The following is a 49,756-nucleotide window of genomic DNA, read 5'->3' on the forward strand; positions in this document are numbered from 1 at the left end:
CTTAAGGAAGAGAAAGACAAAGCAATCAAAGGAAATGATCGAGTGAATATAGTTGCTGGATGCCAGTATTATTTTGATTGATACTGAAACGCCAGACTGAAGAACTTAGCAGCATTAAAAGCGCGTAAACACATCAAATGTAACAAGTTGCATTCATGGTGAGCAGGGGATTGAAACCAAGAGTCCACTGTCATTAAGACTTAAAATAATCCTAAATTAATTTAGGCGGAGTTCCATGTAGATCTCGCAGGCTTGGGGACTTCCGGCAGGAGGCGGAATACCTTCAAAGCCAAGCGAATTACATTATGCATGTGTCGTCAGGCTCTACTGTCAGGGGATGGTATCCCCCGCCAGACGGAATGACTTACATAAGACTTGAGAACACTTGCTTTGAGGCAACGTAAGTTCTAACTTGAAGGGTCGTCATGTCCAAATGGTTTGATGACACACATCATCTTAAAAAAGGAAGACCGATGAAGTATCTTGTTAAGTTCTCTTGGCCTATTGAATCTGGAAATGCCACGTTAAAGGATCCACAATTCGGATCAAAAATGAAACAGCTATTATCGGATCTCAAAGCAGAAGCGGCATATTTCGCAGCCGTGGACGGGGGTCGGGGCGGCTATATAGTCTTAAACATGGAGGACGCCTCACAAATCCCAGCTGTTGCAGAACCTCTGTTTCAATGGCTGCATGCTGCCGTTGAATTCATTCCAGTGATGCTGCCACAGGATCTCGAAAAAGCCGGCCCGGCCATTGCTGCTTCGATCAAAAAGTGGGCGTGAGTATTGCAGCTTACTGACCTTGCCAGGGTTTAGTGGACACGGAAAAAGGATAGGGTTATGTTTCTATCCGGAGGTGTTCAGATGTCAGAACAGAAGCGTCGGAAGTATGACACGTGAGTTCAAAGTTGAGGCGGTGCGTTTGAACCTAGAGCATGAGAGAAGCGTGTCTGGTGTGCCGCGTGATCTTGGGATCAGTGAAACTGTGCTTCCTTCGGGACAGTCTTGTCACCACCCGGCATAGAAACATATACGCCTTGTTTAATTGAAAGCGCATAGATCGGAGTTGAAAAAATCAGAGTTCAAAGGAGAGATTGAACAAATGCGCGCTACCGAGATTATCCGAATATGGAACGAAAGCGTAGTCAATGGTCAGATTTCGTTTTGTGAATGACACGCCCGCCGACAGATTCTTGGAATCATAATTGCCCATATATCCGCCGCGGAGGCTGAACATTTCGTTGAGCTGAGCTTCAACCCCAAGGTGAGGATGTATATCATCGTCAACAGAGACAATATCAAGCGAACCCAAGTAGCGAGTGTAGGTGTAGGAGCCGCCGAGCCGGTAGGTTGTCGGCAAAGATATGGGGCGAGAACTTTCCTGGCCGGCATTGGTCAGAGTGAGCTCAGAGCCAAGATTTGTAGCTGAAGCCCCAACTGCCAGAGAAGGATTGACCCGGGCATGGATACCAAAATCAACATTGAAAGCCGTGCCGCGCCAGATGTCTATCTTTTCAAGAAACCATCCCAGAGCAAACCCAGCTGAAATCTTGTCCGTTACGGCATAGCTCAGTCCTGTTTTTATCGAAGCATCGTAAGAGCTAAATGCGGCATCAGGGGCCACAGTTGGCGATGTCCGCGCTTCGAGGTGGCCGACTGACGCATAGCGGATTCCGCCATGCACGAAAAATTTCCCATTCAATGGGGAGGAAAAATGCCCGCTCGAGAGTCCAATATCTTCCCAGTAGGTGTTGTGCCCGAATGATGCCGTAAATTTTGAGATACCGACTGACAGCGCGGGGTTATACATGGAGCCATCGGGATCGCCTGAGAGGGAAACGAATGCCCCGCCAAGCCCCGCGGGTCTTGCCGCTGTCTCGACTTTCATGAGCGCCAAACCGTCCTGAGCAAAGAGAGTTTGTCCACAGCATGTAATGACTAAAACGGATGAAAGCGCAAGATTACGAAAGAAGCGTGTCATAGGTTCCTTTCACTCTAAAAGAGAAGGTCGAACGAAAAAATATGTTCTGAACCTTCATCAACTCGGTCGGTACTGAAGGCATAATCAATGGCCAGTAGTTTTTTGCCTATATGGAAGACATAGCCGGTGCCGGCGGTCAGACGCTCGTCGCCATAGCCTGCACGCAGGGCAAACTCAGGACTCAACGAGTATTCAGCGCCGAAATGCGGCACGATAGCCTGTTTGGCATTTTTTGATATGTCCGAAGCCAAAAGCAGTTTTCGCTTCAGAAACCGCGATGAAAGACCAATTCCGATTTCGACAGGGATCGCATCTTTTTGCTCAAACCCAAGACCGCCAGTTGTGTATTTGAGATTATATTTTTCGCTGTTCCAGGTGAAGGTTTTGGCGATGTTTTTTATCAGCAAGCCGAGTTGGATATCTTTGATGGCCATATCCTCGCGTTTTTCCCTATCAACAAACCAATCGAAATAGAGAACAGCCCCAAAATCAAAGCCCACACTATTTGCGGAGATCTCTGTCATACCCGAATGCAGGTAGCTAATATTTACGCCTGCGGCGAGATAGTTCTCGAAACGCTTGGCGAAGAGAATTGAAATTTGGCTTGTATTCTGGCTAATCTCGCGGTCCAAAGCCATGCCATCTTCGTCACGCGCCATGACCGACCCTGAACCGGCATAGAGCCACTGGAACCCGATGACGGCGCGTCCCTGAATAGGCAGAGCGACAGTAAGGTAGCCCAGCTTTCTATCAAGCTGCATTGCGCGGTACGATGTCGACAGGAGAGGTTTGTTGAGATTATTCAATCCGGCCGGATTAAAAAGAGGCGCGGCGCCGTCATCGGAGATTGATCGATAGGCTCCGCCCATTGCCGTCGGTCGCGCTCCTGCGGGAATTTGCAGAAACGCTCCGGCATCGCCGCCATCGCCGTCCTGTCCAAGGATGTCGGTCGCGCTTGATACGATAGCGGCAGCAATAAGGAGCGCGGCAAGCTTGCGAGTCGGAATGAATCGAGACGTAGATCGGGTCATGGAATCACCGCCAATTTTCCCCAGCGGCGTTCGCCGGAATCAGTCAGAACTTTAAAGTAATAAACACCTACTGCGACAATCTCGCCCTTTCCATTGAGGCCATCCCAGGTTCGACCTTGAGATGAACCGTTGGGATATATTCCGGCGGAGTAGAACAAATTGTCGATTGGCCGAGCGACCAAATTCATTGCAAAATCATAAACCTCGATCGTGACATTTCCAGCATTTTCTACTGTAAAATGAAAATCAATGGACCCGCCGCGACTTGGGCTGAACGGCACAGGGTAGGCATAGACTTCGTTCGAGGGAGTTGTGGAATCGACAACGCCAAAGAGACGCTGGTCCGTTAACGCCGTATCGGTCAGGAGAATCCTGATTGTGCCATCGCCAGTGCCAACCCAGAGATAGTCTCCGATTACCTCTGCCGCAAAAATGGCTGTTTCCGGATCAAGCAAAGGCTCATTGGTCGTACTATTCACAAGCGGAATGGTGTCCCATTTACTACCCACGCGGTTTTCTACATAGCGAAGCAGGCCGATATTTGTTGCGGCGAAGATCGTATCATTGCGAAATCCAAAATTCCACGCAAAATCTTCTTCATACTGAATATCCCATTCGAGTCGCATTAATGTGTCTACAAAGCCAGATGACGAATCGATTGCTGATTTGAACCGCCCTCGTGAGATGCCATCCCCGCCACTGGAGACTGGCCGGCCCGACACCCAAATATCAGCCGTAGAATCAGGTCCCCTGTACTGCACTCCGATTGCAGGATTGAAATCGCCTGAAATGCCGAATGCGATTGTCGTATCCGGGGCGATTCGAGCGCTGTTGGCAAAGGTATGGTTGAGCGTCTGATCGGCTCGGAGCGAATCGAAATTCGCCCTATGAATTTTATATTTTTTGCCCCGATTCACTGAAATGGCAATGCCGTTTTGCGTGGCAAAATAGATGGTATCTCCGAGGACAATGCCTGTATTTATGGTATCGGTTTGAGTGTAGCGAAGGCTCGCATCAAGACTGTCTATTATGGTATAGGGGTCGTTGATCTCATCGGCCAGTGAGACAAAGTATCGCACTCCGACATTGGTCAGGACAAATATTGTATCACCTACAAAGGATAGATCGTTTGTAGGGGGAACAATACGAGGCATAAAACTGGCGCCTCTGTCCAGAGAGAATGTAACCGTCGGGTTACCCAGCACGGTGGCGGGGCGATGTACAAGCCAGATAGCCGTTGAATCGATCAGAGTTGGTGTCGCGGTATCAGAAAACTGCTGGATTGCGATGCGAATTATTTTTGTCGAGCCATTAGCGTCCTCAACAAATGCAAATCTTGTAAGAGAGTCAATTGACCCGGCTGGATCCAGATAGAGCGCTGCAAACCCGGTGTCCGTCCCAACATACAAAGTGTCCCCAAGAGCCTTGAGCGCATTTACGGTATTCACCGCTGATCCAGCTTGAGCTGAGTCGATTAGTATGCGAGTCCATGTACTGCCGGTGTCACCAGTTACAAGGAGCCCGTTCTGCTGACCGGCAAGGTAGAGGCGACTATCAATGCTGGCAAAATCAGAAATTATTCTCTTCGTTCCAATAGCCGGTTGAATCCAGGGTACACTGTAACTGTTTCCCCCGTCGGCAGAGATCGCAAGACCTGTCGAGTTGACGGCGATATTGTCGCTTGTTCCGACGAAGAGCCGATCGGCAAAGGGGATGATAGCAGTCACGTTTGGTCCGGGGAGTCCGTCAACGACAGTTCTCGTAAAAAAGGGCGATCCGCTTCTTCTGCCCACTGCCACTCCCGAGGTTCCACCAAGGAAGAGGGAGTTTGTAGTTAAACAGCTATCGCAAACGGCTAATCGGTTGACGCCTCTTATATAAAGCTTTTTGTCATTGGGAGAGAAGACATACTGAAATACGCCGCCTGCCGTACCCGTCCAGACGAGGAGTGAATCATGATGGGTGGTGTCTGCGACAGCAGAAAAATACCTGTTTTCAAGCGACGGCTGGCCACCGGCATAGTACTGAGCCGAGTCCGCAGTAGAAGGGAAAATTCGCCTCCAGTTTATTCCGCCGTCGCGGGACGCCAAAAATCCGCCTGCAAACGCCGCGAAAAAGACCCAGTCGTTGTTTGGCCCTTCGAGTCTGTTATTAGCGCCGGTAATGTCAAAAATCGTCCGATTGCCCCCGGTGACAAAATTTATATTTTGTCCCGTTGAGTTAAAGTCAATAGTCGTCCATGTATCGCCGTCGTTGTCGGTGTAGGATACTCCATCTGAAGCTGTTACCAATTGATTTGAGACGGTTTCTTCATGGTTTGTGCCTGTCCACAGGCGATTGCCGGATGAATAAAGGGCGGAGACGTTATCACTTACCAGGCCATTTGAGGTGTTATAGAATTGCCAAGACAGCCCGTTATTATTCGAGAAATTTATTCCTTTGCCGGTAGCCAGCCAAACGGCTCCGTTGTGTTCAATAATATCGATGACACTATTTGAGAGCAGTCCGTTCTTGGGCGGGGCAACAAGTTCATATCGATGGGCAAGCTCTCCGCCGTCACTTTGAGACGGCAGGGAAGCCAGAATTGCGGCGGAGAAGACCAAGGTACAGTCGCGTATAAAATGTCGCAGATTCATGTTCACTTATTTGTTTCCTGATAAATTATGATTGTGGTGTACTGTGGGCGAAGTTGAACGGAATGAATCAAAACGCCTCAAGATTCCTCTATATTCATTGAGAAACAGCAAAAAAGGATAGTCAGTTTTGGCAGTCAAAAGTTCTTTCACGTCTTGCATCCAAAGTAGTCAATTTTTGAGGCAGGGGCAAGCTAATTCGCCTATTAAGCCATTGACTAAAGTATCAATTTTGACTACTTTGGCATTCGGATGCGCAATATAGAACCCTTTTTTTTGAATAAAGCCTTCCCTTGCTTTCTTCTCGGTCTGCCCCTGATTCTCATACTTATAATCGTTTCCGGCTGTGATAAACTTGTAACTGAAACAACTCAGGTGACAGTTATCGACACCACCCTTGGCCAAGCCTGCTTGACTTGTCATACTGATTCCGATGATTCTCAGATTGTCCAGCCGAGAGAGCAGTGGGAAAACTCGCGCCATGCGTCAACAGAACTCCTTGAGGCAACTGTCTTTTTTAACGGCGACTTTGAAAACACCGCCGCCTGCGGTCCGATATGTCACTCCGGTAATGGATTTGTTGATTTTATTCAAACTGGTTCCCAAGCCAATCAGAGTCAGCCCTCTACGATAAATTGCTTTACCTGTCATTCTCCTCATACCGGAAATTTCGGTACTTGGACGCTCGATTCCCTTCGAGGGAATGCCGCTCAGGTTGTCCTCAAGGATGCATCAGTATATGATGGCGCCAAGTCGAACATGTGCGTTCACTGTCATCAGGCGGCAACTGTCCCGATATTGAACGCCAATTCTGCCTTGATAAATAATCGGTTTGGCCCTCACTCAAGCACACAGGCGAACATGCTGATTGGCCGAAGCGCGTTTCTCTTTGATACCATAGTTGTAAAAAACAGCCATGATAGTACTCTGGGCAGAGACGGTTGCCTGACATGTCACTTTGGTCAGGGAGTTGGCGCCTCATTTGGGGAACATACGTTCCGACTTGAAGATGAAAGCGGCTCTCAGCTTGTCGCAAACTGCAATGTCGCCGCCTGTCATGTTGGTACTCTGGGCAAGACACGGGTCGTCCAGGACTTCTATCAATTCGAGCGATTGGATACCATTGCGATTCTGGCGGACAGTCTTGAAATATTACTTAGGGCGGAGGGAATCCTCGATCCGTCTGATCCTATGGGAATTGTCTTCATTCCACAGGACACCGCTATTCCGCGCGGACTGGCTCAAATTCTATATAATTATCTGATGTTCAGAGAAGATGGTTCACGCGGAGTGCATAACGCCGCCTACTCCGAACAGATTCTGAGGGAATCTTTGACACGGTATGATTCACTGCCACGGTTGTCCTCTTTCAGCGCATCCGACACCGCAGTCTGTTTTGATGATACAGTTCTTTTCAGGGCGGATTCCTCGAACAATGTGACCACCTTTAGCTGGGCGTTTGGCGATGGAACAGTTTCCTCGAATCTGACCGCAGATTCAGTCAAGCATGTCTATAATAAAAGAGGGATATTTACCGTCTCGCTAACCGGCACCGGGAAATTCGGGTCGGCTTCGGTTTCAAGAGCCAATTATATTACAGTTGACAGTGTGGCCTCTAATTTTTCAGCGGCTGTCGATAGCGGCAAAGCTCCATTGAATGTGGCATTCTTAGACCTCTCAACTGGTACTATCGATTCATGGGAATGGGATTTTGGAGATACGACCGCTATCGACACGTCGAGTCTGCAGAATCCAATCATTATCTATCAGAATATCGGAACCTACACAGTTCAGTTACGAGTCACCAGTCCATGCAATACCAGCATTCTCACGAGAACTGGCTATATCAAAGTTACGGCTCCGTAACCATCTAAGCCAATTCGGCTTTGAACTTTTTGGTCAAGGCCGGCACAATCTCAAACAGATCACCGACGATACCATAACTCGCCACTTTGAAAATTGGGGCGTCTTTGTCTTTATTGATTGCGACAATCGTTTGCGAGGACTGCATTCCGACGAGATGCTGGATAGCGCCTGAGATACCCACAGCCACATAGAGTTTTGGGTTGACTGTGCGTCCGGTCTGGCCGACTTGGTGGGCGTACGGAACCCAGCCAGCATCGACTACTGCGCGTGTAGAGCCGAAAGCGGCATTGAGCGATTCGGCAAGTCCCTTGATCAAATCGACATTCTCCGGGCCGCGAATTCCGCGTCCGGCGGAAACAATCCTATCGGCTTCGGCAAGGGTCAGTGTGCCGCTTGATTCGACTCGAACTTCTTTGGTGACCGCTCTTGAGGTCAAAGTTGAGCCATCAATTGACTCATTTACAACTTCGCCGCTTCCTGATTTTGATTCAGCAAAAACTTTTGGACGCACCGTAATAAAAAATGGTTTTGTGGAATCAGTGGCCGAAACTTTGGCAATGACACTCCCGCCATAACTGGGCCGGGTGGCGACAACCGCTCCATTCTCAAGCGCCAGCCCGGTAATCTCGGAGGCCATCGCTCCGCCATTGAATCCCGCAACCCGAGCGATAAGGGCGCGGCCATAAAATGTTGCCGGGGCAAGTACGACCGATGGTTTATATTTTGCAATAAGGTGCCCAATAGCCTTTGTATAAATCTCTTCATTGAAATGTTTCAATGCCGGATCAGAGACTGAGAGGACTTTGCCGCCGCCTCGGGAGGCAAGCTCTTTGGCCAGCGGCTCGGCATTGTCAGAAAGTATGGCAGTGCACAGTGCCCCACCCAGCGGGCGGGCGGCCTCGATAAGTTCAAACGATGCTGAGTTTAGTTTTCCGTTTTTTTGAAGCGCTATAAGTAAAACATTCATTGTATATCCTTCACACTAAAATTTCAAGAAGAGGAATATAGGCTGGGCGGTCATATCGGGCAATGAGTTTTCGAAAACTATCAGTTACGTGAAAATCCGAAAACTCTCAGAGGCGACATTTATGTCCGATTGAGCCGCTCGATGATTTTTGTGCGCGCTTGGGTAAGGGCTTTGCCGCGGTGCGAAACACGGTTTTTCTCATCAAGCGTCATTTCTGAGAAGCGTTTGTCAAAAGGGGGATAGAAAAAGACCGGATCATATCCAAATCCTTCTACGCCAAAAACTTTTTCAGCAATTATGCCTTCGACTGTCCCCAAAATCGTTTCGATATCATCCGGTGTCCAAGCCAGAGCGATAACACAGCGGAATCGCGCGGTGCGCTTTCCGGTCGGGATTCCCGCCAAAGAGACAAGTAATTTATTGTAGTTATCTCTATACGTCGCATTTTCGCCGGCATATCGGGATGAAAACAGACCCGGCGCACCATTAAGAGCGTCGACTTCGAGCCCTGAGTCATCGGCAAGCGATGGCAGTCCTGTAAAATCGGCAATGGCGCGAGCCTTAATCAGGGCATTTTCAACAAGCGTCGAGCCGGTTTCTTCAGGGTCGGGGAATTCAAGAAAATTATGGCGAGTGAGAATTGTGACAGGAAGGTCATCCAAGAGATGTCTCATCTCAGTGATTTTATCATCATTGTTGGTCGCAAGAACAAGCTGCACAAAAAGTCCTGAGAACTAATAACGGCTGATATCGACTCTGGTTATTCTATCAACAAGACGGCCAAGAAATCGTGAGGCCACCTGCGAGAATTTTTCAGGGACATCGGAGACAAAATATTGGTGCTCACCGTTCCGTTTGCCTGAGCCTTCATTCTCGTTCCGGAGCAGATTTTTCTCCTGCATCACACTTTGCGCGACACGGGCTGTTTCCTGGCCGCTGTCGATGAGGGTAACTTTGTCGCCCATGACATCGGCTATAACTTTTCTGAGCAAAGGATAGTGGGTGCATCCAAGTATCAAAGTATCGATCCCAACATCATGCATCGTCTGAAGATAATCTTTGGCGATGAGATATGTCGCTTCCTGATCGATATAGCCTTCTTCGGCCAAAGGGACAAAGAGCGGACAGGCCAGAGAAAAAACTTTGAGCGAGGGATTTAGCTCACGAATAGTCTTGGCATAAGCGTCGGAGTTGATTGTGGCATGGGTGCCGATAACGCCGATTCGTCCATTTTTTGTCTGTGCGACTGCGGCTTTTGCCCCGGGGGATATCACCCCGATCATCGGGATATTATATTTTTTTTGCACTTCGTCAAAGGCAACGGCAGAGACGGTATTGCAGGCGCAGATTATATATTTGACTTTGTGTTCCTGGAGAAAGGCCACATCCTGAATTGTAAACTGTGTGATAATCTCGCGAGAGCGGCCTCCATACGGCGAACGTCCGACATCGCCAAAGTAGACGACATGTTCATAGGGCAGTAGGTTGAAGACCTCGCGGGCCACTGTCAAGCCGCCGACACCGCTGTCGAATATTCCAATCGGGTCGCTGGCTGTTTCATTGCCAAGTTTTTGATTCATAGGTAATCTATTGTGAAGGCCTTAATCAAAGAATTTACTTTTGCTCGTATTTTCCTTTAAAGCGAAGAACGGCGTCATAAATACTTTGCGCGATCTGGGTTTGGAATTTTCTGTCTTTAAGCATACGCTCCTCTGAGGTGTTGGAAATGAACGCGCTTTCAACAAGGAGAGAAGGCATAAAGATTTTGTTCAGCACAAAAAACCCGGCTTGGTCTACCCCACGCGCCGGGATATCAAGATTCTTGCGCATCTCCCTGTCGAGCATAAGGGCGAAATCCTGGGATTCTGCCTGAAATTCGGTCATTATCATCTCGTTGAGAATAGAGAGTACCGGATCGTCCGAATCGGTGTCAGGCAGGTCTTCATCGTTGAGTGTTTTCTCACGCAGGAAATAGCTGTTTTCCAACTGCGCTACCGCCCGGGCAGAATCATTTTTGGCCGGGGCGAGAAAAAAAACGTTCCATCCCCGCGCCTGCGCTTTGGGGCTCGCGTTGGCATGGATCGAGATGAAAAGATCCGCTCCGGCTTTGTTCGCAATTGATGCCCGTTCTTCCAATGAGACTGTTTTATCGGACTCGCGAGTCATGATCACTTTTATCGATTTTTCGCGCCTAAATTTTGTCGCAAGCTCTTTGGCTATGGCCAGCGTCACATCTTTCTCACGTGTCCCATTGCGGCCAATCGCGCCGTAGTCAGAGCCTCCATGTCCAGCATCGATAACGACGGCATCAACCAGTTCATCCGGCCCTACCGGGTTATTGTCGACTGTTTCAATTTCAAAACTTTGATCGGGGATCGAAATCTGAATCCGAAGCGGCTCCTCGACTAATTTATGGTGCCACTGATCGATTGGCTTCTTGAATTGCATCGATATCTGACCGGTGGTCCCTTCCTGGTGAGTTGAAATTTTATACATGAGACGCGGGTCTTTTCGAGAGATTATTCGCTCGGAGTTTATTCTGCAGTCGCGCAGTGAGACATTCACCCAGTTGCCTTCGGTGACGAAAATATCATAACCGACCGGTTTGCTGAGAAATATCTCGACGAGAACGCCATTAGCCTTGATCGACACAGACAGATCTGTTGCATCGAAACCGTTCGGGTCGACAAGCACCGCATGGGTGGATTCATCCCAGTCGATCTCTTCGACAGCCGCCTTATCCAGATAGGGAAGAAAGGTCTCGACAGGCACGAAAAGCTGACCGTTTTTCACAATTGCGCCATAGGTCATATTGAAGATGCTGTCGTTTAGCGTGAAGTAAGGTGAGGCTATAACAAAATCGAAGCGGAATTCGTCATGGGTGTAACTTATCTGGTGGCCGATAATTTCCCAATCGAGCGACCCGCCGAGGGTTTGGGCCAGTTGAGAGAGCGAGACATACTGGATGCCGTTTTCGGTTGTGCTCTCGACTTCCTCGTAACTGCCGGCGATGGAAACTTTTACCTTAGCCGATGTCGGTGCGAGACAGCCAAGAATAAGCAGGAACACCAGGGCAGGGGTAACAAAGAGGGCAAATGCCTTATGAAAACTCAATGATCGAGATCCCTTCGTTTCGCCCGGTCAATTCTTCGCTTGGCTTCGGCTTCGGCAATAACCTGCCGCTTGTCGTACTTTTTACGCCCTACAGCCAATCCCAGTTCAATCTTCAACCGCTTTCCTCTAAAGTAAAGAGCGAGCGGAATAAGTGTCAAACCGCGTTGCAGTGTTTTCACCGAAAGTTTCACGATCTCCCGTTTGTGCAATAACAGCCGCCGAGGGCGGTCAGGGTCGAGCGGTTCTCCGGACATCTTATAGGGTGTTATATGCAGGTTCCGTAAAATCACCTGATTTCCTTCGACAATGGCATAGGCATCGGCCAGGTTGAGCTTTCCCTCGCGGATCGATTTGACCTCGCTCCCTTTTAGTTCGATACCGGCCTCGATTGTCTCGGAGACAGCGAAGTCATACCTTGCTTTTCGGTTTCTGGCAACAAAGACCATGTCTTCTTTAGGTTTATCCACCCAGCAAGGATACGCCGATGAGCTTTGCGGGGCAAACAAAATGATTCGAACAATCGCATATTGTCAAAAACTGCTGTCTGTATCAATGCTTTTAAGAAGTTAAGAAAATATTTGGATTGTCGATACTTCTCATTAGTTCATAGTGCTAAAGAGTATAGAACGAGTGCATCGGGCGAAAGGCTTATCATGTCTCATAAGATCAAAGTTGGAACGGCAAAAGTTTTAATAATTGACGATGAACCCGAGATCACCGAAATAGTCGCGACGTTTCTGACCGAATCCGGCTACATGGTAGGCGTAGAAAACAGCTCCGGGAACGCTGTTGAAGCGGCCCGTAAACTTTGCCCTGATGTTATCCTGCTTGATATTATGATGCCCGGCGCCGATGGATACGATACCTGCAAAGAAATCAAAAAAGACCCGCTTCTTGCGCATATTCCGGTAATATTTCTCACCGGAAAAGACCGCAACGACGATATGGGACGATCGTTCAAAGTCGGCGGCGATATGTTTATAAAGAAGCCTTTTTCATGCGAACGGCTGCTTGAAATTGTCAATATTGTTATCATGTCGACCAGCCGCTACTAGTTTTTTTGACGTCCGATTCCTAAAATCCTTCTTTACCTTCCCGCTCCAGCAGATTCAGATCTTTGCTCGTTTATAGCGAACTCTCGTGTTTTTTACCTGTTTCAATATATAATAAGGTGGAATGAATTTTTTTTAGGAAGGATAGGAGAAGATTTTGATGTCCATATTAAAGAAAACAGTATTGGCCTCGATTGGGGCTTTTGAGATAACGAAAGCCAAGGCTGAGAAGATTATCGATGAACTTATCGCCAAGGGTGAACTCGATCAGTCAGATCGCAAAAAGGCCATGATTGAACTACTTGAGAGGGCTGGCCAGTCGACCTCGGATTTTACTGCCAAAGTAAAGGAAGGGGCTGAAAAGACTGCGACAAAACTCGCAGATGAACTTCATTGGGCGAAAAAGAGTGATCTGGATAGGCTTGAAGCGAAAGTGGATGCCTTGATTAAGACAGTATCGGAACTGGCGGAGAAGATTAACAGACGCCCCATTTCGTGATATCTAGCGCGCGACAGCCCGCCGCGGCGGGCCGCGCGAAGATGTATTAAAGCAATTTCTCTTTGAACTTTCGTGTGGGGCGTCTCTGCCCTGCACTGGTATAAAGGCTGGTGCACAGGGACGTACACCAGCCACAAATTCCCCGATACGTCATTGCGGAGAATTGTAGGTCAGCGTCGACCTGCGAATATCGGAAAATGTCAGGAGAAAGCTGGCAATCAGGCCGAGACTACGGACTGCACCGACAAAGTCTGTTCCATACGGTGGCGGGCCAAATCGATGCAGTCTCTGACCTCAAGAGCCGAGTTAACCTGCTCGAAACTCACACGCAATTCTTTTGAGCCGGCAAAACCGGAGGCGTACGAACGAAGGTGTTTCCTCATCATCGCGAAATTTTTATGCCCCTGAAAAATTGATTCAAAAAGATGAGCGTGCTCTATCATGGCGCTGAACTTTTCTTCGACAGTAATATCTTCTGGATTGATAGAGCGATTGAACAACCACGGATTGCCATAAATAGCCCGACCAAGCATCACACCGTCAATACCAGTTGTCTTCACAAGCTCCTCGGCTTCGGCAATGGATTTCACATCGCCGTTCCCAAGCAATATTGTGCCGGTTCCCTGGACTGCCCGCACGGCCTGAGAGATCAATTCCCAATGGGCGTCAACAAGCGACATCTCTTTTGCGGTCCGAAGATGCAGGGTAATTGCCGCCGGTTTTGTTTCGAGCAAATGCCCCACCCAATCTTCGAGCGCAATTTTGCTGAAACCTATACGGGTTTTTATTGATACCGGGAGGTTACCAGCCCCTTCCTGAGTTGCGACAATTATCTCTTTGGCAAGCCCTGGCGTTTTTATAAGCGCCGCGCCAGAACCGGTTTTGGTAACAGTTCTGACCGGACAGCCCATATTGAGGTCAATCCCATCGAACCCAAGTTCCACCGCCAATTGAGCGGTTTCGTAGAAATGTTTAGGTTTTTCTCCGAAAAATTGAGCCACTATCGGCCGTTCGGATTCATGGTACATAAGACTTTTGAGCAAATTAGGGCGTCCAGCAGAGCAGAGGCCATCGACCGCGACAAACTCAGTAAAGAAAACATCTGGCTTGCCTCGACGGGCAATTATCTCTCGAAAAGCCGCATCGGTAACGTCTGCCATAGGAGCCATTGCAAAAATAGGCGCCTTGAGTTGTTTCCAAAAACCATACACTCGGGATTCAGTTTCCATGGCCGCTAATATACTACTGTCGAGAAGTTTTCCAAATATGTATCTGAAGGCGATAGTTGAGGGAATCAAAGAAGGCTATTGAGACTGTCTTCGTCGAGAATAGGGATTCCGAGTTTTTTGGCGTTATCCAATTTTGAGCCGGCATCGCTTCCGGCAAGCAGAAAACTTGTAGCCTTGGAAACTGAGCCGGCAACATGGCCGCCGTTGTTTTCGATAAGTTTCTTGAAATGATTTCGCGGCTGTGAAAGTGTCCCGGTGATGACAAATGTCTTCCCTTCGAGTTTGCCGCCGGAGGACTTTGATTTGTACGGGCTGAAGGTAACCCCTGATTTTTTGAGATTTTCAATCATTCGTTTATTTCCGGCAAGGGAGAAGAACTGCACTATATTGGCGGCAATGGTCGGCCCAATTCCCTGAATCTCTTCAAGGGTATGCAGAGAGGCTGAATATAGAGTATCAAAATCCCCAAAATTATCCGCAAGCAATTTTGCGACTGACTCACCAACTCCAATTATCCCAAAAGAATAGATGAGTTTCGGGAGTTCGACCTTTTTAGCTCGATCGATAGCGTCCAGAAGATTTTGCGCCCGCTTGTCGGCCATTAAGTCCATTGTGAGCAACTGATCTTTGGTCAGGCAGAAAATATCAGATGGGTCTTGGACCAACTCTCTTGCAATAATCTGTTGGGCAATTTTGTCTCCAAAGCCTTCAATGTCAAAGCCGCCTTGGGAGGCAAAATGATAGAGTTTTCCTTCGAGCTGGGCCGGGCACGCCGCATTGAAACAGCGGTAGGCGGCTTCGCCTTCGGTGCGGGAAATGGCTTCGCGGCATGAGGGACAGACTTCTGGATATTTGACCCGCTTGGCGCGGTCCGGCCGCTTATCGACAATGACTTCCATGACTTCAGGAATTACATCTCCGGCACGTCGAATGACGACTGTATCTCCGATTCGGATGTCGAGCCGTGTGAGTTCGTCTTCGTTGTGAAGCGAGGCATTTGAAACAGTTACACCAGAAACTCTGACCGGTTTGAGCAATGCCACAGGTGTTATGGCACCGGTGCGTCCGACGGAGAATTCCAACCCAATAAGAGTCGTTTCTGCAAGCTCCGCGGTGAATTTCCATGCCACCGCCCAGCGTGGCGCGTGAGAAACCTGCCCCAAAATTTCCTGTGAACGAAAGCGGTCAACCTTGACAACCATGCCGTCAATTTCAAAATCAAGCGAAGTACGTAACTTTTCCAACACTTCGAACCTCAGCCGGACTTCGTCAGTTCCGGTCGCGGTTGCCGCGCTTTCATTCACAAGGAATCTTTCCTTGAGGAGAAACTGCATAGTTTCTCTCTGTGACGGCAGATCCTCATATTCAGTTTCGGAAATGCCATAGGCATAAAATGCGAGCGGCCGGGAGGCCGTTATTTTTGGGTCAAGTTGGCGAAGCGAACCTGCGGCGCCGTTTCTTGGATTTGCCAAAGGCGGTAGACCGGCTTCAGTCTGCTTTCGATTTAACTTTTCAAATGCTGATTTTCGCATGATAACTTCGCCGCGCACCTCAAGCAGCGGAAATCGCGTAGACGTCTCTTCAGATAACCGCAGAGGGATATTTTTTATCGTGCGAAGATTTGGCGTGATATCCTCGCCCGAAGTTCCGTCCCCTCGTGTTCCGCCAGCGACAAAAAGCCCATCTTCGTAAATGAGTTCGACAGCCAGCCCGTCGAGTTTCGGCTCGGTGAAGTATTCGATTTCTGTTTTCGACTCAAGTCCCTCGCGAACCCGGCGGTCAAATTCTATAAACTCCTGTATGGTCGTTACCTTCTGAAGCGACAGCATTGCGGCGCGGTGCCGAAAGGGCGCGAACTTTTTTGAGGGGGTTGCGCCGACTCGCTGACTCGGGGAATCGGATGTTATGAGGTCAGGATGATCCTTTTCTATGGCAAGCAGACGGTCAAAGAGTTTGTCAAATTTCGTGTCGCTTATTTCCGGTTTGTCACTCACATAGTAAAGATGGCTGTGACGCTCGATTTCTTTTTTGAGGTGTGCGTATTCATCCTGAGTCGCTTTATCAAGAATGGGCATATCGGAAAGTTATATATTCAATTCGGGCAGGTCAAGGCTGCCTTAGGCTTCGGGATAAACTGTGCGAGTTGAAAAATCCGACAGGTTAATGCTTAGCGAGACCTTTGCGGAAAGCCGCGATCTCTTTGCCGGCGAGATCATCCACGATGTCTGTTACCCAAACTGAATGAAGATGATTTTCACCATCGGTCTGGACGATGACAGACTGAGCAAGGTTGAAAGATGTTTTGGCTGGTGTATCGGAAAGTGATATGCAAAGAATGCTGTGCTTATCATTTGTAATCAGTTTAGGTTCGATTATTGACTGACGAAAATCAAGCCATCGAATATCGGCCGGCAAGGATTCAGCCGGCAGTATGAGATTGGAATCAACTGTCCAGCGTCTGCGGGGGAGCGAGACCTCAATAAATATTAGTTCACCTTTCTTATCGAGGTCAAAACGAACCGTCTCCGCCTCCAAGAAAGAGAAGAAGCGGTGCTGGACGTCGAAAGGGCCGATCTGGACATAGAGGGAGTCTTCCTCCAACTGATAAAACCCCCGACTTGGCATTAACTGCCCGGCCGGAGTATCGATATTTAATCTGACCGTCTCTAACGGCATATTCTTTATCGGCTACTTGAGGTCTTTGAGCCGCTCTTTTGCCTGTTCTGCTTCCAATGTTCCGCTGAAATCTTTAACAAGACGCTGGTACTGTTTCTTGGCCTCGTCCTTATTGCCAATCTCCTGCTGAGAACGCCCGAGCTTATAAAGTGTGCGGCCGATATTAGCCGAATTTTTGAAATTGGCAAGCAGGTATTCAAATTCGGTCACGGCTTCGTTATATTTCTCAGTTGAGTAAAAGCACTCGCCAATCCAGTAGTAGGCATTTTCGGTGTTCTGGTGGTTCGTACAATCACGCAGAAAATTGCGAAAGCCTTCGATTGCCGAATTATATTCACCCTTTCGAACTAAAACAAAAGCATCGTCGTACATACCATCGCACCGGGCTGAACCTTGCTGACTCGCAGTATCTGTCTGTCCGGAGCTTGTCGGAGGAAGTTTGATTGTCTGTGTGCGGTTCATCTTGGCAAGTTGCGATGTCAAATCATTCATATTATCAAGCAGAGACTGGATTTGACGGCCAAGTTCATCGGTGCTGACCCGGATGTCTGTCCGCATCTGGTCGTTGGCAGTCGCACCTGCCGAAATAATTGAATCCATGCGGGCGATAAGATGTTCGGTCCTTCGGTTCTGAATTTCAATGGTGTCAAGCCTGGTATTGACCTGGTCAATATCCCTTTTGGTGACACAACCGGGGAGCAATGCGCCCACACCAACAACCGCCACGATTAGTAACGTGGCGGTTTGGGTTGACTTTGTGCGGGATTTCATACCGGTTATACTCATAATCCTAACGTGAGGCAATGGTAAATTCGCTACGTCGGTTTTTTGCCCAGGCGTCTTCATTGCTGCCCTGAATTTTTGCGCGCTCTTTGCCGTAGGAGATGACTGAAGCGCGGTTGGCTGATAACCCGCGTCCTACAAGATAATCCATTGCAGAACGGGCGCGTTTTTCGCCAAGTGAAAGGTTGTATTCAACAGTACCTCGCTCATCGCAATGACCTTCGATACGCACAATAACATCGGGGAATTCTGTCAGCAGTTGGTAGTTGGCATCGAGGGCGGCACGGGCGTCCGAGCGAAGATTAAACTGGTCAAAATCAAAATAGACGGTCTGGAACTGGCTCTCCTGTAGTGAAGGCTGAACTGGTGGTTCGACAGGACGAGATGTCGTGTCGACAGGAGTGGGCGTCTCGGTGCGAGGTGTTGTGGTCGTGGTTTCCTCAACGGTGGGCTTGGGTTTGCCACAATTGCTGGCAACAATGGCCACAGCAAGCAGGAGTACGGTTAGTAATGTCTTCTTCATTTCTTCTCTATTCCTCCCTTAAGGGATTTAAAGTAGCCTTTATTTCTAACAAACTGGACGAAAGTAACATAGGAGATTTATCAAGGTCAACAATAAAAACAGGATATTTTTATCGCCTTTGCTTCAAAGGCTTTTAACAATGCATTCCGATTTGGAATTACCTCTAAATCCACACTGATTTTGTATAATTTGGCTTCTTCAGCGAATGGGGCCCCAAGTCGGGTTTGAGGCATCGCCGCTTCGTGTGACTCTCCGCTGGTTGCGGCCGGTCAGGTCCATACTGTAAATATCGCTGCCGCTTAAGCGTGACGAGGTAAACACGATATGTTTGCCATCGGGCGCAAAATGGGGGTTTTCGTTCATGCCGAGCTGAGTTAATACCCGGTAATCTGTTCCATCGGTATTGATCGATGCCAGATCAAATCTGCCTTGTTTGGTTCTGCTGACGAAGGTCACACGCTGGCCGCGAAGCGACCACAGGGGGGAGTCGTTGTAGCCGCCTTCATAGGTCAAACGCTTGACATTAAAGCCATCGGAGTCCATTACATAGATTTGTGGTGTGCCGGTTCTGTCGGAGGTAAAGGCGATCATTCGGCCATCGGGCGACCAAGACGGCGCCGACTCAATGGCGGCATTGTTTGTCAGCCGCTGGATAATTTTGCCTGAAGTATCAAGCAGATAAATCTCCGAATTTCCGTCTTTGGACAACACGCAGGCGATTTTATTTCCATCGGGCGAAACCGATGGAGCGGCATTGATTCCGGGATACGAGGCAATTTTTGTGGTTTTGCCTGATTGAATGTTGACCCGATAGAGATGTGGGTTTCCGTCCATGAAACTCGTGAAATAGACATCTTCGAGGTTTGGGGCAAAAGAAGGGGAGAGATTAATTGAGCCGTTTTTGGTCAATTGGCGTTCATTCGCGCCATCGTAATCTGAGACAAACAATTCTTTTCCGTTACGTATTTTTCTGACATAAACAATCTGGGTGCGGAAAATACCGGCATCGCCGGTTAAGGTGCGGGCGATTTCATTTGAAATGTCATGCGCCAGTTCGCGCCAAAATGTCCTGTTGTCTTCGACTTGTCCTTTGGCAATTTGCGCTTTTGACATGACATCAGAAAGCCGCCAATAGATGCGCATATTCGGGCCGGGGAACTCGACTTCGAGGCGAACAAGATATTTAGCGCCGAGCCGCATCCAGCCAAGCAAGTCAAGCTCTTCGATTTCGTATGTTTTGAGATAAAAGCTGTCTATCGGAACCAGGGCAAAATCGGAATAAAAGTCGATATCGCGGCGGATGACATCGGCGATGTAGCGCATCAGGGTGGAGTCATCGGAATTGATGATACTTGCGCCGATATATCGCGAGTCATCGACACCAATAGGCGTCACCTGAACATCTCCGGCTCGAATGGTGTCGAAGAAGATGTTTCTAATCTCAGTATTTTGAGAGAATCCACTTTGTGCACACAAGATTATTCCGAATATGACCGTATAGAGTTTCCATTTCATGGAGAAAATCCTTTGTCTCATTGATTATTTGTGAACGGAAGGGTAATGCCGATAATTTCGTCGATAAAGTCATTGGGTAACGGTGGGAATGGAGCCGATCTCTCGACTGCTGCCAGACAGGCCTCATCAAAATCAGGGTATCCGGACGATTTCTCAATACGAAGCTCTATCACCCGTCCGGATTTAAGCACTTGAAAGTAAATTGTGCAGAAAATGCGATTATCCACGTTGGTGGTATTTCTCATATTATTCGCAATTTTGTTGAATGTCTGGGTAAACCAGTATGGATAGTTGAAATTAGCGTTATCAACTGTCGCGCCAGCGAACGGACTACCCTGAGCCGACTCCACATCGGTCTTTGATTCTTCGGATTTATCAGAAGGCTCTTCAGTTTCTTTTTCTTCTTTTTCTGCCTCGGTCTTTTTGGGCGGCTCTTTTTTGGGCTCGACTTTTTTTTGGGGTTTCTTCACAGGTGTCTTGGGTTTTTTCACGGGCTCGGTTTTGACCGGAGTTTTTTCTTCGGGCGGTTTTGCCTCAACCTTTGGCTCCTCGGTTTTTGGAGCCGCAACGGCGGTGGGCTGGGCCGGAGTAGGCGATGACATACTGGTCAGATTCACACGGATAATTTCATCAAAATTCTGTTTTTTCTGAAAATTAAAAGAGGGTGTAAAGAAGGCCGCCGCGACCAGCGTCGAATGAAAAGCTATTGAAAAAAGGATATCCCGTTTCATGACATGTCCCGACTAACGCCGTTGATTCTGTGCGCGCTTCTTTTCCTGATGAGTGGTAACAAGTCCGATCGCTTCAATGCCCATTTCCTTCATCTGGCCGATAACGTCAATCGCGACACCGTAAGCAACCGCAGAATCGCCGCGCAAATAGACCTCGTGCGTGTTTTTACGTTTTAGCTCATCGTTCAGGTTTTTTTCAAAGTCGGGCATAGTCGTCCACTTGTCATTTATATAGATGCCGCCTTTGGAGTCGATGGTGAGAACGACACCTTGAGCTTCTTCTTCGGTTACCGCCGCGCGGGTTTTCGGAAGGTTTATTTCAATTCCCGACTGTAGCAACGGCGCGGAGATCATGAAGATGATAAGCAGAACAAGAACAACATCGACAAGATTTGCGATGTTTATCTCGGCATTGGCATGGTATGCCCGGTGGCGCGGACGACGAATCATCGCTCTTCCTTTCGAGCGCGAGCGATGAATTCAAGAATGAAGCTGAAGGATCGGTCATTGATGCCCTTCATCTTATTATTCGCCCAGTTATAGGCAATAACGGCGGGAATAGCCGCGCCCAATCCAACAATAGTAGCAAGCAGGGCCTCGGCAATACCGGGGGCGACAATTGCAAGCGAGGCCGAGCCTCGTTCGCCTATTGACCAAAAGGCGTCCATGATACCGACAACTGTTCCGAGCAGTCCCATAAACGGGGCCGCGCTTGCTGTGGTGGCAAGAAATACCACGCTTCGCTCCATTTTGACCGTTTCATCGGTCGATATTCTTTCCATGGTCATTTCAATAATTTCGAAATCATGACCGCTTAACTGTATACGGTTTTGTTGCAGACCCGGCGCCTGGGTGTTCATGCTTCGAAGTTCATTCAGTTCTCCGAAACCCGCGAGAAAGATAGACGAAAGCGGGGAATGATTAGTTGTCTTGGCCGCGCCGACGATATCATTCAGTGAGCGTGAGCGACGAAATTGTTGGAGAAATTTTTCAGTGTCATTAAAGATTCCGGAGAACTCCCGCCATTTATTGAAAATAACCGTCCATGAGATTAAGGACATAATGACAAGTATGATTAAAATGAAGAGTCCAAAGGTAGAAGTATCGTTGATAATCTGCCAGATTGATGTATTCATATCGCTTTTACGTACTTCACAGTTAAAAGTTTATTTGTCATGATGTTACGCGTTTTGATAACATCAGGAAGCCAATAATAGGAGACTTCATTATCCATCGTCAACAAAAACAGACCGAGTGTGAGGTTGTCTGTTTCTTTTAGTTGATCTGCGCGCAATGGGATGTATTTTTCTTCATAAGAACCTAAAATGTTCAACGGTTTCGAATGGATTACAGATGAATAGAAAATACCCTCCCATTATAATTCTGATTTTGATTGGTTGTTTCAATTCCGGTTGTGATGTCGGTTCAAAGAAAGATACGAAAGAAGGGTCGACTGGCGCCGGGCATCCGGAGGAACTCAAAGACAGCACGCGGCTTGATCCGGCCGATGAAAGCGCACAACAAAAAAATGCGGCCGAGTCGGACGGAACTGAAGGTACGCCTGTGGAGACAGTTTATATCGGAGGGGATTAACTCTCGATCATTTCGACATTGGCGCGCGGAACAACAGCTTTACCGCCACCATCGAATTCAACTTCGAGTACTCGAGCCATTGATTCTGATTCAAGTTTTCTCAGCGGAGAGGGAAGATCAATGACTTTTCCAAGCCGACCGAAATGGGGATGGCGGATAACACGTACCGGCGAACCGATTGTAATACCTTCAAGCGTTGCAACCTTGGCGGATTTCAAGTCGACATTGCCTGTCTCCGGAATAACGACTTCGGGACGAATAACTCCGGCGCGAATTTGGGTGGCACCGTTTATTGAAGCGGTTTGACCTTCGAGTCTTTTCAGAAGATCAAAGGTCCTTTGGGCCATATTAATCTGGCCAAATCCTTCGGTGACCACAAGGGTGGTGGACATGTCTTCGTTGCCGGTGATAGCCACACCTATATCATACCCGAGGAAATCTCGAAGGTCTTTGTCGTCGAAGCCACCGACAACTATTCCCTTAACGCCCATGGCAATGGCCTTTTTGAGCGCGCCCGCAGTGACGAGCGATCCTCCCACAAGTATCTTTCCTTTATGGTCGGCGGTAATTAAGTCTTCGGAAAGAACAATGCTGTTGGACGAGGCGGCCATGTGAATTGCTCCATGCGTTTCACCTCCGATGCCAAAAATTCCCTGAACAAACGATGCCACACAAGTTATCACGACACCTTCGCGCGGAAAAACTTCGGTAACTTCCCCGCGAACATAGGCTTTGACCTCAACCGGGGTCGGCTCACCGCGTTGAAGGACTTGACCGGTAACGTGAGAAATTGATTCGATTGTGCCATTGATTGTGGCCGCGCATGAACCAGACATGAATTTTAAGAAGGCCAGATTGAATGGCGGCTTGGTAGCGGCGATGACTTCTTTTTCGCTAATCCGGTCGCGCTCTTTTTTGAGCATGACATGTTCGATGTCTTCCGGCGGAATGCCAAGACTATTGGCCACATTTATAGGGACGACGTTTCCGGGGAGCAGGGTACGGGCGACAACAACATCCTCGGTCACCCTGTCACCGACTTTAACGAGCACATCACCTTTAAGCGGAAGGATTCTGTGCTTCTGAACCAAGAGCTTGTCGGTGACCTTGAGCCCGGGGGTGTATGAGTGAGCCATTCTATTTTACTTTCTGTTTTAGTTCGCGGTAGATTTTGAAAAAATCAGCTCGTCCGTCTTCGTTTTTTAAAAATAACGAGCAATGCGCCAAGCACAATGACAATCGGAACCCAAAACAGCCACATCGGGCTTTTCTTCGATTTGACGTCGACATTGCCAATTTTGACAGTTTCTTTTGGTGTGGCGGATTCCACATTTTCAGACGAAAACGACGCAACGATATTTTTAAATGTGGGAGCGAGCGTTGAAAAAATCGAATCCGAGGCATAGAAGTAAAAGTTTGCGATCCCGCGTTCATAGAATTTGAGTACAAGCAGATTCTTTTTGAGGACTGAGCCTTGGTCGGTGATGTCTGTAACATCGGTTAGGATAGACACAGTCTGCGTGGACTGGTCATACACGGGCGCGTTCGAGCGCAGATCGGTCATGTAATTGCCGACAGGTGCGTATTTAACTTTATCACCGAAGTTGTCATTTAATTCGCCAAGGACAGAGTCAATCCGCTGCTGGCTCATCATGCCGATAGTATCGAGCGTGACAATCAGGTACTCGCGTTCAAAGAACGGTCCGAGTGTGTCAGGAGCAAACACCGCTTCGTAGTTGAAGGCTTGCTGGCTTGACTGTCCCTGCGACAGGAAGTAGTCAACTGTTCTGTAATCTACCTGCTGCCAGTTGTCAGGATAGTTGAAATAGAATTTTCCATTAAAGGAGACGAATGGTTTTTCTGCCAAAACATCGACAGATAAAATTATTGTCAGTCCGAAGACTAACGCCAAAAGTCGATTCACGAAACTCCTCCGGATTCTGTAATAGATTTATCAGTGCTCGTTCGATGTGACATACATTCAGGCCTTCTCCGGATAAATATCGAGCTCGGTATTCCATTTCCGAAGGTTTGAAACGCGTTCGTCGGCGCTTATCGATGAGAGGTCAAAGGGCCGGCCGCGTCCGTCGAGAATGATGCCCACAACGCCGCCATGAATATCTTTATCGAGCCGCTTTCCTTTGCCTGCGCCGACATCGTAACCGGCTTCAGGTTCAAAGCTGGCCTTCGCCATTTGAGGCAGGCCGTTGTCCTGCATGCCGAGTTTAATCAGTTTCATCTCAAGATGATTAAGTGTTCCCGTGACCGTTCCTCCGGGAAGCTCAATTGTATATTTCATAACCGGTCCGGGCTTTTTTGATGTTCCGGTAGGGGCGATGCATGTTCCCAAATGGATCAGACAATCTTTTTCAAAAACCTCTGTCGCCGCTTTGGGTTGAACTTCGGTCAGAACGCCAAGCTGGGGCATCATAAAAATCGAGTCGACTGCAAGCCGTGTGACGCCTTCAGGCGAGAAGGCATCGATCATCATAAGAGCCGACTGTTGACGGCGCGGCGCATGGGAGAGGACTCCGCCGGAGCCTATAAGCATATCCAGTTTCATCATATTGACAATGGATGCGCCCGAGGCAGACTGTTCGAAGGCGTCGGCGATAGTCCGCTGCTGCTGAACGCCCTTTAGCTCGGAGGCGAAGCTTCGATGCTGAATAAATGCCAGGCGAAGGGCCTCTTTTGCGATAGCCTGCTCGAAAACGAGTTCTTCCATTGATTGAGGGATAGTGGTCGGGCGGATCATTTTATTTTTCACACGATTGCGGAGATCGCGCTCGTCCATTTTGAAAGGAACCCAGCGCATAACCATCGGCAGTGTGGCTTCGGCGAAGACATTTGAGATTGAATACGACATGCCAAGGTTGGCCGATACGGTGCGGTTGAAGACCGGCGTGCTGCCGTCGGGACGAAAGACGGAAAAAACATCGGTCGTAGCTCCGCCGATATCAACTCCCACGGCAGTGATGTTAAATTGATTTGCAATAGTTTGGATGATAAGACCGACAGCTCCGGGGGTGGGCATAATTGGGGCATCGGCCCAGGACATGAGCTTTTTGTAGCCGGGCGCCTGCGCCATGACATGCTCCATGAATAGTTCATGGATTTCTTCGCGGGCCGGACCAAGATTTTCGCGTTCGAGCACCGGTCTGAGATTGTCCACCACACGCAGGTCAACTTTGTCTGCCAGCGTGTCTTTAACAGAGTTGGCGGCATCTTTGTTACCGGCGTAAATAATCGGGAGTTTGTAACTCGATCCAAGTCGGGGGCGGGGGTCGGCGGCGGCAACAAGTTCGGCGATTTCGACCACATGGGTTGTGGTTCCGCCATCGATACCTCCGGAGAGTAGAATCATATCCGGACGAAGCCGGCGAATGCGTTCGATTTGCTGGTGCGGAAGTCTTTTGTCATTTGATGAAATAACGTCCATGACAATGGCCCCGGCACCAAGTGCTGCGCGTTCGGCTGACTCGGCGGTCATGGAGCGCACGACACCGGCCACCATCATTTGTAGTCCGCCTCCAGCCGAGGAGGTGGAGATAAAGACATCGGTTCCGACTTTACCGTTTGCCGGTGAAATGAAGTGTCCCTGTTCATCGAGCAACTTGCGACCGGATAGCTCTTCGAGTTCGCCGACCGCATTAAGTACGCCCATTGTCACATCCTCGAATGGGGCTTCGACTGTGGTCGGGGCTTCGCCTCGGGACATTAGCCGGTATTCGCCATTATGGAATTCGATTAAGATCGCTTTGGTTGTTGTCGAGCCACAGTCTGTGGCTACAATGACTTTTATATCGTTTGGGTTGGAAAACTTTGCCATCGGACTTTCTTTTTTACTTTCCGCTGCTGTTCGTCATCGCATCTTCAACAGAAGAAATGCAATCTCGGCTTCGCATACCGCCGTTTAGCCGGTCATGATAACATGGTATGCAGGGCTTGTAAAGAAGGATTTTGGAACACAACGATTTTCAACTCGGGGCGAAAATCATTCAAAGAAAAAAATGACTGGTGTTAAAATGGCGGGGTTCATGTCCCCAGTATTTTCCTCTTGACTGGAGCCAGTTTGGCTTCTACATTGGCGCGGTTGTCTGACAAAGATAAAAAACAGGTTGCTTTTGATGAGTAAGCATGGTGAAAAAAAGTTTTGACATCCGGCAGGGATATTCGTCTTTTTAGTATAATGCTGTGCCAGAACTGACTGGCTCGGCACACTTCAATAGACAAGAGGAAAGCACATAGTGAGCATCAACCGCCGGACATCACAGAACCCATCCAGTCAGACAATTCTCTTCCGCATTTTATCATTTATTATAAGTATAGCGGTCGTGTGTTGTTTCCCGAGCTTGGGGACGACGAATGCTTTTGCGCAGGACTCCGCTCAATTTAGCGATACAGCAATGGTATCACCAGGCGATGTCTCGATCATGCCCTATCTGCGCCCGGCTCTTGGGATGACATTCCGCGACAATCCCAACGATGGCGGCGGAGCGCTCGAAATATCTTGGATAGTTTCTCCTGATGACACGATCGGTTCAGCGGTGACTGGATACGAGGTCTTTCGCGCGACCTCACCCACAGGCGAGTTTACAAAGTTAGGCGAGGCTGTGCGTGGTGCGACATCGATTGTAGACAACCAAACAGTAGACGGTATAGAGTATTACTATCGAATCGATTGCATTGCTGCGACAATCGACGATCAGGGAAAGCAGACAGTGCATGCGACTCCGGCCGCGGTTATCGGTCCCGCGGCGTCATCGGCTCAATGGTTTAACAAAAATCGGACCATAGCGCTGGTTCTCATTCTCTTAGTAAGCGGGGCGATACTCTACTTCATTCAAAAAGCCAAATCAGGCGCGCCCATTTATGTGCGCAAGATTGCCGGTATTGATGCAGTCGAGGAAGCAATCGGACGAGCGACCGAGATGGGGAAGAAGGTCTTTTTTGTGCCCGGCATTCAGGATATGAATGATGTTCAGACAATCGCCGGAATTGCGATTCTTGGCCGTGTGGCGCAGGTGGCGGCCGAGTGTGAAACATGGCTTGAAGTGCCAGTTTCGAAATCGCTAGTTATGGTCACTGCCCGTGAAACAATGAAAGAAGCTTATTCACGAGCGGGACGTCCCGACTCATTCAAAGAAGCGCAGGTTCATTTTATCACAGACGAACAGTTTGCCTATGCCGCCGCTGTCGATGGGATGATAGTGCGGGAAAAGCCTGCGGCAATTTTTTATATGGGCGCATTTTTTGCCGAATCGCTCATTTTATCCGAAACTGGAAATGCTTCTGGCGCAATTCAGATTGCCGGTACCGGCGAGCCGACCCAACTGCCGTTCTTTGTTGCGGCATGCGATTACACTCTTTTGGGCGAGGAGCTTTTTGCGGCATCGGCCTATCTCTCGAGAGAACCGCGCCAGCTTGGGTCATTAAAAGGGCAGGATATGGGCAAGATCCTTTTTCTCACGGCGATTATAGTTGGGATAATTCTGGCAACGTTTTTTAATTACAACATAAGTTATATTTTTCGGGTGCAGTGAAACTACTATGATAAATCGAATTGAAAAGCCCTCATCCGCCAGTCGGTTTTCACATGGCGAAGGAGTTTCGCAGTGAAACGCGAAGTCCCTCTTATCATAACGACCGTCGCAGGGTTGGTTTTTGCCATCAGCTATTTTATCCCAGTCTTCCCATTTGGCGAAGCCGAGACTATTTTTGGGGATTGGGTCTCAATTGTACAGGCCTTCGCGGTGTGGCTGGGAGTGCTCAATCTAATTCGTGTCAGTATCGTAAAAATAGACAGGAAAGAGCATGACTGGATCTACAGTTCGGTAATTATCATCTGCCTGTTTGCGACAATTGCAGTAGGCATGATAAGCGGCTATCGAGGCATGAATGCCGATCCGGTGTATTCATTCAGAGATCCTGGAACGGCCTTTGATTGGATATTCACGAGCATTTTTACACCGCTCGGCGCGACGATGTTTGCGATACTTGCATTTTATGTCGCATCAGCGGCCTACCGCGCTTTTCGCGCCAGAAATCGCGAAGCAACGCTCCTGCTTATCGCCGCTTTTTTTGTAATGGGCGGACGGGTGCCGCTCTTTGATATGATGACTTCATCTTTTAGTGATACCCCGATATTCAGTCATTTTGCCGGGTGGATTATGTCATATCCGGTGACAGCAGGTCAGCGCGCCATAGCGATTGGTATCGCGCTTGGGATTGTCTCAAGTTCGCTTCGGGTTATTCTCGGCGTTGAGCGTTCGCATGTGGGAGGGGCTTAAGCATGCTTGAATATCTCGCATACGGTCTGAATATCCTTGTCGGTTTGTCTCTCATCTATGTATTCTTTAGAACGGTTAAAGGCCGTCCGATAGGCCGACGGATCGTTTTTCTGTATATAGCAATCGCGGTAATTTCCCCGCTCTTTATGAACTTGGTCGCGCCTCTGCCTGATACCGACGAAGTCCAGAAACTTTATCGTTCGATTCAAACACTGTCGCCGGGCTCGAAAGTTCTCTGCTCGTTTGACTACGATCCGCAGTCGGCTCCTGAGCTACAACCGATGGCGGTTGCATTTTTGAAGTATGCCTTTAAGCATGATTTTAAAATCATTATCATGGGACTCTGGCCGGCCGGTCCACAGCAGGCAAATCAGGCCATTGCAGTTGCACTCGCGGACACTGAGATAGCGGCAAAAAACCTACAATACGGGACTGATTATGTGAATCTGGGCTTTCAGTCCGGGAATGAATTTGTAATCCAGTCGATGGGTAACAATTTCAAGCAGATGTTTCCATCTGATGACCGTCGCACACCGTATGATCAAATCCCAATTTTGCAGAATGTAGTCAATTTCAGCAATATCGATTTTGTTATGGACTTCTCGTCTGGAAAGCCCGGGAGTAAAGAGTGGGTTCAAATCGCAGTCGATCGGTTCGGCGCAAAGGTTGGGGCTGGAAATACTGCGGTACAGGCGCCAGAGATGTATCCCTATCTGCGCGCTGGGCAGCTTCAGGGTCTCATGGGCGGCATGACTGGCGCGGCGGAGTTTGAGAAGACTTTGAAAGAACCGGGTAAAGCCAGCACATTTTTGCTCTCGCAGATGTTTGGCCATGCAACTGTCATTATGCTTATCATAATTGGAAATGTGGCCTATTTCACCACTCGAAGGAAATCAGTATGATTGTGAATGTTTTTTGTGCCGGTGTGAAAACTAATGTGCCAACAGAAGGCGGCAAAAGACGATGAGTACAGATTTCGGTGTTTGGGTCGCCGCGTTGTTGACTATCGGCATACTCTCTTTTCTATATAAAGACAATCCGTTCTATAAGCTGTGCGAGTCAATATTTATCGGCGTCTCTGCCGGGTACTGGGCAATTCTCTATTATTTCGACAACCTCTATAAGAAGATGTATGAAGGAATCGTCCCGAAGGGAGACGCAGAACCAAATTACTGGCTCATCGGGGGAGCCGTGCTTGGTATAATGATGCTCTTCCGCCTCAGTTCCAAAGCCGGATGGATTGCGCGCTGGCCGCTGGCGTTTATTGTCGGCGCGACAGCCGGGCTGTATATGATGATTTACTTTGTGTCTAATGCGCTCAATCAGGTTGCTTCAACAATTATGCCTGTAATCACACGAGACCCAAGTTCTCTGTCAATCCTGTGGGTTGAAACAATCGGGACGCTGGTAATAGCCATCGGAGTGATAACGGGACTTATTTATTTTTTCTTTTCCAAAGAGCACCGGGGAGCCTTCGGTGGCGCAGCCAGAATCGGTATTTATTTTCTGATGGTCACATTTGGAGCATCGTTTGGTTACACCGTGATGAGCCGTATGTCTCTGCTTATTGGCCGCATGGATTTTCTGTTTGGCAACTGGCTGGGGTTGATTAACTAGTGCCTGAGCAGATGAGACAGCCGGGGGGCCGGTATGTTACATCTCGTTTCCTTTTGTGTGCCCTGTTCTCTCTTTTTCTTCTCGTCATTCTTATTTCTGAGTCGGCGTTTGCCCAAATTGTACCTGAACATTCGACTATGCCGGCCAGACCTGTCGAGGACTCGATTGCATTTTCGACACGAATCGCGTCAGTCACTTCGCTCATTGCCGTAGATCACCAATATGATGACGGCGAAGCTATTGATCTGACCTGGGTGCCATCGCTTGACGATCAACTTGTCAACAGCCGGGTGCTCGGCTACGTAGTCTATAAATCTGTCGATTCCGGCGTGCCGTCAAAAATCGCAGAACTTCTACCTCGAGCAAATTCATTCAGAGATGAAACAGTAACACTGGGCCATATTTACACTTACTCGATTACAACCCGTGCAGAGAACTCTACTTCTACTTCCATTTCGACTGCCCCGATATCGCCTGAACGGGAGTGGATAAACTTTGATTTGACCTGGCTTTTTGTCATGGCGGTGGTAATTGGTGGAGCGATTGTTTTATTTATTGAGACAGCGCGGCGAGGCAAAAAACTGTTTGTCCGTAAAATTGCCGGACTTGAGGCTATCGACAATGCCATCGGCCGTGCCACCGAGATGGGACGTCCCATTCTGTACATTCCGGGAATCGAAGATATGAACGAAGTCGAGACTATTGCTTCGGTGACAATTCTTGGACGAGTCGCGCGAATAGTTGCCGACTATGATACCAAGCTGAATGTTCCGGTCTCGCGCTCTCTTGTTATGACCGCCGCCCGGGAAACGATTAAAGCCGCTTATGTCGAGGCCGGTCGGCAGGACGCTTATAATGATGATATGGTGCGTTACATCACCGATGAGCAGTTCGGTTATGTGGCAGCAGTCGACGGCATCATGGTTCGCGAAAAACCGGCGACCGTGTTTTTGCTTGGCGCGTTTTTTGGAGAGTCTCTCATTTTGGCTGAGATGGGAAACCAAGTCGGAGCTATTCAAATTGCCGGAACAGCGCGTCCTCCGCAAATCCCATTCTTCGTTGCGGCCTGCGATTATACATTAATAGGCGAAGAGCTATTTGCGGCGTCGGCGTATCTCAGTGGTGAACCAAAACAACTTGGTTCTCTTAAAGGACAGGATATAGGCAAAGGAATCGCCATGGCGGCAATTTTTATTGGCGCACTTGCCGCAACAATAGCCGCAATATCGGGCAATTCGACCATCGATGCCTTTCATGCCTATATTTCTAACATTTTTAGCGGGAACTGAGATAGATGAAACGCCAGATCCCTCTCATAATTACGTTTTTGGTCGGCACACTGCTCATCTTTTCCATTTTCATTCCGCCCCTTGAAACGCTGGGCGAGGACTTCACTGTCTTTTTTAACATCATTGCCGTTTTTGCATACATCCTCGGCGGAGGTAATCTGCTCCGCGTCCATTTATCCAAAGTTCAGGCGAAACGGACCGACTGGCAGTATTCGATCGTGACGCTGGTCGGCTTTACGGTGATGCTTGCGGTCGGGCTATTCAAGCTTGGCAATCCGGGCGGAATCGAAGCCAGTCCCACCGAACCCGGTTCGTTATTTCAGACTTTGTACGAAAATATCTTCTCGCCACTTGGCTCAACGATGTATGCACTGCTTGCGTTTTTTATAGCATCGGCAAGCTACCGTGCCTTCCGGGCTAAAAACCGCGAGGCGACAATTTTGCTAATTGCCGCTTTTATCATTTTACTTGGGCGAACCGCGCTCGGGACGATGCTCACTGCCTGGATTCCAGAACAGTTCTCGCTCTTTCAGATCCCGAATCTGGCTTTGTGGATAATGAACTCGCCTAATCTTGCCGGACAGCGCGCGATTCTCATTGGCATTGGATTGGGAGTGGTGGCTATGTCACTTCGCGTTATTCTGGGCATTGAGCGCTCACACTTGGGGAAGAACTGATGGGTGAGCCGATTGTTGTCGCAGATTCGGGCATGGGAAATTTCGGTGTGATTATTTCCATTCTTCTGCTTGCGGGCGGACTGATCTGGCTGGCCTGGCGCTCAATCAGCGGACGCGAGGTCGACCGGCGGGTCATTTATCTCTTTGTTGCGCTGGCCGTCACTGCGCCAATTTTGTTCCCGATTACGTTTCCTGAAAAGACCACGCAGGTTGTGCAGAATCTCTTTGATAAGATTGAGACTTTGCCGAGCGGTTCATTCATACTGCTTTCGTTCGATTTTGATCCGGCCCTTGCGCCCGAAGTCCAACCGATGGCCGATGCCATAACGCGGCATTGTCTTGCAAAAAATCACAAAATTGTTTTCATGTCTCTTTGGGCGACAGGTCAGGCGCAGATGAATCAAACCCTTCGACGGGTGGTCAATCAGGAGTTTCCTGATAAACTGGAGCGGATAGACTATGTCAATGTTGGCTATAAAGCTGGCAACGAAGGTGTGCTGAGAGTAATAGCGACCGACTTTCCGAAAATGTTTCCATCCGATGTCAATAATGTCCCATACCCGGAAATCCCGATGCTTGGGAATATCCGTTCATGCTCGGATTTCGATTTGCTGGTAATGTTCGGAGGGGGTAAACCGGGACCGATGGAATGGGTGCTTTTTGTTGGTGATCCGACCGGCGTGCCATTGGGAGCATGTGTGGCCGCCGTCTCCGCGCCGCAACTATATTCGTATTACCCCAAACAGATGATTGGTATTTTAGGAGGAATCAAAGGGGCAGCGGAATACGAATCTGAGCTGGCGCGTGTTCATGACCGTTTCAAAACCACGCCGGCGCCGGGTTTGAAAATGATGGGACCACAGACGCTTGTTCACGTCGTGATAATGGCCTTTATCGTGCTTGGCAATGTCGTCTATTTCCGCGGCAGAAGACGGAGCGCGGCATGAAACGAGCAGGGCTCATAATAACTGCAATTGCCGCCGCCCTATTTCTGGCGAGTTGGTTCATAAAAGGGATGACTATTGAGGGAGAGAATCCGGTCTCACAGGGGTTTTGGGTAACACTGTCGGCATTTCTGACTCTATGCATTTTCTCGTTTTTATACAAAGACAATCCATTTTATAAATTTGCCGAACATCTTTTTGTCGGAGTCTCGGCGGCCTATTGGATGACGATGGGCTTCTGGACGACTTTTGTGCCCAATCTTTTCCCAAGAATTTCCGAAGGGCTGTCATCGGCCTTTAAAGTCGCCTATGCTGGCTTTGATCCATTTTATCTAATTCCCGTTGTGTTGGGTATTTTGCTCTTGATGCGGCTTTCGTCGTCACATGGCTGGCTTGCGCGCTGGCCGCTGGCTTTTATTGTGGGGACAACCTCAGGGCTATATTTTACCGCAGCGCTCAGATCAAATTTCATGGAGCAGATATCGTCGACATTTCTGCCTCTGGTGACCGATTGGCAGGGCTTTGGGGCGTTCTTTTCTAACTTTTCACTTTCTGCTACTGGCCAATTCGCGGCCATGCTTGCCAATTGGGTAATTTTTACTGGTGTGATATGCGGCCTTATCTATTTCTTTTTTTCTCGCGAACATTCTGGTTTATTTGGCCGGGCATCCCGTTTTGGCATCTGGATACTCATGATTACGTTTGGGGCGTCGTTCGGATACACCGTCATGGGGCGCATTTCTTTGTTGGTTGGGCGCATAAGCTTTTTGTTGCGCGACTGGCTAAATGCTATTAATTAGCGGAGTACGAGTTTAGTATGAAAATAAAACAGGCCCGCACTCTCATAGCTTTTGTTCTTTCCGCAGTTGCGGTCATGCTCCTATTCCATTCCTCGATATATTGTCAGAACGAACAATCTGCAGGCGGAGATACTTCTTCTGCCCAAGCGGTTCCGCTCGATACGACAACACAATCTGTTCTCTTGAATATTTCCGCCCCGGCTCCAGTAACAGAAGTTTGGGCTTTCGACACCGATAATGATCATGGCCACTCAGTTTCAGTTGAATGGAAATTGTCGGCAAATGACGGCGGAGCGAAGGGCACAGTTGTCGCTTATGAATTATTCCGCGCTCTCTTTCCGGATGGCCCGTTTGTGCGCGTGGGCATAGCTCCTTCGGGATCGACATCGCTTGTTGATGTGGGTGGCCGCGATGAGGGGACGAAGGATTATCTGCCGGACAACACTTCTCTCTATTATAGAGTGGATGCCGTGACTGTCGATAGTCTGGTCCGGACTCCGTCTGAAATTGCGGGGCCAGTAGAAAGTTCGGGACAATGGTTTAACACCGGCCGAACGGTAGTTTTTGCAGCGGTTTTTATTTTCACAGCCCTCACACTCTTTTTTGTTTCGCGGGCAAAAGCTGGCGCGCAATTGTATATTCGCCCACTTGCCGGAATAGAAGCTGTCGATGAAGCAATTGGCCGCGCGACCGAGATGGGAAAACCAATCTTATATCTATTGGGCGCAGGTGATGCCTCTGAAATTGCTACTATTGCGTCGTTTACCATTCTTGGGCGAGTCTCCAAAAAAGTCGCTGAATATCAGACTCCGATAATTATCCCCTGCTATGATCCGGTCGTGATGACAGTCGCGCAGGAGATTGTACGCTCTTCGTATTTGGATGCCGGTCGTCCTGACTCCTACAATCAAGATTCCGTCTTTTTCGTTACCCAGTCGCAGTTTGCCTACGTTACGGCGGTAAATGGGATTATGATGCGCGAGCGTCCCGCGACAAATATCTATATGGGTAAATTTTATGCCGAGTCACTTATCTTTGCCGAGACTGGCGCCCTTGCTGGTTCAATTCAAATTGCCGGAACAGACGAAATTGCGCAGATACCATTTTTTATTGTGGCCTGCGACTATGCTTTGATTGGCGAGGAGTTGTATGCGGCCTCGGCTTATCTGGGCCGAGAGCCCAAATTGTTGGGTACACTCAAAGCCCAGGATTATGCAAAAGCCGCGATCATCTTTTTCATTATCATTGGTGTTATTTTCGCAAATTTTGGGGCGGGAAAGCCGGACTCAAGTTGGAATTCATTCAGAGAATACTTTAAGGTCGTGGACTAAGAGCAAGGGATATGAGAAGACAACTGCCATTTATATTAGTGACCGCTGTGGGACTTTTCATGATCCTGCAGTATTTCGTCCCGCATGAGACATCCGAAAGGCTCTATGAATATCTTTTGGACTGGCTGCCTATTATCGGAGTGTTTACCTTGGCAGTCGGCATCTGGTCACTCATAAAAGTTTCTGCTGACCGTATCCGCACAAAGAAAGCAAACTGGGGATACAACTATGTGACGCTCATTGGCCTTTTCACTATGATTCTTTTTGGTTTTACCGATGCCGATTGGAATTTTCATTTCTACACTCCGGAGGGATTGCAGAATCCTTGGTTTATACATTTTTTTACGTACATTATTACGCCTATTCAAGCGACGGTGTTTGCGCTTCTGGCATTTTTTATCGCATCGGCATCGTACCGCGCCTTTCGCGCCCGAAATACGTTGGCTTCACTGCTACTTGTGGCCGCGCTTATACTGATGTTGCGATTTACTCCTGGCATCGGAACAGTATTCGCCGATACGGCCAATTGGCTTATTAATATCCCGAACCTTGCCGCTCAGCGCGCAATCATTATCGGAGTCGGTTTGGGCATTGTCGCCACCGCGCTCAAAATAATACTCGGCATCGAACGGGGTTATTTAGGGAAGTAATGGCAGAGAAGATATGAATATAATAGAACGCTTTATCGCGCTTGACCGCCGCTGGATATTTCTTGTGCTCTCTCTCGTGTGCGTGATAGCCTATGCCTCGAAATTTGTGGTTCCAATTTTGGTCACGCCGGAGGTCAAGCGCATTTATGATTTTGTAGATGCCCGTCAAAAAGGGGATCTTCTTTTTATCGCTATTGATTACGACCCCAACGCGCAGGCAGAACTTCATCCGATGACGTATGCCGTGGTTGAACATGCTCTCCGTCGCGAAGTTAAGTTAATTTTTTCGTCGCTGTCACAGAACGGACCGGGTATGACCAGTCAGGCCATTCGCGACATTACCGACTCAATGCGACTTGAGCAGACATATAATGGTGTGACTTATCCCGGTCGTGAAATTGTCAGCGGTGTCGACTATACCTTTCTCGGCTATAAGCCCTACTTTACGATCATCATACTTGGGATGGGACAAAACTTCAGGATTCCATTTCCTAATGACTATTACGGTGTGCCGCTTGATTCGCTCCCGATGATGAGTGGCGTGCGCAATTTTGACGATGTCGATGGAGTGATCGATATTGGCGGCGGCAATATTACCGATGCCTGGATTTCATACGGCCAAGGACGTTTCGGATTTCCGCTCGCGCTGGGGCTGACTGGTGTGATGGTCATGCAGTACTATCCGTATCTTAACTCTGGTCAGGTATTCGGACTGATGGGCGGCCTGCTTGGGGCGGCGCAGTACGAACAACTTGCCGACAATCCGGGCCTGGCCAAGGACGGAATGCGAATACAACTGTTCGCTCATTTTGTTATCATTCTTTTTATTATAATTGGCAACATCAGCTACTTTACCAGTCAAAAAAGCAAAGGAAAGGTGAGATAACTTGGAATTTACAACCTTTCTTTGGACCACGCTTGCGGCTTTTCTTACACTGGCAATTTTCTCTTTTTTATATAAGGACAACCCGTTTTATAAATTTGCCGAGCACCTTGTTGTCGGTGTTTCTGCCGGATATTTTGTCATAATCCTCTGGCATAACACACTTGTGCCTAATCTCTTTCAGCGTCTCGCCGCAGGCAACTGGTGGTATCTCATACCACTGATTCTTGGACTGATGATGTGGTCGCGCTTCTTTAAGAATGCGTCATGGCTCTCTCGAATTCCACTGGCGCTCTATATCGGAATCGCCGCAGGTCTCGCAGTACCGCTTGAGATGTCTAACCGTGTGCTAAAGCAGGTCTATGCGACAATGGTTCCGATTAATTGGGGGAACTTTTTTGGCGATCGCTATCTTGATATTGCGGCCGGCTACTCTCAGCTTCTGCTCTTCGTTGGGACAATAGCGGGACTTGTATATTTCTTCTTTTCCAAAGCCCACACAGGCGCCATGGGAACTCTTGCGAGACTTGGATTGTGGATTCTTATGCTCGGCTTTGGAGCGTCGTTCGGCTTCACTGTCATGGCGCGAATATCCCTGCTCATAAATAGAATTCAGTTTATCGACAAGAATTGGATCAAAGCCGCATTCAATGAAAGCAACGCAAATTACAGCGTCTGGTTTCAGATCGTGTTCTATACAGTTATTCTTCTCTTGCTGGTGTATATCATCAAAGAAATCATAACGCATATGCGTCTGAAGACTGCCAACGAAGTGTAATCAAAGCGATCCTTCTCACAGAGTTCTCGATATTTAAGTCGTGTTGGTTTTGTTTTTTGTTGACAGGCGCACGCTTTAGCTACTTCACTGAGCAAGCAATCGAAACTGGTCTTAAGCGAAAACTACTCCGGATGGGAGATAACTTACGAAATGATGACTGTTCGTAACCAAGTAAGATTTAAGGAGTTGCAAAACTCATAAATTGAGGGAAGTAGTAACCCCATAGAAACTTTTGATTTAGGAGAGATATTTTTAAAATAGCTAAAAAAGCACTTGACATACAGGTAATATTTTCCGAAGTTTTGCTCGGTTGAGGAACCATGCGTTTTTAACAGTAAGTTAAAGGGTAGCAACGTAAAACACAGGGAAAGTGAGGTTGGCAATGGCTCGGATACGAAAACCCGCCACAGCCAAAGTCAGCGACGTAATGATCGACGAGATCACGCGTGATGCTGTTATGGGGAATCTATCGACGGCGGAAGCACGCCGTGAATATCAGCGCCGCTATTACCAGATGCACAAAGAGAAGGCAAAGGAGTATCAGCGGCAGTACAATTTAACGCACAAGAAAAAAGCGCGGGGCGGACGCGGAAAGTCGGGCTTTTCGGCCCAACGCGAGGCTGTCCGGTCGACTTTCAACACGGCGGATATTATGCATTCACCTGTGGAGAAGACCCTTCGCATGCTGGAAAAGATCATCAATGGTGAGCGGCTTTTTACGATGTAAAGCTCTCGCATAGCCAACTCTAAAGGCGGCATAATGACCAAATGGTTATTCGGCCGCCTTTTCTATTGCCAAACTGAGGATTTTTGTTTACCATAAGCGACTTAAATTTGATACGTCGTAAGTTGTTATAAAATAGGGAGATGGTATGTCTGGTGTGAAAACGAAACCGGCCCCGAAAGGGTCTTCTGCTAAATCTGAGGCCAAAAAGACCGAACTGACCCATTCTTCTATCAAACCAAAAGGCGAAAGCCGGCCGGCTCCGGACAAAAAGTATTATTACTTTTTCGGGAGTGGAAAAGCCGATGGGGATGCTTCGATGAAGGACCTTCTTGGCGGTAAAGGCGCAAATTTGGCCGAAATGGTTATCGCCGGACTTCCGGTTCCTCCCGGGTTTACGATCAGTACCGATGTCTGCCGCCTTTTTTATGATCACGGAATGAGTGTCCCAAAATCGATTGATGCCGAATTGTCCAAATCGGTTGCCCTGATTGAAAAAGCTTCAGGCAAAAAGTTCGGCGACCCCAAAAATCCACTTCTTGTGTCGGTCCGGTCAGGCTCAAAATTTTCAATGCCGGGTATGATGGATACGATTCTTAACCTCGGCCTGAATCCCGAGACTGTTGAAGGTCTGGCAACTCTTACAGACAACGAGCGCTTTGCGCTGGATAATTATCGCAGACTGATTCAAATGTTCGGCGGAGTCGTATTGGGTATTGATAAGGAGCAATTTGAAGAGGTCATCACCAAGAAGAAAAAAGAGCGTCGGATAAAGCAGGACAGCTCGCTTCAGCCGATTGACTTGAAAGATATCATCAAAAGATTTAAACAGATCGTCGAGCGCAAGTCAGGCGAAAAATTTCCCGATGATCCCATGACCCAGCTTCGCATGGCCCGCGATGCTATTTTTCGATCCTGGAATAATCCTCGAGCGATCACCTACCGACGTCTTGAAAACATTCCATCGGAAATCGGAACTGCCGTGACGGTTCAAGCGATGGTGTTCGGCAACATGGGCAACAGCTCGGGAACAGGAGTTGGGTTCACACGTAACCCTTCGACTGGCGAAAAGGAATTCTATGGAGAGTTTCTCATAAACGCGCAAGGGGAAGATGTTGTCGCCGGAATTCGCACACCTCAGCCTATCAAAGAGCTCGGCACCGAAATGCCGCAGATATACAAACAGCTCCAACAGATTACAACCCGCCTCGAAAAGCACTACAAAGACATCCAGGATTTCGAATTTACCATCCAAGAAGGTGAGCTGTATATGCTCCAGACGCGTAACGGCCAGCGGGCAGTCGGCGCGGCGGTGCGAATTGCAGTCGATATGGTAAAGGAGAAACTACTTACAAAGGAAGAGGCTCTGTTGCGGATTGACCCGCTTATGCTTGATCAGTTGCTCCATCCAAGCATTGATCCAAAGGCAAAGGTTGATGTGATAGCCAAAGGACTCGCCGCTTCGCCAGGCGCCGCCTCGGGTAAGGTTTATTTTTCAGCTGAGGATGTTGTCAAGTTCGGGACCAAAACCAATACGATACTCGTTCGCGAAGAAACAAATCCCGATGACATTGAAGGTATGAATGTCGCTGTGGGATTTCTGACATCGCGCGGAGGAATGACTTCGCATGCCGCGGTTGTCGCTCGCGGAATGGGCAAATGTTGTGTGACTGGAGCCGAGACGGTGAGAGTTAACTCTATCAAGAAGATGTTCCAGGTCGGACGACTTTCGGTCAAAGAGGGGGAGGTCATAACCCTTAATGGGTCGACCGGTGAAATTATACTTGGCGAAGTACCGACCATTGAGCCGGAATTGACCAAAGAATTTACCGAGCTTATGGCTTGGGCAGATGAGTACCGCACATTGAAAGTCCGAGCGAATGCTGATATTCCAAGAGACGCCCAAAAAGCTATTCAATTTGGAGCTGAAGGAATTGGATTGTGCCGCACCGAGCACATGTTTTTCGCCGAAGACAGGGTGGCCCTTGTCCAAAAGATGATTTTGGCCGAGACACCCGAGGTACGTCAGGAGGCATTGGAGAAACTACTTCCCATGCAGAAGAAGGATTTTAAAGGCCTCTTTGAAGTAATGGCCGGATTTCCAGTTACAATCAGAACCCTTGACCCGCCTTTGCATGAGTTTCTACCCAAGAAGGAAGATATCGAACATCGTCTGGCAAATCTCAATGTCAAGGCCGATGACTACGAGGAGGAATTGGCGGCTTTGCAGCACACACTGAAGCGAATCAACGAGTTGGCTGAGACAAATCCAATGCTCGGCCATCGCGGATGCCGGCTCGGTATTGTTTATCCTGAGATTACCGAGATGCAAGTCAAGGCCATCCTGTTGGCGGCGCTGGATGTCCAGAAGAATAACGAGAAGACGGTCATCCCTGAGATAATGATTCCATTAGTCGGTCATGCCAACGAATTCAAAGACCAAAAAGAAGTTGTTGAGCGTGTGGCGAATGAAATAATTGGAAAATCGAAACTCAAGAATTTTACATATTCTATCGGGACAATGATTGAAATTCCTCGTGCGGCCCTTATTGCGGACAAAATTGCCGAGGATGCTGAGTTCTTCAGCTATGGCACAAATGACCTGACGCAGATGACGATGGGATTTTCACGCGACGATGCCGGGAAATTTCTGGGGCATTATCTTACGAAGGGAATACTCCCTTTTGATCCGTTTGTGTCAATAGATGTCGAGGGAGTTGGACAGCTTATCAAAATGAGTAAAGATCGCGGCAAGTCAACTCGGCCCAATTTGAAAGTCGGCGTGTGCGGGGAACATGGCGGGGATCCAAAATCGATTGAATTCTGGAATGAAATTGGACTTGACTATATTTCCTGTTCTCCCTATCGGGTGCCGATAGCGCGACTTGCCGCGGCCCAGGCGGCCATCCGTCATAAAGAGGAGACAAAGAAAAAGAAAAAGGAACACGCTTAGGATTTTCAGAATCTGTTCCGTGTTTTAAGAGGAGGATCGGGATGCGTTATGAGATGAAATCGGTGAATGTTTGGTCATTCATCAAAGTCGCATTTTTTGTGAATCTTGTATTGGGTTTCGTTGCCGGTATTCTGACCGCCGTGTTTTTTGGCTTTATTGCAGCTATGATGGCCTACATTCCAGGGGGGATGGATCTCTCTGAATTGGATTCCGGCGAACCAACATCGGGAATAATGATTATCATATTGCCCTTTATGACAGCGTTTTTTGCCGGTGTCTTCTACACCCTCCTCGAAGTTGTCGTTGTGGTGACATATAACCTTGTCGCCAAAATGGTTGGCGGATTTGAATTAACACTTACACCTGTGACCAGCGATGAGCCGTATCGTCTGGGGCCGATGTACGCGCAGTCGATGCCTGTTAATCCCTATACCCCGCCCTCGGCGAGTTCTACTCCTCCAAATCCTCCCATTGTCCCGCCTGCGACTGGGGAAAATCTTTAGGGCGTTTTGAAATCTCAGCCCTTTCAGATTCATTTGTCCAATATGACATTTCCGCCAACCGCGCCCCCCAGAGTTCGCATTGCGCCCTCACCGTCAGGCTATCTGCATGTAGGAACCGGCCGCACAGCTATTTTTAACTATCTTTTCGCTCGTCATTTTGGAGGCAAATTTTTGATACGGATAGAAGATACCGATGTCGAGCGGTCAGATCCGGCTATGGTTGAGCCAATCCTCAATGCACTAAAATGGCTTGGATTAGAATGGGATGAGGATATCGTCTACCAGTCCTCACGGCTTGAGACATATAAGAAATTCGCCAATAAGTTGCTCGAGTCCGGTCATGGCTATCGCTGTTTTTGCTCACCAGCTCAGCTTGGGGCGGAGCGCGAAGCCGCGATGGCCTCCAAGCAAGCTCCAAGATATAATCGTCGTTGTCTCAAATTGACCAAGGACGAAATTGATGCGAAACTGAAGGCCGGTGAGCAGTTTGCAATCCGTATACAAATCCCACCCGGTGAGACCAGTTATGATGACATGGTGGCGGGCGTTATCACACGGCAGAACGACGACATCGAAGATTTAGTGGTAGCGCGATCCGATAGTTCACCAACGTATAACCTTGCTGTGGTCGTCGACGACCATGAAATGGGCATTACCCATGTAATCCGTGGCAACGACCATATTTCAAATACCTTCAAGCAGATCCAAATCTATCGCGCTCTCGGTTTCGATGTGCCGCGATTTGGCCATGTGCCGTTGATTCTTAGGCCAGACAAGAAAAAGGTCTCGAAACGGCTTGGAGATAAAGATGTCGCAGAATATCGCAACGAAGGCATTATACCCGAGGCGATGTTTAACTTTCTGTGTCTGCTGGGTTGGTCGCCAAAGAGCGATCAGGAGATATTCACGATAACTGAATTGATTAAAATATTTGATCCGACCCATTTTAATTCCTCCAATGCCGTTTTTGACGAGGAGAAGCTCGTATCTTTTAACAAATCTCATCTTCAGTTAAAAACAGATGAGGAACTTGCTAGCCTCATAACCCCGCTCTTTGTCGAGGCCGGACTTATTTCACAAGCGTCACTTCAGTCACAGCTTCCCTATATCAAAACAGTAGCGGGGTTGCTCAAAGAACGTGTGCGCCGTCTGACTGATTTTCTCAGCCTCGGCAGTTATTTTTTCAAATTCGACTGTCGTTATGATCCTGAAGCTGAGGCCAAACAGTTCTCCACGGCATCCGCTGAACTGCTCTCTGCTTTCGCCGAGAAACTTGAGGCGCTTCCGCTATTTGACCATGCCTCAATTGAGCAGGCATTGACCTCACTTGCCGAAGAACGCGGCGTAAAAAAGGCCGCTTTTATCCATCCGACGCGACTGGCTGTCTCAGGAATCTCTGTTGGGCCGAGTTTGTATGATATGATAGCTGTCCTTGGCAAACCTATTGTTGTTGAACGGCTAAAAAAAACAGTTGATTATATTGCATCCAAAGCATGATAATACCAAAACGAACTGGACTTCTTTGTTTTTGGCGCCGAAAGATTGACGAGGAAAATGTCTGTAACGAGCGCGGAAACAAAGCAACGCTGAATACTTTGTGATGGGAGAATAAGATATGCAATGGGTCTGCGATATCTGTGGCTACGTTCATGACGAAGACGAGCCACCGGACAGCTGTCCAGTCTGCGGCGCTCCAAAGAGTAAATTCTCAGAGTTTGATGAAGAAGGTTCTGAGTCTACTGACGACGACGACGATGATGAGGACGAAGGAGAAGAGTGGAGCAATGGCTCCGAAGAGCGCTTCTGAGGAAGCCTTTCGTTGAAATTTGGTTTCTTACTGATAAGGTCGTCTATCTGAAAAGATGGTCGGCCTTTTTTTCGAGACTCCTTCTCCGAAAAAGCCCAAGTTCCACATAGACACTTCACTCAACCGCTTGTGATTTTTCTACTCTATTTCTCATAAATATCGTATTGTGGTATCCACAACCGCAACCCAGCGGCACAATTGCCTTGGCGAGCTGTTATAGACGGCGAAACGATATGACGACGCATACTACTGACATACAGAACGAAATCTTCGATATAATTTTTATCGGCGCGGGCCCAGTTGCCATGTACGGTATGTACTATGCCGGACTTCGCATGACAAAATTCAAAGCGATCGATATGCTTGAAGAAGTCGGCGGCGGACTGATGGCGCTCTATCCCGAGAAATATATCTATGATGTCGGCGGTTTCCCAAAGGTTCTGGCCAAAGAGCTGACCCGCCAGCTCGAAATTCAGGCCACCCAGTATCCTCATGGCCTCTGCCTGGGTGAAAAAGTCATTCACATCATTCGCGGGGACGACGGCATCATTACTATAACTACTACAAAAGGAATTCATTTTGGCCGGACTGTTATAATATGCGCGGGACTCGGGGCGTATATTCCAAAACGACTTGATATTCCGAATGTGCAGGAACTCGAAGGTTCAGGAGTTTACTATGCCGTCCGCAAAATAAGCGATTTTCATGACAAGAACGTGCTGGTCGTGGGCGGTGGAGATTCAGCTTTCGATTATTCGATGATGCTTGAGCCAGTAGCGGCATCCATCACGCATATTCATCGCAATGATTTTTTTAGCGCTCACGAAGACTCCGTGCGCAAGGTGATGAATAGTTCAGTCCGACTGAAAGTCCCATTCTGGGAAGTGAAGCAAATTGTTGGCGACACCTGGGTTCGTGAGGCAACAATAGTCCAGACCCGGACTGGTGAGGAAGAAATTCTACCGGTGGATGCCATAATTTTCAACACGGGCTTTTTGACTAATCTGGGTCCGATTGCCGACTGGGGATTGGAACTTGAGAAGAACGCCATCAAAGTTGATTCACGCATGAGGACAAATATCGAGGGGATTTACGCCGCTGGAGATATTGTCACCTATGATGGTAAACTCAAACTGATTTCGACCGGATTTGGAGAAGTTGCGATCGCGGTTAATAATGCCAAACATCATATCGATCCAAAGGCAAAAGTAAATCCGGGACATTCGACCGATAAACATGAAGCCGTTATGAAGAAACTTTCCGCGCCGAAAAGCATTTCTACTGTTGAACCTGTTGAACAGACGCCAAAAGTAGAAAAAAGAGTAGAGGAGATTTAATCGTATGTATTTTTCGCTGCCAAAAGAATATCGTGAAGCCGGAGTCGATGAGCTAAAAGCGCGCATTAAAGATGCGCGAGTCAAACTCGGCAAGAGGCTGATTATCCTTGCCCACCATTATCAGCGAGTGGAGGTGGTCGCCCATGCCGATCATATCGGCGATTCTTACGGCTTGTCCAAGATTGCCGCTGAGCAAAAAGAGGCTGAATACATAGTCTTTGCCGGTGTTCATTTTATGGCTGAGTCGGCTGATATTCTCACTGAGGACAACCAAAGCGTTTTTCTGCCGAACCCGCTTGCCGGATGTCCTATGGCTGATATGGCAGAAATAGCCGATGTGATGGAGGCCTGGGAGTATCTGAGACCATTCGGGGCTGAAAAAAATATCATGCCGGTCAGTTATATGAATACTGCCGCCGGACTTAAAGCGTTTACTGGGCGTTATGGCGGAGTAATCTGTACCTCGTCAAATGCTGTCGGCGCCCTCAAATATTCGCTGGATAGGAAGGAAAAGATTTTCTTTTTCCCAGATGAGAATCTTGGTTATAACACTGCGATCAAATATGGTATTCCGAAAGATCAAATTGTCTTGTGGGACTTTTCACGCAATGGCGGCGGATTAACCGACGAGCAGATCACCCGCGCTAAAGTTATTCTCTGGAAAGGTCACTGTCATGTTCATACCAATTTTACAGCCGACCATGTCGCTCAGGTTCGGAAAGACCATCCCGGTATAAAAATCGTTGTTCATCCTGAATGCCTGCCTTCGGTTGTCGATGTCGCCGATGCCAGCGGCAGCACAAAGTTTATTGTCGACTATTGCGTGCAAGCCCCTGCAGGTTCTATCATTGCAATTGGCACGGAAATAAATCTAATCCACCGCATGGCGCTCGAACATCCTGATAAAAGGATATTTGAGTTGAGCGGGCAGACCTGTCCGGTGTGCGCGAATATGTACCGCACAACTCTCAATGACATGGCATACACACTGGAGCATATTGCCGATATAAAGCCGGTCCGTGTCTCCGAGCCGAATAAATCTCAGGCAAAGCTGGCGCTTGAGAGAATGCTGGAGATAGGGTAGGGGGCGGAAGAGGCGCTTTGACAGCTATTCTGTCATTCCAGTAAAAGCTGGAATCCATCCTTTTCTTATCGCCACTGCAATGAATTCCAATAAGGTAAACTTGCTTCGTTTACGCCAGATGCACACACGTCGTAATAACTCTTCAGTCTATAAACTAAATGATCTGGCCGAACAATAAACAATTTGCATTCACCATCTTCGATGACACCGACCTTGCCACATTGCAAAATGTCGGACCGGTCTATTCACTGATTACCGATCTTGGATTTCACATAACCAAATCCGTGTGGCCGTTCGCCGGCACATTGCCTCACCCCACGATGGGAGCGACATGCGAAGATGCGGAATATGTCGATTGGCTGTTTCGCCTGCGAGAGCAGGGTCATGAAATAGGATATCATATGGCCACTTGGCATACATCGAATCGTGAACGAACAGAACTTGCGCTTCAGCGTTTCGAAAAGCTGTTAGGCTCTTCTCCCAGCGCAATGGCCAATCATTCTTCCTGCGAGGAAAATATATATTGGGGTCCAGACCGTCTGAGCGGTATACGAAAGCAGCTCTACAACGCGGTAACCTTCGGCCGCTATCGCAATAAATTCCGCGGCCACAGAGAAGGGGATCAATTATTTTGGGGGGACCTTTGCCTCGAGAAAATTAGGTATGTGCGAAACTTTATCTATCCCGAAATGAATACGCTGAAACTGTGTCCTGTCATGCCCTATTATGACCCCGAGCGGCCATTTGTTCAAGCCTGGTATGCCTCATCCGAAGGGCCCGAAATAATCTCGTTCAACCGGTTATTGGGCGAAGCAAATCAGGATAGACTGGAATCAGAAGGCGGGGCATGTATTGTATACACCCATCTTGGGGCGGGCTTTTACAAAAATGAAAAAGTGGATAGTCAGTTTGTAATGCTGATGTCTCGACTGTCTAAAAAAAATGGCTGGTTTGTGCCTGTGACGGGCTTGCTCGATTATCTACGATCCAGAAACGGATTGCATGTCATAACAGAACGCACGCGAGCCAGGTTGGAATGGCAGTGGCTTCGATTCAAACTTCTGAAAGGGAGAAGCTGAGTGGCTGTGAATTCTGCGGGGAAATCAGATCAGAAAATTGTATATCGTCTGATGGAGTCGTCGGATCTTGAGAATGTGCTTTCCTTGATGAATCAATCACAGTTCACGGTATCAGGACTGGTTTCTAAAGCTATTTACAGAGGACTCTGTCACGACGCCTTGTCAAATAAACGGGTGGTCATCGGCGTGGCCGCAGAAGAGAAAACGATCGCGGCCTTCCTTATTGTGATCGTCGATGTTTACGCGTATTGGAGGTCATTCGCTATCCGCCATCCCTTTTTGGGTTTTCGTCTCCTATGTCATCGATCTCAGCGAGGTAGGCTGTCAGTGGACAAGTGGGCCAAACTTTCGAAAGAAGATAAAGATTTAATAACTGGAATTGTTGCGGCATCGCTGTCCAAGAGGTCATGGACAGATTCAAATTCGCATATAGCCAAAGTTTCACACATTTACACTCATAACAGCTTTCGAGGCAGAGGAATTGGGAGCGCACTGTACGACTACGCGAAGGCAGTTCTGTGGGAAAAAGGTGCGAGACGCTTAGATGCAAAAATCGACCCTACCAATGTGAACTCTGTTTATTTGCATATCAACGCGGGATTTCGTATTGAACGGGACGGCAATTCTCTCTTTGCCACCAGAGATTTGGATTAAATAGGTTTTGGGTGTGGGTATGAAATTCAGCTTAGTTGAAAATCCTCCATGGGATGAGATGAGCCGTATGCCCGATCACACCCTCTTCCAAAGCAAAGAATGGATTGTTTTTGTGGCAGAAGCTCAAAATGCCCAGCCTGTTATAATTGAAATCGCTGATGGCTCCGAACGAATTGGGTGGTTTGTTGGGCTTATTGTGAAAAAAATCGGACTGAGAATTCTGGGCTCCCCGTTCCCCGGATGGACAACATCGTATATGGGATTCAATTTACATGACGTAGGAAATCGAACCGAAGCACTTGGATCGCTGATCAAATTTTCTCGAAAAGAACTCGGTTGTGTTGGCGTTGAAGTTATGGATCGGAAATTTCAGGAAAGCGAGATCACAGCCGCTGGTTGGCGCTATAGGTTATTGACAGGATATGAAGTTGATCTTTCAGGAACAGAAAACGATCTTTTCGACCGGTTCTCATCGTCGACACAACGCAACATCCGTAAGTCGGAGCGTGAGGGGATATCTGTCGTCCAAGCTCATGAAGATTCTTTCATAGCTGAATATTATAGTCAACTGCAGGAGGTATTCGCGCTTCAAGGTCTGAAGCCGACATATACCAAGAAGAGGGTGGAATTATTGCTGAAGCATTTATTGCCAACAGGACGTCTGCTATTGCTGCGAGTACTTGATCCAGGAGGAAAATGTATTGCGAGTGGTATATTCCCCGCCGATCAACATCGAATGTACTTTTGGGGCGGAGCGAGCAGGACCGAATCCCGAATCCTCAGACCAAATGAGGCGATGCACTGGTTTGCGATGAAATACTGGCAGGGCCGAGGTGTCGCATTGTATGACATGGGCGGAGGCGGAGAATATAAACGCAAATATGGCGGCAGGCCGATAGCAGTACCTTGGATTCGGCATTCGCACATTCCGGGATTCGAGATGTTGCGTTCGCTTGCGAAACGTCTTGTGGAAATGCGTCAACGATTCTGAGTGAATATCGTTCATCTATACTTTACATAATCCACTTGCAAATTGGCGTCGCGATCAATACTTTCTTTATGTATTACAAGCGGGAGTAACTCAGTTGGTAGAGTCACAGCCTTCCAAGCTGTTGGTCGCGAGTTCGAGCCTCGTCTCCCGCTTTTTTTATTTCGACTAACCAATCGCTGATAATTACATTCATCCCATGACCATTTCCTGTTTGCCTCGTGTTGTTTTCTCATGCGCACTCATCATACTTTTTTCTATGAGTTGTATCGAGAAACGCCAAGCCTATGTCGAGCAATTGCAATCTCCGATAACGGTTCAACTCAAAGATCTTGTCGATGAGAACAATCGGCTCCGCGTAAGTCCGTCGCAGACCCCTCAAAGTCTCGCGGAGATGGGTCGACGGCACCGCCAAGTCATATACCGCCTCATCTCCCAGTTACTCATCAGCGATGCCGAGGAACTTTATTGGGCGGCGTCGATTCTGTACCATACAGATTCCTTGGCCGGAGCAGAACCTTCTCTTTTGGCCTACTATATGGCTGAGGAGGCCGCAAACCGGGGAAATACAGAAGCCAGAGATCTTAAGAAATTGACCCTCGATCGCTTTTTGGTTTTGTCAGGCCTATCGCAAAAGCATGGTACACAGTCATATAGAGATTCATTTGGCAAACAAGTGCCGTATCCAGTTGACTCCTCACTGAGTGATTCAGAGATTGTTTCGCTGCTAAGTACTGGCTGGCTGCCATCGGAAATCTTAGATTCCGGATCGCTTAGCCCACTTAATTGAAGATTCTTCAGTCACTTTTGCCTGCTTGAACCAATCGACCAAACGCATATTGATTTTTCGTGGAAAACATAAATCTTTTCTCGTAAGTCATTGAAAAAAGGGCTTGACAGGGGGTCTGGATTAAAAATATATTGCGAGCTTGCTGATAGGCGAAGTGCGTCCTGTTGGCAAAAAATGAATTTGAGACCGACCCGATGGCCCAGATAGCTCAGTTGGTAGAGCGCATCCTTGGTAAGGATGAGGTCACCAGTTCGATCCTGGTTCTGGGCTGAAGATAACCCTTGGAGGGAATAGACGTATGGCAAAGCAGAAGTTTGAGCGGAATAAGCCGCATGTGAATGTAGGAACGATTGGCCATGTTGATCATGGCAAGACGACCCTGA

General features: G+C 48.3%; 49 protein-coding genes and 2 tRNA genes. 31 read left to right on the plus strand and 20 right to left on the minus strand.

Going from position 1 to position 49,756, the window contains the following annotated elements; translation table 11 throughout:
• Positions 1–425 precede the first annotated feature (425 nt).
• On the plus strand, positions 426–785 hold the full coding sequence (locus tag SGI97_02640; GenBank protein MDZ4722792.1) for a DUF3303 family protein: 360 nt from the start codon (positions 426–428) through the stop codon (positions 783–785).
• Between the two features lie 292 nt (positions 786–1,077).
• Here the strand turns inward: SGI97_02640 and SGI97_02645 are convergent, their stop codons facing one another.
• Genes SGI97_02645 through SGI97_02655 form a run of 3 tightly spaced genes read right to left on the minus strand, consistent with a single transcriptional unit; the run spans position 1,078 to position 5,650 of the window.
• On the minus strand, positions 1,078–1,983 hold the full coding sequence (locus SGI97_02645; GenBank protein ID MDZ4722793.1) for a PorV/PorQ family protein: 906 nt from the start codon (positions 1,981–1,983) through the stop codon (positions 1,078–1,080).
• A 14-nt stretch (positions 1,984–1,997) separates the two neighbouring features.
• Positions 1,998–3,014, minus strand: a complete 1,017-nt coding sequence (locus tag SGI97_02650; GenBank protein MDZ4722794.1) for a PorV/PorQ family protein — start codon at positions 3,012–3,014, stop codon at positions 1,998–2,000.
• Positions 3,011–5,650 (minus strand): hypothetical protein, encoded by a 2,640-nt coding sequence (locus tag SGI97_02655; GenBank protein ID MDZ4722795.1) that lies wholly within the window; start codon positions 5,648–5,650, stop codon positions 3,011–3,013. The genes SGI97_02650 and SGI97_02655 overlap by 4 nt, the downstream gene beginning before the upstream one ends.
• Positions 5,651–5,899: 249 nt before the next feature.
• Here SGI97_02655 and SGI97_02660 point away from each other — a divergent pair, with 249 nt between their 5' ends.
• On the plus strand, positions 5,900–7,513 hold the full coding sequence (locus SGI97_02660) for a PKD domain-containing protein (protein ID MDZ4722796.1): 1,614 nt from the start codon (positions 5,900–5,902) through the stop codon (positions 7,511–7,513).
• Positions 7,514–7,517: 4 nt separating this feature from the next.
• Here SGI97_02660 and SGI97_02665 read toward each other — a convergent pair whose 3' ends face one another.
• The 5 genes from SGI97_02665 to smpB form a co-directional block, all read right to left on the minus strand.
• Positions 7,518–8,480, minus strand: a complete 963-nt coding sequence (locus tag SGI97_02665; protein ID MDZ4722797.1) for an electron transfer flavoprotein subunit alpha/FixB family protein — start codon at positions 8,478–8,480, stop codon at positions 7,518–7,520.
• Between the two features lie 119 nt (positions 8,481–8,599).
• A complete protein-coding gene (locus SGI97_02670; protein ID MDZ4722798.1) occupies positions 8,600–9,199 on the minus strand; it encodes an XTP/dITP diphosphatase in 600 nt (199 codons plus the stop codon).
• 15 nt (positions 9,200–9,214) lie between these two features.
• Entirely contained in the window at positions 9,215–10,060 is an 846-nt protein-coding gene (gene murI, locus SGI97_02675; protein ID MDZ4722799.1) for a glutamate racemase, read from the minus strand.
• A gap of 34 nt (positions 10,061–10,094) precedes the next feature.
• Positions 10,095–11,594, minus strand: a complete 1,500-nt coding sequence (locus SGI97_02680) for an N-acetylmuramoyl-L-alanine amidase (protein ID MDZ4722800.1) — start codon at positions 11,592–11,594, stop codon at positions 10,095–10,097.
• Positions 11,591–12,040 (minus strand): SsrA-binding protein SmpB, encoded by a 450-nt coding sequence (smpB, locus tag SGI97_02685; protein ID MDZ4722801.1) that lies wholly within the window; start codon positions 12,038–12,040, stop codon positions 11,591–11,593. The genes SGI97_02680 and smpB overlap by 4 nt, the downstream gene beginning before the upstream one ends.
• A gap of 207 nt (positions 12,041–12,247) precedes the next feature.
• Between smpB and SGI97_02690 the strand changes: the two genes are divergently transcribed.
• On the plus strand, positions 12,248–12,649 hold the full coding sequence (locus SGI97_02690) for a response regulator (GenBank protein ID MDZ4722802.1): 402 nt from the start codon (positions 12,248–12,250) through the stop codon (positions 12,647–12,649).
• Positions 12,650–12,806: 157 nt separating this feature from the next.
• The gene (locus tag SGI97_02695) at positions 12,807–13,145 is read left to right on the plus strand and encodes a hypothetical protein (GenBank protein MDZ4722803.1); all 339 of its coding nucleotides are present in this window, start codon (positions 12,807–12,809) and stop codon (positions 13,143–13,145) included.
• 218 nt (positions 13,146–13,363) lie between these two features.
• On the opposite strand, the gene SGI97_02700 is transcribed toward SGI97_02695, so the two are convergent.
• The 9 genes from SGI97_02700 to SGI97_02740 all read right to left on the minus strand — a co-directional run bounded on the left by SGI97_02700 (position 13,364) and on the right by SGI97_02740 (position 21,738).
• Complete coding sequence (locus tag SGI97_02700) at positions 13,364–14,374, minus strand: tRNA-dihydrouridine synthase (GenBank protein ID MDZ4722804.1); 1,011 nt, start codon at positions 14,372–14,374, stop codon at positions 13,364–13,366.
• Between the two features lie 65 nt (positions 14,375–14,439).
• On the minus strand, positions 14,440–16,449 hold the full coding sequence (ligA, locus tag SGI97_02705) for an NAD-dependent DNA ligase LigA (GenBank protein MDZ4722805.1): 2,010 nt from the start codon (positions 16,447–16,449) through the stop codon (positions 14,440–14,442).
• Between the two features lie 85 nt (positions 16,450–16,534).
• Positions 16,535–17,050: a hypothetical protein gene (locus SGI97_02710; GenBank protein ID MDZ4722806.1), complete on the minus strand. Its 516-nt coding sequence runs from the start codon at positions 17,048–17,050 to the stop codon at positions 16,535–16,537.
• A gap of 12 nt (positions 17,051–17,062) precedes the next feature.
• Entirely contained in the window at positions 17,063–17,821 is a 759-nt protein-coding gene (ybgF, locus tag SGI97_02715) for a tol-pal system protein YbgF (GenBank protein MDZ4722807.1), read from the minus strand.
• 19 nt (positions 17,822–17,840) lie between these two features.
• Complete coding sequence (locus SGI97_02720; GenBank protein MDZ4722808.1) at positions 17,841–18,356, minus strand: OmpA family protein; 516 nt, start codon at positions 18,354–18,356, stop codon at positions 17,841–17,843.
• Positions 18,357–18,554: 198 nt separating this feature from the next.
• Complete coding sequence (tolB, locus tag SGI97_02725) at positions 18,555–19,871, minus strand: Tol-Pal system beta propeller repeat protein TolB (GenBank protein MDZ4722809.1); 1,317 nt, start codon at positions 19,869–19,871, stop codon at positions 18,555–18,557.
• A gap of 17 nt (positions 19,872–19,888) precedes the next feature.
• On the minus strand, positions 19,889–20,602 hold the full coding sequence (locus tag SGI97_02730; protein ID MDZ4722810.1) for a TonB family protein: 714 nt from the start codon (positions 20,600–20,602) through the stop codon (positions 19,889–19,891).
• Between the two features lie 12 nt (positions 20,603–20,614).
• Positions 20,615–21,052 (minus strand): biopolymer transporter ExbD, encoded by a 438-nt coding sequence (locus tag SGI97_02735; GenBank protein ID MDZ4722811.1) that lies wholly within the window; start codon positions 21,050–21,052, stop codon positions 20,615–20,617.
• On the minus strand, positions 21,049–21,738 hold the full coding sequence (locus SGI97_02740) for a MotA/TolQ/ExbB proton channel family protein (protein MDZ4722812.1): 690 nt from the start codon (positions 21,736–21,738) through the stop codon (positions 21,049–21,051). Before SGI97_02740 ends, SGI97_02735 begins: the two co-directional genes overlap by 4 nt.
• Positions 21,739–21,955: 217 nt before the next feature.
• Here SGI97_02740 and SGI97_02745 point away from each other — a divergent pair, with 217 nt between their 5' ends.
• Positions 21,956–22,195: a hypothetical protein gene (locus SGI97_02745; protein ID MDZ4722813.1), complete on the plus strand. Its 240-nt coding sequence runs from the start codon at positions 21,956–21,958 to the stop codon at positions 22,193–22,195.
• On the opposite strand, the gene SGI97_02750 is transcribed toward SGI97_02745, so the two are convergent.
• The 3 genes from SGI97_02750 to SGI97_02760 are packed head-to-tail and all read right to left on the minus strand — an operon-like array spanning position 22,192 to position 26,024.
• Complete coding sequence (locus SGI97_02750) at positions 22,192–23,331, minus strand: hypothetical protein (protein MDZ4722814.1); 1,140 nt, start codon at positions 23,329–23,331, stop codon at positions 22,192–22,194. The genes SGI97_02745 and SGI97_02750 overlap by 4 nt on opposite strands.
• 44 nt (positions 23,332–23,375) lie before the next feature.
• Complete coding sequence (locus SGI97_02755; GenBank protein ID MDZ4722815.1) at positions 23,376–24,119, minus strand: hypothetical protein; 744 nt, start codon at positions 24,117–24,119, stop codon at positions 23,376–23,378.
• A 57-nt stretch (positions 24,120–24,176) separates the two neighbouring features.
• Complete coding sequence (locus SGI97_02760) at positions 24,177–26,024, minus strand: glutamate mutase L (GenBank protein MDZ4722816.1); 1,848 nt, start codon at positions 26,022–26,024, stop codon at positions 24,177–24,179.
• A 418-nt stretch (positions 26,025–26,442) separates the two neighbouring features.
• Here SGI97_02760 and SGI97_02765 point away from each other — a divergent pair, with 418 nt between their 5' ends.
• The 26 genes from SGI97_02765 to SGI97_02890 form a co-directional block, all read left to right on the plus strand.
• Entirely contained in the window at positions 26,443–27,738 is a 1,296-nt protein-coding gene (locus tag SGI97_02765) for a DUF6754 domain-containing protein (GenBank protein MDZ4722817.1), read from the plus strand.
• A 72-nt stretch (positions 27,739–27,810) separates the two neighbouring features.
• Entirely contained in the window at positions 27,811–28,485 is a 675-nt protein-coding gene (locus tag SGI97_02770; GenBank protein ID MDZ4722818.1) for a hypothetical protein, read from the plus strand.
• Between the two features lie 2 nt (positions 28,486–28,487).
• Positions 28,488–29,387, plus strand: a complete 900-nt coding sequence (locus SGI97_02775; GenBank protein MDZ4722819.1) for a hypothetical protein — start codon at positions 28,488–28,490, stop codon at positions 29,385–29,387.
• Between the two features lie 61 nt (positions 29,388–29,448).
• Positions 29,449–30,102, plus strand: coding sequence for a hypothetical protein (locus tag SGI97_02780; GenBank protein ID MDZ4722820.1), 654 nt, complete (start codon positions 29,449–29,451; stop codon positions 30,100–30,102).
• A gap of 137 nt (positions 30,103–30,239) precedes the next feature.
• Positions 30,240–31,391 carry a DUF6754 domain-containing protein gene (locus tag SGI97_02785; protein ID MDZ4722821.1) on the plus strand — a complete coding sequence of 384 codons (1,152 nt, stop codon included), beginning with the start codon at positions 30,240–30,242 and terminating at the stop codon, positions 31,389–31,391.
• A 5-nt stretch (positions 31,392–31,396) separates the two neighbouring features.
• On the plus strand, positions 31,397–32,068 hold the full coding sequence (locus tag SGI97_02790; protein MDZ4722822.1) for a hypothetical protein: 672 nt from the start codon (positions 31,397–31,399) through the stop codon (positions 32,066–32,068).
• The gene (locus SGI97_02795) at positions 32,068–33,015 is read left to right on the plus strand and encodes a hypothetical protein (GenBank protein MDZ4722823.1); all 948 of its coding nucleotides are present in this window, start codon (positions 32,068–32,070) and stop codon (positions 33,013–33,015) included. Before SGI97_02790 ends, SGI97_02795 begins: the two co-directional genes overlap by 1 nt.
• Positions 33,012–33,812 carry a hypothetical protein gene (locus SGI97_02800; GenBank protein ID MDZ4722824.1) on the plus strand — a complete coding sequence of 267 codons (801 nt, stop codon included), beginning with the start codon at positions 33,012–33,014 and terminating at the stop codon, positions 33,810–33,812. The genes SGI97_02795 and SGI97_02800 overlap by 4 nt, the downstream gene beginning before the upstream one ends.
• 17 nt (positions 33,813–33,829) lie before the next feature.
• Complete coding sequence (locus tag SGI97_02805; GenBank protein MDZ4722825.1) at positions 33,830–35,143, plus strand: DUF6754 domain-containing protein; 1,314 nt, start codon at positions 33,830–33,832, stop codon at positions 35,141–35,143.
• A gap of 11 nt (positions 35,144–35,154) precedes the next feature.
• Entirely contained in the window at positions 35,155–35,793 is a 639-nt protein-coding gene (locus SGI97_02810; protein MDZ4722826.1) for a hypothetical protein, read from the plus strand.
• Between the two features lie 13 nt (positions 35,794–35,806).
• The gene (locus tag SGI97_02815; GenBank protein ID MDZ4722827.1) at positions 35,807–36,679 is read left to right on the plus strand and encodes a hypothetical protein; all 873 of its coding nucleotides are present in this window, start codon (positions 35,807–35,809) and stop codon (positions 36,677–36,679) included.
• Between the two features lies 1 nt (position 36,680).
• On the plus strand, positions 36,681–37,454 hold the full coding sequence (locus SGI97_02820) for a hypothetical protein (GenBank protein ID MDZ4722828.1): 774 nt from the start codon (positions 36,681–36,683) through the stop codon (positions 37,452–37,454).
• A 382-nt stretch (positions 37,455–37,836) separates the two neighbouring features.
• Positions 37,837–38,181, plus strand: a complete 345-nt coding sequence (locus SGI97_02825; GenBank protein ID MDZ4722829.1) for a hypothetical protein — start codon at positions 37,837–37,839, stop codon at positions 38,179–38,181.
• A 229-nt stretch (positions 38,182–38,410) separates the two neighbouring features.
• Complete coding sequence (gene ppdK / locus SGI97_02830) at positions 38,411–41,131, plus strand: pyruvate, phosphate dikinase (protein MDZ4722830.1); 2,721 nt, start codon at positions 38,411–38,413, stop codon at positions 41,129–41,131.
• Positions 41,132–41,172: 41 nt separating this feature from the next.
• On the plus strand, positions 41,173–41,634 hold the full coding sequence (locus SGI97_02835; protein MDZ4722831.1) for a DUF3566 domain-containing protein: 462 nt from the start codon (positions 41,173–41,175) through the stop codon (positions 41,632–41,634).
• A gap of 42 nt (positions 41,635–41,676) precedes the next feature.
• Positions 41,677–43,131, plus strand: a complete 1,455-nt coding sequence (gene gltX / locus SGI97_02840) for a glutamate--tRNA ligase (protein ID MDZ4722832.1) — start codon at positions 41,677–41,679, stop codon at positions 43,129–43,131.
• 118 nt (positions 43,132–43,249) lie between these two features.
• Positions 43,250–43,441: a hypothetical protein gene (locus tag SGI97_02845; GenBank protein ID MDZ4722833.1), complete on the plus strand. Its 192-nt coding sequence runs from the start codon at positions 43,250–43,252 to the stop codon at positions 43,439–43,441.
• Between the two features lie 233 nt (positions 43,442–43,674).
• On the plus strand, positions 43,675–44,778 hold the full coding sequence (locus SGI97_02850) for an NAD(P)/FAD-dependent oxidoreductase (protein MDZ4722834.1): 1,104 nt from the start codon (positions 43,675–43,677) through the stop codon (positions 44,776–44,778).
• Between the two features lie 4 nt (positions 44,779–44,782).
• Positions 44,783–45,862 carry a quinolinate synthase NadA gene (gene nadA, locus SGI97_02855; protein ID MDZ4722835.1) on the plus strand — a complete coding sequence of 360 codons (1,080 nt, stop codon included), beginning with the start codon at positions 44,783–44,785 and terminating at the stop codon, positions 45,860–45,862.
• Positions 45,863–46,020: 158 nt separating this feature from the next.
• Positions 46,021–46,941, plus strand: coding sequence for a hypothetical protein (locus SGI97_02860; protein MDZ4722836.1), 921 nt, complete (start codon positions 46,021–46,023; stop codon positions 46,939–46,941).
• A complete protein-coding gene (locus tag SGI97_02865; GenBank protein MDZ4722837.1) occupies positions 46,942–47,595 on the plus strand; it encodes a GNAT family N-acetyltransferase in 654 nt (217 codons plus the stop codon).
• A gap of 19 nt (positions 47,596–47,614) precedes the next feature.
• On the plus strand, positions 47,615–48,586 hold the full coding sequence (locus SGI97_02870; protein MDZ4722838.1) for a GNAT family N-acetyltransferase: 972 nt from the start codon (positions 47,615–47,617) through the stop codon (positions 48,584–48,586).
• A gap of 79 nt (positions 48,587–48,665) precedes the next feature.
• Positions 48,666–48,738, plus strand: a tRNA-Gly gene (locus SGI97_02875).
• Positions 48,739–48,842: 104 nt separating this feature from the next.
• Positions 48,843–49,373, plus strand: coding sequence for a hypothetical protein (locus tag SGI97_02880; GenBank protein MDZ4722839.1), 531 nt, complete (start codon positions 48,843–48,845; stop codon positions 49,371–49,373).
• A gap of 197 nt (positions 49,374–49,570) precedes the next feature.
• Positions 49,571–49,643: transfer RNA gene (locus SGI97_02885), tRNA-Thr, on the plus strand.
• A gap of 28 nt (positions 49,644–49,671) precedes the next feature.
• A partial coding sequence (locus tag SGI97_02890) for a GTP-binding protein (protein MDZ4722840.1) occupies positions 49,672–49,756 on the plus strand: 85 nt, incomplete at its 3' end.

The sequence above is a fragment of the Candidatus Zixiibacteriota bacterium genome, assembly GCA_034439475.1.
Classification (GTDB): Bacteria; Zixibacteria; MSB-5A5; order GN15; family FEB-12; genus JAWXAN01.

Bases quoted from the DNA above. Each gene is read 5' to 3' on its own strand.
- SGI97_02800 (MDZ4722824.1), top strand. From the start codon at position 33,012: ATGAAACGAGCAGGGCTCATAATAACTGCAATTGCCGCCGCCCTATTT.
- SGI97_02805 (MDZ4722825.1), top strand. From the start codon at position 33,830: ATGAAAATAAAACAGGCCCGCACTCTCATAGCTTTTGTTCTTTCCGCA.
- SGI97_02835 (MDZ4722831.1), top strand. From the start codon at position 41,173: ATGCGTTATGAGATGAAATCGGTGAATGTTTGGTCATTCATCAAAGTC.
- SGI97_02810 (MDZ4722826.1), top strand. From the start codon at position 35,155: ATGAGAAGACAACTGCCATTTATATTAGTGACCGCTGTGGGACTTTTC.
- smpB (MDZ4722801.1), bottom strand. From the start codon at position 12,040: ATGGTCTTTGTTGCCAGAAACCGAAAAGCAAGGTATGACTTCGCTGTC.
- gltX (MDZ4722832.1), top strand. From the start codon at position 41,677: ATGACATTTCCGCCAACCGCGCCCCCCAGAGTTCGCATTGCGCCCTCA.
- ligA (MDZ4722805.1), bottom strand. From the start codon at position 16,449: ATGCCCATTCTTGATAAAGCGACTCAGGATGAATACGCACACCTCAAA.
- SGI97_02665 (MDZ4722797.1), bottom strand. From the start codon at position 8,480: ATGAATGTTTTACTTATAGCGCTTCAAAAAAACGGAAAACTAAACTCA.
- SGI97_02720 (MDZ4722808.1), bottom strand. From the start codon at position 18,356: ATGAAGAAGACATTACTAACCGTACTCCTGCTTGCTGTGGCCATTGTT.
- SGI97_02690 (MDZ4722802.1), top strand. From the start codon at position 12,248: ATGTCTCATAAGATCAAAGTTGGAACGGCAAAAGTTTTAATAATTGAC.
- SGI97_02740 (MDZ4722812.1), bottom strand. From the start codon at position 21,738: ATGAATACATCAATCTGGCAGATTATCAACGATACTTCTACCTTTGGA.
- nadA (MDZ4722835.1), top strand. From the start codon at position 44,783: ATGTATTTTTCGCTGCCAAAAGAATATCGTGAAGCCGGAGTCGATGAG.
- SGI97_02700 (MDZ4722804.1), bottom strand. From the start codon at position 14,374: ATGGAAACTGAATCCCGAGTGTATGGTTTTTGGAAACAACTCAAGGCG.
- SGI97_02850 (MDZ4722834.1), top strand. From the start codon at position 43,675: ATGACGACGCATACTACTGACATACAGAACGAAATCTTCGATATAATT.
- SGI97_02745 (MDZ4722813.1), top strand. From the start codon at position 21,956: ATGAATAGAAAATACCCTCCCATTATAATTCTGATTTTGATTGGTTGT.
- SGI97_02790 (MDZ4722822.1), top strand. From the start codon at position 31,397: ATGAAACGCCAGATCCCTCTCATAATTACGTTTTTGGTCGGCACACTG.
- SGI97_02660 (MDZ4722796.1), top strand. From the start codon at position 5,900: ATGCGCAATATAGAACCCTTTTTTTTGAATAAAGCCTTCCCTTGCTTT.
- SGI97_02695 (MDZ4722803.1), top strand. From the start codon at position 12,807: ATGTCCATATTAAAGAAAACAGTATTGGCCTCGATTGGGGCTTTTGAG.
- SGI97_02785 (MDZ4722821.1), top strand. From the start codon at position 30,240: ATGCCGGCCAGACCTGTCGAGGACTCGATTGCATTTTCGACACGAATC.
- SGI97_02645 (MDZ4722793.1), bottom strand. From the start codon at position 1,983: ATGACACGCTTCTTTCGTAATCTTGCGCTTTCATCCGTTTTAGTCATT.
- ybgF (MDZ4722807.1), bottom strand. From the start codon at position 17,821: ATGAAATCCCGCACAAAGTCAACCCAAACCGCCACGTTACTAATCGTG.
- SGI97_02845 (MDZ4722833.1), top strand. From the start codon at position 43,250: ATGCAATGGGTCTGCGATATCTGTGGCTACGTTCATGACGAAGACGAG.
- SGI97_02750 (MDZ4722814.1), bottom strand. From the start codon at position 23,331: ATGGCTCACTCATACACCCCCGGGCTCAAGGTCACCGACAAGCTCTTG.
- murI (MDZ4722799.1), bottom strand. From the start codon at position 10,060: ATGAATCAAAAACTTGGCAATGAAACAGCCAGCGACCCGATTGGAATA.
- SGI97_02730 (MDZ4722810.1), bottom strand. From the start codon at position 20,602: ATGAAACGGGATATCCTTTTTTCAATAGCTTTTCATTCGACGCTGGTC.
- SGI97_02780 (MDZ4722820.1), top strand. From the start codon at position 29,449: ATGAGTACAGATTTCGGTGTTTGGGTCGCCGCGTTGTTGACTATCGGC.
- tolB (MDZ4722809.1), bottom strand. From the start codon at position 19,871: ATGAAATGGAAACTCTATACGGTCATATTCGGAATAATCTTGTGTGCA.
- SGI97_02870 (MDZ4722838.1), top strand. From the start codon at position 47,615: ATGAAATTCAGCTTAGTTGAAAATCCTCCATGGGATGAGATGAGCCGT.
- SGI97_02650 (MDZ4722794.1), bottom strand. From the start codon at position 3,014: ATGACCCGATCTACGTCTCGATTCATTCCGACTCGCAAGCTTGCCGCG.
- SGI97_02795 (MDZ4722823.1), top strand. From the start codon at position 32,068: ATGGGTGAGCCGATTGTTGTCGCAGATTCGGGCATGGGAAATTTCGGT.
- SGI97_02710 (MDZ4722806.1), bottom strand. From the start codon at position 17,050: ATGCCGTTAGAGACGGTCAGATTAAATATCGATACTCCGGCCGGGCAG.
- SGI97_02735 (MDZ4722811.1), bottom strand. From the start codon at position 21,052: ATGATTCGTCGTCCGCGCCACCGGGCATACCATGCCAATGCCGAGATA.
- SGI97_02640 (MDZ4722792.1), top strand. From the start codon at position 426: ATGTCCAAATGGTTTGATGACACACATCATCTTAAAAAAGGAAGACCG.
- SGI97_02880 (MDZ4722839.1), top strand. From the start codon at position 48,843: ATGAGTTGTATCGAGAAACGCCAAGCCTATGTCGAGCAATTGCAATCT.
- SGI97_02825 (MDZ4722829.1), top strand. From the start codon at position 37,837: ATGGCTCGGATACGAAAACCCGCCACAGCCAAAGTCAGCGACGTAATG.
- SGI97_02655 (MDZ4722795.1), bottom strand. From the start codon at position 5,650: ATGAATCTGCGACATTTTATACGCGACTGTACCTTGGTCTTCTCCGCC.
- SGI97_02815 (MDZ4722827.1), top strand. From the start codon at position 35,807: ATGAATATAATAGAACGCTTTATCGCGCTTGACCGCCGCTGGATATTT.
- SGI97_02775 (MDZ4722819.1), top strand. From the start codon at position 28,488: ATGCTTGAATATCTCGCATACGGTCTGAATATCCTTGTCGGTTTGTCT.
- SGI97_02760 (MDZ4722816.1), bottom strand. From the start codon at position 26,024: ATGGCAAAGTTTTCCAACCCAAACGATATAAAAGTCATTGTAGCCACA.
- SGI97_02860 (MDZ4722836.1), top strand. From the start codon at position 46,021: ATGATCTGGCCGAACAATAAACAATTTGCATTCACCATCTTCGATGAC.